At 41.0% G+C, this 41,493-nt stretch carries 40 protein-coding genes (1 of these 40 cut by a window edge); 33 read left to right on the top strand and 7 right to left on the bottom strand.

Annotation, left to right across the window (positions count from 1 at the left end; all coding sequences use genetic code 11):
- The coding region (locus M23134_RS26115; protein WP_045114357.1) for a hypothetical protein at nucleotides 1–223 on the top strand (223 nt) is incomplete at its 5' end.
- 27 nt (nucleotides 224–250) lie between these two features.
- Entirely contained in the window at nucleotides 251–652 is a 402-nt protein-coding gene (locus M23134_RS26110) for a hypothetical protein (RefSeq protein ID WP_198145094.1), read from the top strand.
- 3 nt (nucleotides 653–655) lie between these two features.
- Here the strand turns inward: M23134_RS26110 and M23134_RS26105 are convergent, their stop codons facing one another.
- A complete protein-coding gene (locus M23134_RS26105) occupies nucleotides 656–1,108 on the bottom strand; it encodes a GNAT family N-acetyltransferase (protein ID WP_002701352.1) in 453 nt (150 codons plus the stop codon).
- Nucleotides 1,109–1,336: 228 nt separating this feature from the next.
- On the opposite strand from M23134_RS26105, the gene M23134_RS26100 reads away from it, so the two are divergent.
- From M23134_RS26100 to M23134_RS26080, 5 genes are all read left to right on the top strand, one after another.
- Nucleotides 1,337–1,744 (top strand): hypothetical protein, encoded by a 408-nt coding sequence (locus M23134_RS26100; RefSeq protein ID WP_045114355.1) that lies wholly within the window; start codon nucleotides 1,337–1,339, stop codon nucleotides 1,742–1,744.
- A 288-nt stretch (nucleotides 1,745–2,032) separates the two neighbouring features.
- Nucleotides 2,033–2,614 carry a peroxiredoxin gene (locus tag M23134_RS26095; RefSeq protein ID WP_002701348.1) on the top strand — a complete coding sequence of 194 codons (582 nt, stop codon included), beginning with the start codon at nucleotides 2,033–2,035 and terminating at the stop codon, nucleotides 2,612–2,614.
- Between the two features lie 209 nt (nucleotides 2,615–2,823).
- Nucleotides 2,824–4,098, top strand: coding sequence for a 3-deoxy-D-manno-octulosonic acid transferase (locus M23134_RS26090; protein WP_002701345.1), 1,275 nt, complete (start codon nucleotides 2,824–2,826; stop codon nucleotides 4,096–4,098).
- 68 nt (nucleotides 4,099–4,166) lie between these two features.
- Entirely contained in the window at nucleotides 4,167–5,093 is a 927-nt protein-coding gene (gene rsgA / locus M23134_RS26085; RefSeq protein ID WP_002701344.1) for a ribosome small subunit-dependent GTPase A, read from the top strand.
- A gap of 299 nt (nucleotides 5,094–5,392) precedes the next feature.
- The gene (locus M23134_RS26080; RefSeq protein ID WP_002701343.1) at nucleotides 5,393–6,463 is read left to right on the top strand and encodes a glycosyltransferase family 4 protein; all 1,071 of its coding nucleotides are present in this window, start codon (nucleotides 5,393–5,395) and stop codon (nucleotides 6,461–6,463) included.
- Here the strand turns inward: M23134_RS26080 and M23134_RS26075 are convergent.
- From M23134_RS26075 to M23134_RS26065, 3 genes are all read right to left on the bottom strand, one after another.
- Nucleotides 6,430–7,758: a hypothetical protein gene (locus tag M23134_RS26075; RefSeq protein WP_002701342.1), complete on the bottom strand. Its 1,329-nt coding sequence runs from the start codon at nucleotides 7,756–7,758 to the stop codon at nucleotides 6,430–6,432. The genes M23134_RS26080 and M23134_RS26075 overlap by 34 nt on opposite strands.
- A gap of 641 nt (nucleotides 7,759–8,399) precedes the next feature.
- Nucleotides 8,400–9,209 (bottom strand): glycosyltransferase family 25 protein, encoded by an 810-nt coding sequence (locus tag M23134_RS26070; RefSeq protein WP_002701341.1) that lies wholly within the window; start codon nucleotides 9,207–9,209, stop codon nucleotides 8,400–8,402.
- The gene (locus M23134_RS26065; RefSeq protein ID WP_002701339.1) at nucleotides 9,209–10,012 is read right to left on the bottom strand and encodes an FkbM family methyltransferase; all 804 of its coding nucleotides are present in this window, start codon (nucleotides 10,010–10,012) and stop codon (nucleotides 9,209–9,211) included. The genes M23134_RS26070 and M23134_RS26065 overlap by 1 nt, the downstream gene beginning before the upstream one ends.
- 1,074 nt (nucleotides 10,013–11,086) lie before the next feature.
- Between M23134_RS26065 and truA the strand changes: the two genes are divergently transcribed.
- The 20 genes from truA to M23134_RS25980 all read left to right on the top strand — a co-directional run bounded on the left by truA (nucleotide 11,087) and on the right by M23134_RS25980 (nucleotide 34,088).
- Nucleotides 11,087–11,833 (top strand): tRNA pseudouridine(38-40) synthase TruA, encoded by a 747-nt coding sequence (gene truA, locus M23134_RS26060; protein WP_002701337.1) that lies wholly within the window; start codon nucleotides 11,087–11,089, stop codon nucleotides 11,831–11,833.
- A 111-nt stretch (nucleotides 11,834–11,944) separates the two neighbouring features.
- Nucleotides 11,945–13,714: an ABC transporter ATP-binding protein gene (locus tag M23134_RS26055; protein WP_002701335.1), complete on the top strand. Its 1,770-nt coding sequence runs from the start codon at nucleotides 11,945–11,947 to the stop codon at nucleotides 13,712–13,714.
- A 184-nt stretch (nucleotides 13,715–13,898) separates the two neighbouring features.
- On the top strand, nucleotides 13,899–15,365 hold the full coding sequence (locus M23134_RS26050; protein ID WP_002701333.1) for a leucine-rich repeat domain-containing protein: 1,467 nt from the start codon (nucleotides 13,899–13,901) through the stop codon (nucleotides 15,363–15,365).
- A gap of 287 nt (nucleotides 15,366–15,652) precedes the next feature.
- On the top strand, nucleotides 15,653–16,999 hold the full coding sequence (gene hemG, locus M23134_RS26045) for a protoporphyrinogen oxidase (RefSeq protein ID WP_002701331.1): 1,347 nt from the start codon (nucleotides 15,653–15,655) through the stop codon (nucleotides 16,997–16,999).
- A 157-nt stretch (nucleotides 17,000–17,156) separates the two neighbouring features.
- Entirely contained in the window at nucleotides 17,157–17,354 is a 198-nt protein-coding gene (locus M23134_RS42785) for a WG repeat-containing protein (protein WP_082226703.1), read from the top strand.
- Nucleotides 17,355–17,574: 220 nt separating this feature from the next.
- Nucleotides 17,575–18,309: a polyprenol monophosphomannose synthase gene (locus M23134_RS26040; protein ID WP_002701329.1), complete on the top strand. Its 735-nt coding sequence runs from the start codon at nucleotides 17,575–17,577 to the stop codon at nucleotides 18,307–18,309.
- 617 nt (nucleotides 18,310–18,926) lie between these two features.
- Nucleotides 18,927–19,100, top strand: coding sequence for a hypothetical protein (locus tag M23134_RS41400; RefSeq protein WP_157558654.1), 174 nt, complete (start codon nucleotides 18,927–18,929; stop codon nucleotides 19,098–19,100).
- A gap of 172 nt (nucleotides 19,101–19,272) precedes the next feature.
- A complete protein-coding gene (locus tag M23134_RS26035) occupies nucleotides 19,273–19,917 on the top strand; it encodes an IS110 family transposase (protein WP_002701323.1) in 645 nt (214 codons plus the stop codon).
- Between the two features lie 470 nt (nucleotides 19,918–20,387).
- Nucleotides 20,388–21,623: an aspartyl protease family protein gene (locus tag M23134_RS26030; protein ID WP_082226701.1), complete on the top strand. Its 1,236-nt coding sequence runs from the start codon at nucleotides 20,388–20,390 to the stop codon at nucleotides 21,621–21,623.
- A gap of 241 nt (nucleotides 21,624–21,864) precedes the next feature.
- On the top strand, nucleotides 21,865–22,500 hold the full coding sequence (locus M23134_RS26025) for a hypothetical protein (RefSeq protein ID WP_002701317.1): 636 nt from the start codon (nucleotides 21,865–21,867) through the stop codon (nucleotides 22,498–22,500).
- Nucleotides 22,501–22,974: 474 nt separating this feature from the next.
- Nucleotides 22,975–23,565: a TetR/AcrR family transcriptional regulator gene (locus M23134_RS38920; protein WP_002701313.1), complete on the top strand. Its 591-nt coding sequence runs from the start codon at nucleotides 22,975–22,977 to the stop codon at nucleotides 23,563–23,565.
- Nucleotides 23,566–23,852: 287 nt separating this feature from the next.
- Nucleotides 23,853–24,617 (top strand): outer membrane lipoprotein-sorting protein, encoded by a 765-nt coding sequence (locus tag M23134_RS26015; protein ID WP_002701310.1) that lies wholly within the window; start codon nucleotides 23,853–23,855, stop codon nucleotides 24,615–24,617.
- 186 nt (nucleotides 24,618–24,803) lie between these two features.
- Nucleotides 24,804–26,039 (top strand): ABC transporter permease, encoded by a 1,236-nt coding sequence (locus tag M23134_RS26010; protein WP_002701309.1) that lies wholly within the window; start codon nucleotides 24,804–24,806, stop codon nucleotides 26,037–26,039.
- A 293-nt stretch (nucleotides 26,040–26,332) separates the two neighbouring features.
- Entirely contained in the window at nucleotides 26,333–26,770 is a 438-nt protein-coding gene (locus M23134_RS42255; RefSeq protein ID WP_053337390.1) for an ABC transporter permease, read from the top strand.
- A 2-nt stretch (nucleotides 26,771–26,772) separates the two neighbouring features.
- Nucleotides 26,773–27,549, top strand: coding sequence for an ABC transporter permease (locus M23134_RS42250; protein ID WP_002701306.1), 777 nt, complete (start codon nucleotides 26,773–26,775; stop codon nucleotides 27,547–27,549).
- A 313-nt stretch (nucleotides 27,550–27,862) separates the two neighbouring features.
- Nucleotides 27,863–29,089, top strand: coding sequence for an ABC transporter permease (locus tag M23134_RS26000; protein ID WP_002701303.1), 1,227 nt, complete (start codon nucleotides 27,863–27,865; stop codon nucleotides 29,087–29,089).
- 326 nt (nucleotides 29,090–29,415) lie between these two features.
- Nucleotides 29,416–30,039 carry a hypothetical protein gene (locus tag M23134_RS25995; RefSeq protein ID WP_002701301.1) on the top strand — a complete coding sequence of 208 codons (624 nt, stop codon included), beginning with the start codon at nucleotides 29,416–29,418 and terminating at the stop codon, nucleotides 30,037–30,039.
- Between the two features lie 469 nt (nucleotides 30,040–30,508).
- Complete coding sequence (locus M23134_RS25990) at nucleotides 30,509–31,417, top strand: SDR family oxidoreductase (RefSeq protein WP_002701299.1); 909 nt, start codon at nucleotides 30,509–30,511, stop codon at nucleotides 31,415–31,417.
- A 627-nt stretch (nucleotides 31,418–32,044) separates the two neighbouring features.
- Nucleotides 32,045–32,746 carry an ABC transporter ATP-binding protein gene (locus tag M23134_RS25985; protein ID WP_002701298.1) on the top strand — a complete coding sequence of 234 codons (702 nt, stop codon included), beginning with the start codon at nucleotides 32,045–32,047 and terminating at the stop codon, nucleotides 32,744–32,746.
- A gap of 136 nt (nucleotides 32,747–32,882) precedes the next feature.
- Nucleotides 32,883–34,088, top strand: a complete 1,206-nt coding sequence (locus tag M23134_RS25980) for a hypothetical protein (protein ID WP_002701294.1) — start codon at nucleotides 32,883–32,885, stop codon at nucleotides 34,086–34,088.
- Nucleotides 34,089–34,180: 92 nt separating this feature from the next.
- Here M23134_RS25980 and M23134_RS25975 read toward each other — a convergent pair whose 3' ends face one another.
- The gene (locus M23134_RS25975) at nucleotides 34,181–35,683 is read right to left on the bottom strand and encodes a carboxypeptidase M32 (RefSeq protein WP_002701292.1); all 1,503 of its coding nucleotides are present in this window, start codon (nucleotides 35,681–35,683) and stop codon (nucleotides 34,181–34,183) included.
- Nucleotides 35,684–36,213: 530 nt separating this feature from the next.
- Between M23134_RS25975 and M23134_RS41395 the strand changes: the two genes are divergently transcribed.
- The 6 genes from M23134_RS41395 (at nucleotide 36,214) to M23134_RS42550 (ending at nucleotide 37,945) form a co-directional block, all read left to right on the top strand.
- Nucleotides 36,214–36,360 (top strand): hypothetical protein, encoded by a 147-nt coding sequence (locus M23134_RS41395; RefSeq protein WP_002701286.1) that lies wholly within the window; start codon nucleotides 36,214–36,216, stop codon nucleotides 36,358–36,360.
- 151 nt (nucleotides 36,361–36,511) lie between these two features.
- Nucleotides 36,512–36,661: a hypothetical protein gene (locus M23134_RS41390; RefSeq protein WP_002701285.1), complete on the top strand. Its 150-nt coding sequence runs from the start codon at nucleotides 36,512–36,514 to the stop codon at nucleotides 36,659–36,661.
- Between the two features lie 40 nt (nucleotides 36,662–36,701).
- Entirely contained in the window at nucleotides 36,702–36,860 is a 159-nt protein-coding gene (locus tag M23134_RS41385; RefSeq protein ID WP_002701284.1) for a hypothetical protein, read from the top strand.
- A gap of 253 nt (nucleotides 36,861–37,113) precedes the next feature.
- The gene (locus M23134_RS41875) at nucleotides 37,114–37,260 is read left to right on the top strand and encodes a hypothetical protein (RefSeq protein WP_198145095.1); all 147 of its coding nucleotides are present in this window, start codon (nucleotides 37,114–37,116) and stop codon (nucleotides 37,258–37,260) included.
- A gap of 92 nt (nucleotides 37,261–37,352) precedes the next feature.
- Nucleotides 37,353–37,487, top strand: a complete 135-nt coding sequence (locus tag M23134_RS42555) for a hypothetical protein (RefSeq protein ID WP_262492921.1) — start codon at nucleotides 37,353–37,355, stop codon at nucleotides 37,485–37,487.
- Between the two features lie 323 nt (nucleotides 37,488–37,810).
- Nucleotides 37,811–37,945 (top strand): hypothetical protein, encoded by a 135-nt coding sequence (locus M23134_RS42550; protein WP_262492920.1) that lies wholly within the window; start codon nucleotides 37,811–37,813, stop codon nucleotides 37,943–37,945.
- Between the two features lie 198 nt (nucleotides 37,946–38,143).
- Here M23134_RS42550 and M23134_RS25965 read toward each other — a convergent pair whose 3' ends face one another.
- Together M23134_RS25965 and M23134_RS25960 are read right to left on the bottom strand one after the other, a co-directional pair.
- On the bottom strand, nucleotides 38,144–39,835 hold the full coding sequence (locus M23134_RS25965; RefSeq protein WP_002701281.1) for an OmpA family protein: 1,692 nt from the start codon (nucleotides 39,833–39,835) through the stop codon (nucleotides 38,144–38,146).
- A 238-nt stretch (nucleotides 39,836–40,073) separates the two neighbouring features.
- Nucleotides 40,074–41,493, bottom strand: the 3' portion of a protein-coding gene (locus tag M23134_RS25960) for a hypothetical protein (protein WP_002701280.1). Its footprint extends 512 nt past the window's final position; 1,420 of the gene's 1,932 nt are visible here — the last part of the coding sequence; its start codon lies beyond the right edge, outside the window; it ends in the stop codon at nucleotides 40,074–40,076.

The raw sequence follows: 41,493 nt of genomic DNA, 5'->3' as shown, positions 1-41,493 counted from the left end.
GGAAACACAAGTTAAGTTGCAAGAAATATTAAACATACCAATACTTGCGACCTACTATGAAAAGCAATTAAAAATGAAACAAAACACTGTACAAATTATTAACACAAATCAATACAAACTACCTGACTATACACCTTCTACTGAAAGTAAAAGTATATTGCTTTCACAAAAAACATTTCAGGTAACCCCAGAGGAATATAACTCTTATAAACAAGTAATATAAAATGGACAAGAGAATATAAGTTTTGCCTTGCTCGCGTTAAAAACAGAACAGTTTGCCACTTTTGAAAAAAATTTTGCTGAAGGTAGCAAGTCTAGTTTAATCACAAACCTTGAGTTTAAAGTAAATACAATACAAAAACAACTCAGTGTACTGGCAACTTTTATGTTTGAGCAAGAAAAAAAAACTTTTATCAAAATACAAGTAAGTTGCCATTTCGGGGTAGCTAACGAATCTTGGGATAACTTATGCAATGAAGCTAAAATAACCTTTTCAAAAGAGTTTCTAGCTCATTTAGCTATGCTAACAGTCGGCTCAACAAGAGGCGTTTTACACGCAAAAACTGAAAATACTAAGCTTAACCAATTTCTTTTACCTACCATTAATGTTACCTCTTTAGTGAAGAATGATATCGAGTTTTCACTCAAGTAGTTACTATCTTTCCCTCCTCATCAAAGGCAATACCCTGCCTGGTGGATAAGTGCCTGCTACTTGCCCAATAGTAACAAAGCCCATTTTGGCATAAAAAGGCTCCGCATAAGGGTCGGCTTCTACAATAATGTCTTTGGGCTGAACGGCTACCCGTGCCAAGGCTTCGGTAAGCAATGTTTTGCCGTATCCCTTGCCAATATATGCCGGATCAAGCCATAGGTGCAGCACCTCGTAGTTTTCTGGAGTTTCGCATAAAGCACAAAAGCCTATGATTTCGCTGTCCAATACTGCCTTGAAGATAATACTCTCCACCAAGTCATTGGGACTTATAGTTAAGGCTTCGTGCCATTGTGCTATCCAAGCATCGGGGTAGCCCCAGTGTTTTTTCGAGGCTATGCTTATTTTGTTAAGCTTGGGTATATCATCTATGTTGGCTTTGATGATTTGTACAGTCATTTGTCTTGTTTTTGGATAACCTACTATTCTGCGAAATTTTGTTAAAAAACGGTATATTTCTTGTCTTAGTGTAGTTCAGTAAAAACGAAAAAACATTTGCATAGCTGAATGTTATAGTAATCCTTTCCAGAACGCTCCTCAGAAGTTTATAAATTCCGATTTCATCTCAGACCAGGCTGTTTTTCTAACTTTAAGTAATATTTTTTGAAACAACATATTTAATAGACTATGGTTCTATATCAATCTGAGTATAAATCAATCGAATATAAGGCAGACGATACAATGATTATTATCCGTTGGCAACCTTCTACGGCTGGTCTCGATGAAGAAACGCTTAAGTCAGAAATTAAAAAATCTTTAGATTTTATTTTAGTACACAAACCACAAAGAATTTTAATTGACAGTTCTAACTTTAACTTTGTTATAGCTCCTGAGTTACAAGAATGGTTTGATAATGAGGTTTTTATCATTTACCCCAAAGCCAATGTCAAACGAAAAGCTTTTCTGGTAACCTCCGATATCTTTGCTCAGGTATCGCTCCAACAACATATAAATGATGCAAAACACCAAACTTTTGAGTCCGCTTTTTTTGATTCTGAAGAACAAGCAATGAGTTGGCTCAAACAGGAAGTGTAGTATATGTTTCGTGAATTACTGGAAAACAGGCTGTTTGATGCTTAATACATTTGTTTATCCTCCTTTCACTTAAGTCTAAGCATTTCCGCTGAGTTTATAGGGTTTAGTAAAAGACTTCAAAAGCATCAACAATACAACCTTATATCATTCAAAGCTGTCCGCCTGAATCGCCCAATTGTATTTTTATAACTAAAAACTATCTGCTCCGCTAACATTTCTCTGCTTTTATTGTTTACTTGAGAAGAATAAAAACAAAATTGAAACAGACTCTTAAACTGAAAAACAATTATGTCATTATTACTTCAAAAAGCCCCTAAATTTACTGCCCCTGCCTTGGTAAACGGTGAAATTGTTCAAAATTTTTCACTGGAGCAATACCTTGGCAAACAATACGTTGTGTTGTTTTTTTATCCTAAAGATTTTTCGGGAGTATGCCCTACCGAAATGTGGGCTTTGGAAGAAAGCCTGTCTGCTTTTGCCGAAAAAGAGGCCGCAGTAGTGGCTTGCTCTACCGACACCGAAGAAGTGCACCAGGCTTGGGTAAATACGCCTCGTGACAAAAACGGAATTGAAGGGGTTACCTTCCCGATAATAGCCGATACCGCCAAAACCATTGCCTCTAACTTTGGGGTGTTGGCTGGCTATGGCGATCTCGACGACGAAGGCAACGCTACTTTTGTGGGCGCACCCATTGCTTTGCGTGGTACTTACATCATCAACAAAGAGGGTACGGTCATGCACGAGTCACACAACTTTTTCACGATTGCCCGTAACATACCAAGCGTACTACGCGAGCTGGATGCTTTGCGCAACTTTGAGGTAAACGGCGAAATTTGCCTTGCCAACTGGAAAGCTGAAATGGCTGTTTAACCATTTGGTCAAGTATATCAAACATCGGATAGGTGGCGTTGCTTGCTTATTCGATGTTTTTATTTTATTCCTCCTCTTTCTTTTTCCTTACCTTTCTCTTTTTGAGCACCTCAAAACAGCTACCCAAATTTGAAACCCCAAACTTAAGTGACATATTTGCAAGTTGATACACAAATTCACCTCTTAGGTACGTTGGACTTTTCGAATTTATGTTATTTTTATACAATTTAGGGATACGTTTTTACTCGTTTGCCGTTTGGGTCGCTTCTTTTTTTAACCCCAAGGCAAAGCTTTGGCTTGAAGGCAGAAAAAACCTTTTTGCACGATTAAATACCGCTTTTCAGGGCAATACTGATCCGGTGATATGGTTTCACACCTCATCATTGGGCGAGTTTGAGCAAGGACGCCCCGTAATAGAACACATCAAGGCAAACCACCCTGAACTCAAGATTCTCATTACTTTTTTTTCACCTTCAGGCTATGAAATACGGCACGATTATGACCAAGCCGACTATGTGTTTTACCTGCCCCTGGACACCCGCCGCAACGCTCAGAAATTTTTGAGCATTGTACGCCCCCAAGCAGTCTTTTTTGTCAAATATGAGTTTTGGTATCACTTCTTAAACGAGACCCAAAAAACCAATGTACCCATGCTCTTGTTTTCGTCTATTTTCAGAGAGCAACAGTTTTTCTTTAAATCTTACGGGCGTTTTTTTCGCAAAGTACTTCGCAACTATACCCACATTTTTGTGCAAAACCAGGCATCAGTAGATTTGCTCCAAAGCATTCAAGTACAAAGTGTAAGCATTGCCGGCGATACTCGTTTTGACCGGGTAAAAGCCATTGCCGATCAACAAGAGCAATTCCCCGTTGTGGAAACTTTTGTGAATACGCAACTCACTTTGGTAGTAGGTAGCAGTTGGTGGCGCGATTTGGTGGTATTAATCCCCTTTCTAAACGATTTTGGGGCTCCACTCAAAACCATTATTGCTCCACACGAAATCAACGATCAGGAAATAGAACGTTTGCAGGATACGCTTAATAAAAAAAGTGTCAGGTATACCCACTTTCAGGATAAACCACTGGATGACGAAGCCGTACAACAAGCACTTCGTGAAAGCGATGTACTCATACTGGATACTATAGGCATGCTTGCCGGGCTGTATCAATATGCTGATTTTGCCTACATTGGAGGGGCTTTTGGCGAAGGATTGCACAATACTCTAGAGCCTGCGGTATTTGATACCCCAGTGCTTTTTGGCAAAGAATACGACAAATATCAGGAAGCAATTGATATGGTAAACTTGAGGGGGGCTTTTTCAATTAACAATACTGAGGAGCTTAGTCAAGTAATGAATGACTTGTATTTTGACGAAGAAAAACGAGCCAAAGCAGCCAAGGTGTGCACCGAGTATGTACTAGCAAACCTGGGTAGCTCCGATAAGATATATCAATATTTTGTAGAGAATATTTATAAGAAATAGCTTTTTAGCCAATAGTCAACGGTCAGCTGAATACCGTGGGCTATCGTCTAACTAAAAAACAAAAAAATATGCCGAATGGACTTGTCATGCGATCAACTGGATCGTGGTATGATGTACGCTCAGAATCAGGAGAGATTATCAAGTGCCGCCTCAGAGGTAAGTTTAAAATAAAAGGACTCAAGGTGAGCAACCCGCTGGCGGTGGGCGACTGGGTGGTGTATGAAATGGAAGATGCTGGCGAAGGTACAGGGGTGATTACCAAAATAGAGACCAGAGAAAACTACATTATTCGCCAATCGGTACACAAAACTGGGCACGGACACATTATAGCCGCCAACCTCGATCAGGCGATCTTGATTGCTACGTTGGCTTACCCTAAAACTTCGCTGGGTTTTATAGACCGTTTTTTGGTCAGTGCAGAATCATTCCGTATTCCTACCAAAATAATTTTCAATAAGGTAGATTTACTCGACGAAGCGATGTTAGAAGAATACGCCTATCTCAAGGCGGTATATGAGCCTTTGGGCTACGAGTGTTTTTTGACCTCGGCAACCGAGGGGCAGGGAATGGAAGAGTTTAAGAGCTTGTTGCACAACCAAAAATCGCTGCTTTCGGGGCATTCGGGTGTGGGCAAGTCTACCTTGGTCAATGCCATTGCGCCTGAGCTGGACATTAGGACTTCTGAGATTTCTGACTTTTCGCACAAAGGCGTACATACCACTACTTTTGCCGAAATGCACGAAATTTTTCCCGATAGTTTTATCATCGACACGCCAGGCATCCGCGAATTAGGTTTGCTCAATATTAAACCTCAGGAATTGGGGCATTACTTTCCCGAAATGAGGGCGTTGTTGAATGAATGTAAGTTTAATGATTGTATCCATGTAAACGAACCTCAGTGTGCAGTAATGGCAGCAGTAGAAGAGGGCTTGATTGCCCCCGATCGTTACGAAAGCTACTTGAGCATGCTTGCCAATAATGACAATAGGCGGTAGGGTTTTAATTACGAATTAGCCCAGGGAGCTCTGCTTTAGCTAATTACGAATGGTTCAATTACGAATGAGCGCGAAGCGACGCTGAAACTGCGGGTTACCAATTCCTCACTAATTCGCAAATATGATAATTTAAGGCTAAAGGCTCATCATAGTTCAAGAAAAAGCTAAAAGCTCCCTACAAACAGTTAAACAAAAGCTAAAGGCTAAAACTACACAGAGAACAAAAAGGCTAAGGGCTCCCTACAAACAGTCAAACAAAAGCTAAAGGCTAATGGCTCCAGAAAAAGAAAAAACTACCCATGAAAAAAATTCTCTTTATTTATCCCTATCCTGCTGGAGTAGCTCCCTCGCAACGCTTTAGGTTTGAACAATATATAGACGATTTACCAAAAGAAGAGTTTACCATTCGCAAGGCAGCTTTTATGGATGCCAAAACCTGGGCTATTTTGTACAAATCAGGCAACTATTTCCGCAAGGCTTGGGGCATTTTGTGGGGGTTTGTCAAACGTTGGGCATTGATGTTTACTTTGGGTAAGTACCACTTTGTATTTATTCACCGCGAAGCGGCTCCCATAGGCTACCCATTGTTTGAGTGGATCATAGCCAAGGTTTGGCGCAAGAAAATTATTTATGATTTTGACGATGCAATATGGTTGCCCAACACTTCGGTTCAAAATGCATTGGTAGCGAAAATCAAATTTCATCAAAAAACTGCCCTTATATGCCAATGGGCGCACAAGGTAAGCGTGGGCAACGAGTATCTGGGTAACTATGCCCGCCAGTTTAACCCCCATGTAGTATACAACCCTACTACTATCGACACGCAACACTTGCACAACCACACTAAAGATCAAACCCAAGAAACATTGGTAATAGGCTGGACAGGTAGTCACTCTACTTTGCCTTACCTGAAGGGGCTCGAACCCATTATTCGCGACTTAGAAACCCGCTACGAATTTGAGTTTTGGGTAATTGCCAACCAAGCACCTATGCTTAATCTAAAATCATTGGTATACGTACCCTGGAACAAGGCAACCGAAATAGATGATTTGCTTCATTTTAATATTGGGGTGATGCCACTCACCAACGACCAGTGGGCAAAGGGGAAGTGTGGTTTTAAGGCATTGCAATATATGGCGTTGGGTGTTCCCCCACTGGTAAGCCCTGTAGGAGTAAATACACGTATTGTACAAGATGGAGTTAATGGTTTTGTTTGCGATTCGCCCCAAGAATGGCAAGAAGCCTTGGAAAAACTATTGAAATCGAGCGAGCTACGGACTATGCTGGGGCAAGCTGCCCGCCATCATGTAGAGCAACACTATTCGGTCAAATCTAATCAAAATAACTTCCGGTTGTTCTTTAGCTTGTAGCGCAACACATACAACGAAGCAAGGTAAAAAGGCATAAAGGGGATTTTGTAGCGTACTACTGTACCAAAATTGTTGGACGAAATAGCCGAAGCAAAAGCAAGCACTACCGTAAAAACCAACGAAAATATCAATACTGGGTTTGCCACAAAAGCAGCAATAAGACGCCCTGGGTTCACCGAAAGTAATACCTTAAGGGTGAGCAACAAGAAAAAGAAAGACTCAAATGCTGACAATAACATAAAAGGGTTGCGGGCTTCCCACAAGTAAGGACGAAACAAAGCCAGCCAAACCGCTTGCGGAAACTTAGTCAACATACTGCCTATAGTACCATCTAGCTCACCCAGACTATAGCCTGAACCTCCTTGTTGTTCCGATACATACTCCAACCACTCTGAATTAATTTTAGTATTTTTTGCTACTTGGTCTATACTATATTGACTTTGCTCGCCAGTTATTTGGGTAACCGCCAAAAAACCCGCAGGAATGGCTATACTTAGTAATATGGGTAACATAATAATACGTAAAGGACGAGATTTGATGTGGTTACGGTATTGCAAAAACAACCACAGCAAAGCCGAAGGCAAAAATATGAGTAACACGTATTGTTTAATGGCATTGCTTACCCAAGCACCCAACAACAGTAATAAAATATTTTGGAGCATTTTTCGGCGCAAAATAATACCAAAATAAAAACCGTAAAACATCCAACCTAACGCCCCTATAGTAATGGTGTCTTTGAGCAAACCAGACCCCCAAAAAATAACCGAAGGTATAAAGAATATGGCTACAGTAAGTGGTCTGAGCAATTGAGGAAACAAATGGTACCACACCCGAAACATGCACCATATACCAGTAAAACTGACAATGGCAAAAAACACGGCGTTGATGGTGTAGGTATGAAAAGAGAAAATATCGCAAAAGGCAGATATGCGCAGTACCGCAAACGAGTGGGGATCTATGTAATAATAAATACGGTTGACATATTGAAATAACTCAGGAGAGTTGTCCCCCGCTTTGGTAAAAAACATGAGACGCAAGCCCATAGAGGGTGAGTCAATCAAGGTACGCCATATAATACCACCATCGCTAAAAAACAGGTTGGTATCGCCCCCGTAGTAGGTATTATAAATGATGCCCAAGGCAATAGCACCAAAAATTTTCAACCATATTCCCCACATAAAATACCCCCTGATGTTTCTATCTTTGATACTACTTTTGATGCCCAAAGTAATCAATAGAATAAAACTCAAGTAGATAGGTGTCAATAATAGGTCTTGAATACTTAAACTCCCCAATTGCCTTTTATTTTTGTTGATTTGTATATAAAACGTAATTTACTAATTTATTTTCAGGCAATCATCGCAGTTTTTTAACTTTGTCAATTGCCAGAACAGGAAGTAGGTCGTTTCTCTTTGCAAATGCTTCCCGGTTTTTCTACTTATCTATTTAAGGAATAGTACCAAAATAAATTTACATTTTTAACGTCATCTTTCGCTGACAGAATTCGTTAAAAAAAACTTGCCGTAGCGCTGCTATGCCGCTGTCCCGCAGGGCTGGCTCAACATCCACTGGATATTGCCCTGCCTCTCCTGCCAACAAAATATTTTGACGTTACTATAGAACTTTATTTTTACACCATCCCTAAGAGTTGGTGTACTAGTGCACTGGAAACTAAATTCCTACCACATTAGCTTCGCAGAGCTCGCCACAGCAGAGCTGCCCCGATGAAATGAATCGGGATTTAGAAATAGGCTCGGTTATTCGGAGTCTTTAGCTCGCTGACGCACTTCAAAAAGTTTGCGTAGCTCCGGTTCCGATATACATCGGAATTGTAAACTAACTCTGCGCACTTTTTGAAGTGCGTCAGCAAACAAAATACCCTCGAATAAATAGCGCATTTATTTAATCCCCAGTGCACTAGTGTAAAATAAAAAACTTATTGATTAAGCATTTTCTGGTAGATAGGTGAAGGTTCATCGGTGAGGGAAAAATGATTAAGCATTTTATCCAACTGCTTTTTCCTTTTATGTTTTAATAATTGATACAATACAGGTATTTTGTAGTCATTGATAAATGTAGATATTTTGTGCTTGATGCTACCAAATTCATGATAGTCTATGGAAGATTTAAAATTTTTTATTGAGATAAACGAAGGATATTGTACTCTCAACGACTCAAAGAAACCTTTTGCATAATAATGCTCCCAAGAATCTGCTGTTACTTCGATAGGTCTAATATTTTCTTTTAAATTTAAAGCAGCTGTTCTTCCAATAACATATGCAGCAGCAGTAATCGTTTGTTTTGGATCTATTGGATAATAAAGTCCACTATTAGACAGTTTTCTCTCACCAATTGTACTAAACTTAGCAGGAGCAAATGAAGCATAATAAAGCAGGATAATCTCACTTGGTTTTATTTCATTCTCTATCTCCAACAACAAATCAGTTATTGTTTCAGGCAATAAGACATCATCTTCAATAATAAATGCAGCTTTATCTCCTGTTGCCAAAAACTCCTCATAAGCATTTAAATGAGATAAGGCACAACCAATAGCTCCATTACTCAACCACCACCTATATTTATCTACTTGTTCCATGTTACAGTTCTCTTCGATCTCTTTTTCTGTAAGTAAAGAACCATCAACTGCATCAATAATTTTATAATCTAATTTTCTTCCCGCAACATGCTGTCGTATATAGGCATACCTATTTTTTGCTCTTTTTAAACTAACTACAAACGTTTTCATTATTGTATTGTATACAAATTTAGATTATCAGATATTTTGTCTTTTGAATACCCACAGGAACTTAGCAATTCGTCAATATCACTCTCACTTTGCTTCATGCCTTTCAATGCATCTGGATGTATTTCAATCAATATATACTGGAGAAGTTGCCTTTTCAGCATTTCTGAAGCTCCTTTTAACGCTTCATATTCAAATCCTTCTATATCTATTTTAATTAACTTGATGGTATCAGAAATCACAGGTAATAAACTATCCAATATCACAATCTTTGAATTCTGAGTTCCATAAATTTTTTTTCTCAGCCACCCAAAAGATATTTTAAAATTAAATTTTGGAGAAAAACTTGAAGCCCCGGAATTAACTGATGGATATAGTTGAAGTACCAGTTCTTGTTTTTCTGCACCTACCCCGTAGGGCAATAAATGTACATTAGTCAAATTATTTAATAACACATTTTTTGTGATTATACCCCATAACCTTGCTTGAGGTTCAATAGCGTATACTTTACCAGAACTGCCGCACTTTTCACCTCCCAAAATAGCAAAATACCCTTCGTTAGATCCTAGGTCAATAAAGGTATCTCCATCTTCTAGTATTTCTGCAATAACCTTACTCATTTCAGGTTCATACATTTGCTGTTTTTGAAGCCTTAGACCTAAATCAGAAATGGGGTCTATATAGTAAGACCTTTGATCAGCAAGTGTAAATGTTCTTCTTTTAATCCGAAAAAAATACTTCAACAATAAGGCGAGCTCTATTGGTCTTAATTTTCTACCAATAAACTCTAAGAACTTTATATTCATTTTCTTTTTTACTAAGTTAGAATATGTTTAAAAATAAGACTTCATTAATGTTCAAATCGATTCAGGAAAATTTGGTGATTTGCCTATAAAACCCAAACTTCGGCACTACCTGTGTTTTTTTCATAGTCTTTTAAATGCCTTCTGAATAAATTTAATCAAGCAAATGATCTTTCATTGACTCACCTCTACTTTACGGGAATAAACTCTTTAGCTGATGAAGGTTTAGATTGAATTAGTAAATGCTTTATTTTGAAAACATTAGTAAGTAAACAAAGACCTACTTGAGTCTAAAGTAAGTCAGCTCTGCTTGTTGTTCTTGGGTCAAAATTTAATTTTTAGATGTCATACTAAACTATATGAACATTAAAAATTAAAAAAGGCTTTTTTATAGGCATTAGGCTCATATTTGTTTGCATAAATGACTAAAGTCGAGCTTACTTATTTAACACAAAAAACTATTCATTATTTAAACAAGTTATTATGCTCAACTTACCAAGTTAAATAAATAATTATTTTTTATATCTCATAATAAAATAAATATGACCAATAGTCAATAGAGGGTAAGGGTACTAATGCTATTTATATAAAAAATCGAGAAAACGTAATTTACTAATTTATTTTCAGGCAATCATTGCAGTTTTTTTAACTTTGTCAATTATAAGTAGCTACAAGTATGTTTAAGTTGCTGGCAATAAGATAATTATACTATAAGAGCATCCTAAACGTTTCACAAAAAAAATTACTACTTTCGCCACAATAGATAAGAATACCCCAAAAGGTAATATTGATTGTGTTTATCCTAAAGTATAGTTTTGCCTGAATAAGTACTAAGACAGAGTTAAAATATAACTCACTGCTTGCTGCTACTTACTTAGTGATCTTTCATAAATAATTTGAGCCATTAAAGTGTATCTATTGCCCTCATTCTTCTCAAAAAAAAAGTTTCATATCTTTGGCTATGCACCGTTTTTTTTGAATCGTCTGAGAACAATATATTTTCTTGAATTGGCACATCTTATTTTTTCCAGATCACTTAAACTAAAAAATGGTTGACTTGCTAATTTTTAACATTCATTGAGATACTTTCTGGAACTTGCCTATAGTGGCACCCAATACCATGGTTGGCAAATTCAAAAAAACGCCCATTCGGTGCAAGCCGAAATTCAAAATGCTCTAAGTGTTTTGTTAAGGCAACCCACCGATATTTTAGGCAGTGGGCGCACCGATGCCGGAGTACATGCCATTCAGCAATATGCCCATTTCGACACCGAACAAACGCTTGATGGAGAGGTTTTCGCCAAGAAAATGAACGGTATACTACCTGAAGACATTTCTATCAAACGAGTGATCAATGTACACGAAGAAGCACACACCCGTTTTGACGCTACGCAAAGGCATTATATGTACCGCATCAATCAAGAAAAAACACCTTTTCTGAGAGGGGTAAGCTATTACAATTTCCACCGATTTGATATAGACTTGATGAACAAAGCTGCCCAAATCATGTTAAAGCATGAAGACTTTCAGTGCTTTAGCAAAGTGCACACAGATGTAAACCACTATCTTTGCAATATTCAGCAAGCTTATTGGCAAAAAGAAACTTCCTACAACGTAAATTTGTTAGTGTTTTATATTCAGGCAAACCGCTTTTTGCGAGGAATGGTGAGGGCAATTACAGGTACTATGCTCAATGTAGGTTCGGGCAAAATAACGCTTGAAGAGTTTGAACAAATTATATTAAACAAAGACCGCAAACAGGCAGGTTGGTCGGTACCGGCTCAAGGGCTGTTTTTGGCAAAAGTAGAGTACCCTTATATTTAAATTAATTGCTCCCGGTTTTTGGCAATTCATAAAAACAATTGGAGAATACAAACTCGCGAAAAACGGAATTTCGGGCATAGCTCTCAACAATTTAACCATTGAATAAATAAAATGGCAGACAAAGAAAAAGCAGAGTCAAAAAAAATATTGGATTGGAAAACATTCAGACGACTTTTTGATTTTATTGGGGCTTATAAAAAATATTTTTACTTATTAATCTTCCTTACTGTACTCACGGCAGTATTTGGTCCATCCCGACCATTGCTCATTCAGTTTGCGGTAGACAACTACATAGTAACAGGTGACTACCCCGGCTTGGTGAACATTTCTATACTCATGGTAGTCATTCTTACTTTTGAGGCATTTTTAATGTACGCCCACACTTACCTGTCTAACTGGCTTGGACAAACCGTCATCAAAGACATCAGGGTGCAACTTTACCAACATATTTTACGCTTGCGCTTAAAGTTTTATGACAATACCCCCATTGGGCGTTTGGTTACCCGCAACGTATCAGATATTGAAACACTTTCTAATGTATTCTCGCAGGGCATTGCCTCACTACTTGCCGATGTACTACTCATTTTTGCTATTTTAGGTGTAATGTTTTACACCCACTGGCAACTTACTTTGGTAAGTTTGTCTTTGTTACCTTTATTACTATTGAGTACCTATATTTTCAAAGAAAAAATTAAAGTGGCCTTTGACCAGGTACGCGCGGCAGTGTCTAACCTCAACTCGTTTGTACAAGAGCATATCACGGGTATGAGTGTGGTACAAATATTTGGCAGTGAAGCCAATGAAAGTAAAAAGTTTAAAGAAATTAACCGCGAACACCGCAAAGCCCACCTCAAGTCGGTGTTGTACTATAGTATTTACTTTCCAGTGGCAGAAATCATCTCGGCAGGAGGCACTGGGTTGTTGGTTTGGTATGGAGCGCGTGGGGTACTGCACGAAGAGGTTTCGTTGGGAGTTTTGATTGCCTTTATCATGTACATCAACTTGTTTTTCCGACCTATACGTATGCTTGCCGACCGTTTCAATACTTTGCAAATGGGCATTGTAAGTATGCACCGTATTTTGACCTTGCTCGATGACAAAGACCACATTCCTAATGAAGGCGATTATGCCCCTGAGCATATCAAAGGAGATATTAGCTTCGACAAGGTGTGGTTTGCTTACAAAGACGAAGACTATGTATTGAAAAACATTTCGTTTGAGGTAAAAGAAGGGGAAACCGTGGCTTTGGTGGGTGCTACAGGTGCGGGTAAATCTTCTATTATCAACTTGTTGAGTCGTTTTTACGAAATCAACAAGGGCACTATTTTGCTTGATGGTCACGATGTAAACGACTATGACCTGGCACATTTGCGCACCAAAATTGGCGTAGTGTTGCAAGACGTATTCTTGTTTTCTAACTCTATCAAAGAAAATATTGTGCTGGGCAACACCCATATTACCCGCGACCAACTCCTGACTTCTGCTGAGTTAGTGGGCGCACGCAGGTTTATTGAGAAGCTTCCCGAAGGGTTTGAATATAATGTAATGGAGCGAGGCTCTACGCTTTCGGTAGGACAACGTCAACTTATTTCTTTTGTAAGGGCTATGGTGTACGACCCTAAAATTATTGTATTAGACGAGGCTACATCGTCGGTTGACACTGAAACCGAAGAGTTGATTCAAAGTGCGATCGAAAAACTTATGAAGGGGCGTACCTCTATAGTAATTGCCCACCGATTGTCGACCATTCAAAAGGCCGATAAAATTATTGTGTTAGACAAAGGCGAAATAAAAGAACAAGGCACGCATACCGAACTACTGGCAAAAAATGGCTGGTACGCCCAATTGCACAAAATGCAATATAAAGAGGTGGCAGAATAGTATTTAAGTGGCTTTATGGTTTACCAGGTAATTCTAAAACAAGGTAGGCTCGCCGCCAGGAAAGAGTCGCTATCAGGCAAGGCTTATGACTAAATAAAGTAAAAAAAATTCTCCTTGGTGTTAACCTTTTATTATATTGGACAATAAACAATTGTACCTAAACCTATTAAATATTAACACCCAAATGAAGTTAATCAGAAAATTTACATTATCACTGGCATTCATTGCTGGAACTATACTATTTACCTCTTGTGGTGGTGGTAGCAAAGCTACTGACGAAAACACCGATAATACAGAAAATGCGGACGTAAAAGAAGAGGAGTGGAATATACCACTTATTTCAGATTCAGATTTGCGCAAAGCAAAAAAATATGAATCAATAGAAGAAGCTTTGGCAGAGCCTGACAAAGTATATTACTTGAGCTTGCGCGAAAAAAAGCTATCTGCATTGCCTGAAGAACTCTTTAAACTCAAGCACTTGCAAAGACTTGATTTGGCTTTTAACCGCGACATGACTAGCCTTGACCCTCGCATTGGCAAACTAAAAAACCTACAATACATTTCGCTGCATAGTTGCAAGCTTACCTCATTGCCTAAAGAGATAGGTTCATTGCCTAACCTTGAAACTTTGGTGGTAGAAAGCAATAAGTTGGGATCTATACCTGCCGAAATTGGTCAATTACCTAAGATCAAGGAGTTGAAACTGAGCTACAATGAGTTATCGGCAGTGCCAGAAGAAATTTATAACCTGGCCAGTTTAGAAAACTTGTACTTGCACCGCAACGATATTACCAACTTGTCGGACAAAGTGGGACAGTTGACTAACTTGAAAAATCTTACTTTGGCGAGCAATCAGATTTCGAGCGTGCCCGCAAGCATCAAAAACCTGAAAAACTTGCGCTACCTTACCCTAAGCGATAACAAACTGACTGCTTTGCCAGAAGAATTGGGTGAATTAAACAAGTTAAGCATGTTGTATTTGGGTAAAAATACCGGATTGCAAAAACTACCAGAAAGTACTCCCAAATTAGAGAAATTGTATGACCTGCAATTGAACGGATGTACTAATCTTGATCTTGAAGATACTTTCAACAAACTGGCAAACTTGCCTAAGCTGCAAAAAATATGGATGCAAAAGCTAGGCAAGCCACTAAAGCTGCCTAAAAATGTAAAGAACCTGGCAAGTGTAAAAGCATTGTTTTTAGATAACAACGAGTATGAGCAAGGCGAATTAAGCCGTACTTTTGATTTAATTTCGGCTATGCCCGCCCTAAGAACGTTGAACATCTCGAACAGCAAAATCACCAAAATACCAGGCAATGTATCGAAACTTAAAAACCTGGAGTATTTCTACATGTATGGCAACGACCTTACTGCTTTGCCCGCCGCTATTGGGCAATTGACCAAGTTGAAGTCTTTGTCGGTATCGTCTAACAAAAACTTCAAAACATTGCCTCCTACTATAGGTGCTTTACGCAACCTTGATCGTCTGGAGTTGAGCTACACCGCCATTACCAATTTGCCAGCTGCTATCAATGGTATGAAGCAATTGAAGTTTATCAAAATAAGAAAAACCAACATGAGCCAGGCGGCTGCCGATCAGTTGACAAAAGCATTGCCAGACACAAAAGTTGATTACGCAAAAAAATAGTTAAATTAATAAACAACTATTGTTGCTAATCGCACTCAAAGCCATTATTCTTGTAAGAATAGTGGCTTTTTTTCATTCAATATATTGAGCCAGCACCTAAAAAAACATCTCAAGACATGGCAAATGGCACTACCAAAAACTTGAGTTTTGGATATTTTACCTCCATTTTTGTAAAATGATCTGGTTCGAAGTTATAAATTCGTTCCAACATTGGCTTTAACACATAGCTATCTACAAATCAAATAGTTATATTCCTTCAATACTATTTCAACTTAACACATAACACTATGATAGGGATCATTGGCGCGGGCATATCGGGATTAAGTTTGGCATTTTATTTACAAAAGCTCGGCATACCTTATATTTTATTGGAAGCTTCGGAACAAGCAGGTGGCTATATACGAAGTATGCAGGAAAACTCTATAAACCGTAAGAGTTATGTACTAGAACTGGGTCCAAACTCTATTATGCTTGACAGCGAACTCAAGGAGTTTATCAATGAAATAGGCTTGCAAGACGAGCTATTGCCCAGTAATGATGTAAGCCAAAATCGTTATATTTTTAGGGCGGGCAAATACCGTAAACTCCCTTCAAAGCCTTTACAATTGCTATTCAATAGCTTTTTTAGTTTTTCGAGCAAAGTAGCTGTTTTCAAAGAACGCAACAAACCCAAGCAAACGATTGAAAACGAAACCCTGACTCATTTTTTTGAGCGACGTTTCTCCAGGGAAATTGTAGACTACGCTCTCAACCCTTTTGTGGCAGGTATTTATGCTGGTGATCCCGATCAACTGTTGGTAGCCAAGGCTTTTCCACAGTTATACAATTACGAGCAACAATATGGCTCAGTGCTCAAGGGCTTTATTAAAAATAAAGGCGCTGAACGACGCAAGCCCTATAGTTTTAAAAAAGGAATGCAAACATTGCCCGAGGGCATTGCTCAACAGCTTACCCACCTAAAACTAGGGAAAACCATCAACAATGTTCAAAAAAATAACAATGGCTTTGTGCTCTACACCAATGAAGGACAAACCTATGATGTAAAACAGTTGGTGATTGCTACTTCTGCTCCTGCCTCTCAGTCTTTTCTTAGCGACACTTACCCTGAGTTTAGCCAGGCATTGGGTAAAATATATTATCCTCCTCTCACTGCCGTACACTCGGCCTATAAGCGCCATGAGGTAAAGCACCTTTTGAATGGCTTTGGTGGGCTAAACCCCAAAATAGAAGGCTTGTATACCAGTGGTAGTATTTGGTCAAGCTCGGTGTTTCCGGGGCGTTGTCCCGATGAAGAAGTACTCTTTACAACTTTTGTGGGGGGGAGTCAATTGCCCCAAAATACTACCCAATCAGAACAAATCACCTTGGGTAAAGTGCATCAGGAGCTCTCAGAAAACTACCAGATTACCAATAGCCCTATTTACCGCAATATGCACAAATGGGACAAAGCGCTGCCTCAGTATGACGCCAATATACTAGAGGCGCATCGTATTGCCGAACAGATAGAAAACGAACAGCTGTTTGTATGTGCCAACTGGAAGGATGGTGTGTCGTTGCCTGATTGTATCAAAAAAGGGAAGAAACTTGCCGAACAGCTTGCTCAAGTATATGCACCTGGGGTTGCCAATGGATAGCTAGAGCTAACTACAATTGTAAGGGTGTTAGATTTTTTGATGAATAATGAATAATTGGTGTAAAGCAGTTGTGAATGAAAGCCTTCAACAATTTTAAGGCTTGGTATGGGTTTGTTTTTACTCGTTATAGATTGTAATGGCAAGCTGGTGATTAAATATATCTATACATAATGTAAGAGAGTTTTCGGGAGGACTTGCTGCGGTAAAATACAGTAACAAGTGGGGGTTTATTGATAAAACTGGCAAGCTGGTAATTGCTCATGAGTTTGATTCCGCAAAGAGTTTCTCAGAGGGGCTTACTGTGGTAGAAAAAGACAATAAGTTTGGGGTGATCATAAATCCCTTGTTGAAATAGGGTAAAGCCCAATACCACTCGCCACACCCTAAAACTACCAATCGCTTTTTACAATACCAATATTTCACTACTTTTGATCCCTGTTGCCCAACACAAGAGTATTGGTGCCAAAATATAACGAAAGTTAAAAACTGTTAAACCTTTGATTGTCTGCTGATTAACCCCCAGTTTTGCTGTATAATCGTTGGTAAAGAAAGCGTGTGTGTAAAAGAAAAGTACGATGCAGAACCCCATAGTAGTGATACCCACTTATAATGAAATTGAAAATATAGAGGATATTATCAGAAAAGTTTTTTCATTGCCTACAGAGTTTGACCTCCTTGTGATAGACGACGGTTCGCCTGATGGAACTGCAGACATGGTAAAGAAACTACAAGCTGAATACCCTGACCGCCTTTTTATTCAAGAACGTAAGGGCAAACTAGGGCTAGGCACAGCTTATATACATGGGTTTAAATGGGCGTTGGCACGCAATTATGAATATATTTGCGAAATGGATGCCGACTTTTCGCACAATCCTAAGGACTTGATTCACCTCTACAAGGCATGCAGCGAAGAAGGCAACGATCTGGCTATAGGTTCGCGTTATATTCAGGGAGTAAACGTAGTAAACTGGCCTATGGGCAGAGTATTGATGTCTTATTTTGCCAGTTATTATGTCCGGTTTATCACTGGCTTGCCCATTCAAGATACTACAGCAGGGTTTAAATGTTACCGCCGCAAAGTACTACAGACCATTGGGCTCGACTCTATCCGTTTTGTAGGATACGCCTTCCAAATTGAGATGAAGTTTTTGACTTGGAAATTTGGTTTTAAAATAAAAGAAGTCCCCATTATTTTTACTGACCGTACCCGTGGACAATCTAAAATGTCGTCAGGTATTTTTAAAGAAGCTTTGCTGGGCGTACTTCAAATGAAAATCAAAAGCTTTTTTAAAAGTTATACCCCTTCTTAGCCAACCAGGGTAAGTCCTTGAATGCCAATGAATACCGATATTATGCCCTGTTTAACTCGTATCTTTAAAAAAAACAAAGGTCTTTGAAAAGTACAAAAAGGTAAGTGTTTTAACTAGTGCGTTAGGTACTAAGTTACTCACATATTAGCTTCGCAGAGCTCGCCACAGCAGAGCTGTAGGCTCGGTTATTTGGCGTCCCCGAATCAAGTTCGGCTCACAGCTCCGAGCTTGTTCTCGGAGGACTGTGAGCTTTTGCCCCTGACTTCCTCGTAAAAAGTTAGATAGTTAAGGTTCCGATATGCATCGGAATTCAAAAAGCGAACTATCCGCCATTTTCACGACTCGTCAGAAAACAAAACCGAGCTTTTCGCGAGCTCAACGTAGTTAATTCATCCAAATTAATAGACAACTTATTTAATATGCACTAGGATATTAGCAAAGAATATATGAGCAGGTTTAACAAGTTACATCTTTTGATAATTACCTAATGGAGGGATTGCCGACATTATTTGTAATTTTCCCAGAGTCTCCACAGTACCTAATATTATACTATAAATCTCGATTGACGAATAAAGGCGGCATGAAAATTTTCTAATATCCATAAATCACCTAAAATTATGGATACTTTTAAAGTCCTTGTTCAAAATGTAGGAATTGATATTGCTAAAAACAGTTTCGTAGTTTGCCTAAGTTTCTTTATTGATCGTGAGGCAGTTGTTCAACGGATTCGGGAATTCAAGAACACTTCAAATGGTTTTATAGCCTTTTTGAAATGGGTGAACGAGCATTGATACCCTGATGCAGCCTTGTTTTTCACAGTAGAGGCCACCGAGGTTTATCATGAAAAACTGACTATTTATCTTTATGAGCAAGTCAAAAACTTTCAGTGGTATTGGCAACTCAGGCAAAAAAATATAAAGAGAGCTTCTCTCAAACATCGAAAACAGACCACCAATTGAAATTATGGAACCTTCTTCTCCATATTATCAGGCGCTTAGGGAATTAACCAGAGAAAGGTCTACTCTCAAGAAAGAGAGAATCAAACTTAAGAATCAACTACACGCAAGTTTTACCCTAGAGTACAGAGTAGTCTTGGTTGAAGAACACTTATCTTTGGTTGAAACTCAGGTAAAACAAGTTGATAAAGCCATCAAAAAGCATTTGACCTGCCAAAAGGAGGAAAATAAAAAAATCAAGGAGAAAGTAGAAAAAGTGTTATCCACTCCAGGAGTACACTATACTGTAACAGCTACGATTTTGGCAGAAACAGATGATTTTGCTAAAATAGAAAATGCCCGACAGCTTATACCTTACGCTGCTTTGGGTATTAATCATAGACAATCTGGACAAATTGAAAGTCCAGGAAAAATAAAAAAAACAGGAAATAAGCACATAAAAAGTGTTCTGTTTTTTCCTGCCTATTCTGCCCGAAGAGCTTCTGAGGAGATCAGTGCTTTTTATGACAGGATTGTTAAGAAAAGAAATGGAACTGCTGGTGCCCTTGCAGTAGGACGAAAACTGTTAATATTGATTTATACTCTGTGGAAGAACAATACAGTTTATGACCCTAATTGCATTAAAAAAGGGGTAACAAGCTGCACCTCTTAAATTCTTAAAAAAGTTATATTAAAATACTTGACTTTGTACACAGTACCTCGTTGAGCTCATCACAGCAAACTGCCCCAATGAGTCGATATTTAGTTCACAGGTAACTAATCGTTTTATAAGTTATTTATTTTCAACTGCTTATAAATTTACTAGTGAGAGGTTCCAATCAACCTAAACAAATCTTGGCTGGTTTTCAAAAAACAGTCGGGATTAAATCCATCACCTCCTCCCCCACTTATCTACCTTTCTTATTTTCAGGGATTTACACTTCAAACACAACCAAAACCAAACATTGTACTTTATTTTAACAAAAACACCATATTTTTATCTTTTATTTTAAAACTTTTTGATAGGTTAACCCCGTCTAATATATAAATACCTACCCACACGCATTTCAATAAGAAAATAATCTGCACAATATTCAATAATGAATAATGAACGCTATATAACTATAGGTAAAGACATCGCTCATGATAACATCCAAAAACACGATCAATACGAGATCAGGCAATAAAATTGGCTTGATTGCCTGCTTTATGACTCTTTTGCTTTTGATGCAAGCTCAAACATACGCCAAAACACCCCAAAATGTAGCCGCTGTAAGGTTGCCCATGAAAATGGTGGGAGAACATATTTTTATCAAATTAAAGGTAGGCGACTCGCAACACCTCAATTTTATATTTGACACGGGTGCCGGAGGCACGGTGATCAACCTACGTACTGCCAAAAACTTAAAGTTGATGCCCAGTGGTTTTACACCAGTCAAAAGTGCCCACAGCCAAGACTTTACCCCTTATTTTGCCAATAATGAATTAAAACTAGCGCATTTGAGTGTACCCGATGTACGCTTGTTGGGTTCGTCACTCTCGCACCTTGAGGCACGCTCAGGCGCAGTCATTGATGGCATTGTTGGTTTTGCTATTCTCAAAAAATACATCGTACGCATCAATCACGATGCGCATCAACTAGAACTCTACAACAAAGCCCAGTATCAGTTTCCTAAAAATGCCAAGGCCTATGACGTAAGCTGGTGGTTTCCAGTGCCCAGCATCAAGGCAAGCATTACGCTCGACAACGGTGAAAAGGTGACTGGGTCGTTTTTGATAGATACCGGGGCAAGTACTTCGTTGATATTGACTACTCCTTTTGTAAACCGTCATCAATTGCTCAAAAAATTCAACAAAAAATTAAAGCATAGCTCCCAAGGCTTGACTAGTTCTAAGGTGACCGATTTCAAGGCGCGCCTGAAAGGAATGAAAGTAGGCGATTTTAATTTTAGCAATGTGCCCGTAAACCTCAGCCGCGCCAAGCGAGGCCTGCTTGCCTCCGACAAGATTGATGGCATTTTGGGCAATGCTATTCTTAAGCGTTTTAACCTGATTTTGGATTACTCGAACCAAAAATTGATTTTAGAGCCTAATCGTTACTTTAAACAAGCTTTTAAAGTAAACTCATCGGGTATAAGAATTAAGCTTACGCTCAAAAAAGAATTTAAAGTGATGGAGATTTACAAAAACTCTCCTGCCGATAAAGCGGGGCTACTCCCCGAAGACGAACTGTTGGCGATTAATGGCATGTCTACCAAAAAACTGACCATGACCCGCATTATTCAGTTATTCAGAGAACACGGCAATGTGGTATACCTCACGGTAAAAAGAGAGGGGAAAATCAAAAAATTTGCCATGAAACTGCAATCACTTATTTAGGTATAGTGACAAGCTATATGACAGGTGCAAGCAAATACAACTGCTTATATCACCTTGATTTTTATATAATAATTGATTCAAGGCACACGCTTATGGATACTTAACTCAAATTTAAAATAAAAATAGGTGGTCACCTTTACTACCCTTAGCGTAAGGCAATGCCTTGCGCTTTTTTTTTGCCAACGATCTTCCCTTTCTTTGCACAAGCATAAATAAATTTAATTGTAATTTTTGTAAAATAATGACCCACACCCCACAAGAACAAAAAGCCCAAAAACTATGGACGAAGTACGCCAATCAAGACGAAGATGAATTTTGGCAAGAATATGAAAGGTTACTCTACAAGGTCCAACATACCCCTGCGCCTACTCGCAAAAAAAGAAAAACAAAGCATTTAGCCTCTACTCAAGCAAAAAGGAAAATTTTCCACGCTGATTTTGGGCTATTTGTGGCACTATGCCTGGTAACTTTGTTAGCTGCTTTTTTGATATATATCATTGTTACAAGCACTACCAATGAAACTGAGATGGGCATTTTTATGGTGGCAACGTTGTATTTGGGCTTTGCCTATTTTGTGATGAATGCATTAGGTAGTGCTTACTCTTTTGAGGTGGCGTCTACCCATTTGCAGGTATACCAATTGGTATTTGTCAAAAAAGAGAAAATCCCTTGGCAAACAATAGACAGCGTAAAAATGAAAAAGACTACTACTACCGACGAACGAGGCCAGCAAACCAACCACTATCAACTACAGGTGTTTACCCTACAAAATGGGGTGCCTGCCTACGACTACGCCCTGTCACAAGCCAAACACTGGGAACTTATTGATTATCTGCGCCAACATGTAAAAACGGTAGAGGAAGTGGCTTATAAATAATCGCCTGCTGAGTCACAAGCTGCTATGCATAATCATTCAAACAAATTCAACCACACTCAACCCCTTGGCAACCTAAACAACGCCAACCCTAAAAACCACAAACAACTTATGTACGATCTTTTGGGTGTTGAATTGGAATTTTAAGCATCGCCTCGCGCCCATTCGTAATTAAACCAACCTTACCAAAAAAAGGCAGCCTGAACAATGCCAACCCTAAAAACCACGAACAACTTGTGTACAATCTTTCGGGCGTTGATGCGCTTTGGTCTCGCTTCACTAAGACCAAAGCAGGGAAAATAGTCTATAGACCGTAGTCGCTTCGCGTGAATTAGCTAAAGCAGAGCTCCCTGCGGTCGGTTCGTAATTAAATAACAGGAAACATCAGTTAATCAATTTAAGTTTTTGCCCTAAATATTGAACTTTTGAAATTTATTTGCGTTCTTTACATTGACTGAACGGTTAATCAAAAACATTATGCCAAGAACAGCGGAACAATTTGCCGAAATAAGGCAGGAGAGAAAAGAGGAGATTTTGCGGGCAGCCTTACGCTTGTTTGGAGAAAAAGGCTACGAAGCCACGAGTATTGACACCATAGCTAAAGAGGCCAATATCTCTAAGGGGTTGGTGTACAACTACTTCGAGAACAAACAAAAACTATTGGAAGAGGTACTGGATATGTTTTACCAAAAACTAGGGGGTACTTTTAGATCGCTGCACGATAGCACCGACCCTGCCGAGGTAATTATTAGAGAGATGTTGTACCTGACCCGCGACTCGCTCAAGGGAGAGCAGGAGTTTTGGCGATTGTATACACGCTTGTCGTTTCAGTATACCAATTACCTCAAAGAAAAATATGCTCCGGAAATGGCGCGTTGGTTTAATAAAATAACGGCGGTCATGGAAGAACTGAAGTACCCCAATCCACAGATAGAGGCCATCAAGCTAGGTTCTATCATCGATGGTATTTCTTTCAATTACTTGGTTGCTCCTGAGCTTTATCCTATTGATGAAGTGATAGAAAACATAGCCAATGAGTATGAAGCACAACGGCAAAACCCCAGATAGTGGTATATACCTAAAACGGTAAAAAAACTTACATTTTTAATTTTATTTACCGTTATTTTTTATACTTTTAACTTTGACTAACTAGTCAGTCAAAGTATGAGTTATACAGAATAAAACAAGGTAGAAACAAAAAATTAAATCTATTCACATGCCTGATTGAACAATCAAAATCCTGACTTTGGTCATTTTTTTTCCTGGAATTTTTATCCTACTTTATGAGCTAAGTTTTTTTAAATTATTTTTATTGACTAAACGTTTAACCATTAAAAACAAATTATCCATACAATATGAACATTGCACAATTAAATAAATTACGCTGGATACTGATAGGTTTATTGCTGGCAACCGCCAATTTTATACAAGCCCAAAACGCCACCGAAATTGTAAAAAAAGCTGATAGTCATATGCAAGGCAAAAGCTCACAGGGCATAATGATCATGACCATTGTACGCCCCAAATGGCGACGAACTGTAGAGATGAAGTCGTGGAGCAAAGGCAAAGGCTTTTCCTTGATTTTGATAAAAAAACCAGTCCGCGACAAGGGTAGTGGCTATCTGAAGCGGGGCAAAGAAATGTGGAACTGGTTGCCCAAAGTAGGTAGGGTAGTAAAAATGCCTCCTTCTATGATGAATCAGTCCTGGATGGGGTCTGACTTTACAAATGATGACCTGGTACGTCAATCATCAATAGTGGTAGACTACACCCACAAAATTTTAGGTTCGGAGACATTGGAAGGGCGTGACTGCTATAAAGTATTGCTTACCCCTAAACCCAACGCACCTGTAGTGTGGGGCAAGGTAGAAATGTGGATTTCTAAGAAGGATTACCTCCAACTACAGTCTAAAATGTACGACGAGGATGGTTACCTGGTAAACACTATGCGCGGTAGCAAAATAAAAAACCTGGGTGGAAGAGTATTGCCTAGCTATATGGAGATGATTCCGGCGGATAAGCCTAACCAAAAAACAGTGCTCGAATACAAACAAATGGTGTTTAACAAGCCTATCAGTGATGGATTCTTTTCAGTGCAAAATATGAAGCGGGTGAATTGATTAGTTGATAGCGCCCACAGGGGTAAGCTTCAAGCAACAAGTCGCAAGTCCTTAGATACCAATGAATATTGCTAAAAATCAATATATTACAAAATAGATAGCATGCCTGCAAACCAGCCTAAGGGCTAAAGGCTAATAGTTTTAGGCTGTAGAAGCTCTTGACTAAAAAACTAAATAAACAAAAATATGTATCTAAAACTTGCCTGGAGAAATATATGGCGCAATCGTCGCCGCACAATCATTACTATCTCTGCCATTTTCTTTGCGGTGTTTTTATCAGTGATGCAACGCTCTATGAAAGTGGGGTCTATTGAGCGGACCATCGATCAGATGGTAGGCGCTTTTTTGGGACATATCCAGGTTCACCAAAAGGGTTACTGGGACGAACAAAACCTGGACAATTCTTTTGCCAACTCCCCTACCCTGCTACAAACCATCAAACAAACACCAGGGGTCGCCCAAGTGATTCCCAGACTGGATAGCTATGCATTGGTGGCAGGGCTTGAGCGTAGTCGCGCCGGACTCATCATGGGTATTGACCCTATTGCTGAAAAACAACTATCAAACCCTGAAAAAAAGTTGGTTAAGGGCAAATATTTGGCGAAAGCCAACGAAGAAGCCCTGTTGATTGCGCAGGGGCTTGCCCAATATCTAAAGGTGCAAATGGGCGATTCGCTGGTATTGTTGGGGCAGGGGTTTCAGGGACAAAGTGCCACAGGTAAATACTTGGTAAAGGGTATTATAAAAATGCCAGACCCCAAGCTCAACAAGGCATTGGTATACCTGCCTATCAAAACAGCACAGTCGCTTTTTGCCACTGAGAGTCGCCTGACTACTTATTGTATTCGGCTCGACAATGCCAAGAATCTAACTAGGGTAAGGGCGAGTTTGCAGCAAAACCTGGCAGAAACGCCCCCCAAAGGAGTAGCTTATGAAGTAATAAGCTGGAAAACAATGGCGCCTGAACTGGTACAAATGATGGAGGCTGATAAACAAGCAGGTAAGATTATGCTAGGGGTGTTTTATATGATACTAGGCTTTGGCATTTTGGGTACGGTGCTTATGATGACCTCGGAGCGCCGCTATGAGTTTGGGGTATTGATTGGCATAGGTATGAAACGCTTTAAGCTGGGCATTTTAGTGTTTTTTGAGATGTTGATGCTGGCGGGTATTGGGGTAATACTGGGCATTGTGGTCAGCTTACCCATTGCCTGGTACCTTCACTTGAACCCTATCTGGCTTACAGGCGACATGGCCAAAGCAATGGAAGGCTATGGCATGGAACCCATTATACCTTTTTCGGTAGACCCGGCAATTTTTAGCACGCAGGCAATCATTGTTTTTGTGCTCACAATGATTATTTCTATTTACCCAATGGTGCATACCAAACGCCTGAATGTCATGGAAGCTTTGCATGGGTAATTAGAAGGTTCTAGGTACTATAGCTTTGAGCTTCAGGCGACAAGCTACAAGTACACCTTGCTATGCAGGCAACTGCGATTTTGTAGTACGTTGATTTTTAGCGATTTACCTTGACTATTGACTACGCTTTCCATAAATCACTGAAAATCAACGTAATATGAAAGTGTAGTTACTTGTGAACCGAATCTACAGCAGTTTGCTGTGATGAGCTCAACGCAGTTAAACAGGGTCTAGCTTGCGACTGTGGGTGCTACCAACTAACTATATACAACTATTATTTAAACTAAAAAAACATGTATTTAAAACTTGCCTGGAGGAATATATGGCGCAATAAGCGTAGGACAGTGATTACAATGGTGTCTATATTTTTTGCGGTATTTTTCTCCATTTTTATGCTCTCCATGCAGAATGGCTCTTATGATAACATAATCCAAAACACTGTAGGCTCTTTTACGGGGTATGTGCAAATACACCAAAAAGGCTACTGGAATGAACAAAACATTGACAATAGTTTTGAATGGAGTAAGCAGCTACAACAGCAAATAAGGCAACCTGAGGCAGTAACCGAAGTAGTTCCCAGGTTGGAGTCGTATGCCTTGCTGGCAAGCACTCAAAAAAGCAAAGCAGGTTTGGTATTAGCCATTGACCCTGCCAAAGAACAGGCGTTGTCGGCACCACAAAAAAAGCTGGTACAAGGCAACTACTTTGACAAAAAAGACGAAGAGCGGTAATATTGGCTCAAGGGCTTGCCCAATACCTTAAGCTCAATGTGGGCGACTCGCTGGTATTGATCGGACAAGGTTTTCAGGGGCAAAGTGCCGTAGACAAACTCTTGGTCAAAGGCATTGTCAAGTTTCCGGCTCCCGACATTAACAAGTCGTTGGTGTATGTGCCACTGACTACAGGACAAAACTTATATGCTGCCGAGAACAGGCTCACTTCGTTGGCTTTGGTGGTCAAACAACCTAAAAAGCTGGACAAGGTATTGACATTGCTCAATGCTAAGGTAGATACCCAACAATATAAGGTGATGTCGTGGAAGCAAATGATGCCTGAAATGGTACAAATGATTGAGGTAGACGGGCTGGCTAACTACATAACTGTGGGGGTGCTATATATGGTGGTTTGCTTTGGTATTTTTGGCACTATACTTATGATGACCGCCGAACGCCGCTATGAGTTTGGGATATTGATTGGCATAGGGATGAAACGTTTTAAACTGGGGACAGTGGTCATTTTAGAAATGTTGATCATTGCGCTGATGGGTGTAATACTGGGAGCAATAGCAAGCTCGCCCTTGGTGGCTTATTTTCACGCAAATCCGCTCAAACTGACAGGAAAAGCGGCAGAATCAATGCTTGAAATGGGCATTGAACCTATCATTCCGTTTTCTACCGACCCTATGATTTTTGTGTCACAAGCGGTCGTTATTTTAGGCTTTACGCTACTTATTGCGCTTTACCCTTGGTGGTTTACCCAAAAAATTAAATTGATTGATGCATTGCGTTAGTTGGGAATTCCTTACAAGGTGCTAGGAGCTAGGTTTTGGGTTTTACAACTCACTGCTCCGCAAGCAGCCTCCATCTACCGATTTTATAAGTCATTAAAAATCAACGCATTGTAAAGTATGTAGTTGTTTGTAGAACGAGGTGCACTTGTCGCTTAAAGCCTGCTCCTGTACCAACTTCTATCTACCGATTTTATAAGTATTTAAAAATCAACATACTATAAAGCAGGTAGTATGCTTGCAAACCAGCCTAAAGCTAAAGACTAATAGCTTTAGGCTGTAGAAGCTATTGACTAACTAAAAAAACCAAATAATTATGATTATCAAAATAGCCTGGAAAAACATCTGGCGCAATCCAATGCGCAGCGGAGTGGTCATTGTCTCGGTGCTGCTGGGAATATGGGCGGGTATTTTTGTACTTGCTTTCTCGCTGGGTATGAACAACCAACGGGTAAAAGGACAACTCGAGAACTTTGTGGGGCATGTGACCATCAAACACGCCAAATATGACGAAGACAAACTGGTAAAGTACGCCATTGACGATGCTGACAAAATAGTTCAACAAGTGAGCAAGCAACCACAGGTAACAGCTACTACCACCCGAACAAGTGCGGTGGGTATGGCCACCAGTAGTGCAGGGGGCTATGGAGCAGCCATTCATGGCATAGACCTGCAAAATGAACCTAAAGTATTTAGCCTGAAAAGTAAACTGGTAGAAGGCAAGTACTTTGAAGGTATCAAAAGGAACCCTATTCTGATTGGTAAAAAACTTGCCAAAAGGCTCAATCTCAAATTGCGTTCTAAGATGGTACTCACTTTTCAGAACGAAAATGGTGATATTACAGCGGGGGCTTTCCGGATCGTGGGTTTGTACAAATCCAGCAATACAGTGTACGACGAGTCAAATGTGTTTGTACGCCAAAACGATTTGCAAAAACTATTGGGCAACGACGTACTCATTCATCATATTGTATGCCGGGTAGACAACTACCAGGTAGCCCCAGAAGTAGTAAAAAACCTACAAGGCAAACTAGCAAAAAACCACCAGAATATAACAGTACAAAGCTGGAAAGACACCTCACCCGACTTGGCTTATGCCAATGATATGATGAGCCAAATGCTGTTCATTTTTGTGGGTATTATACTCTTGGGGCTTTCTATGGGCATTGTCAATACAATGCTCATGGCAGTACTGGAGCGTACTCGTGAGCTAGGTATGCTCATGGCGGTGGGCATGAGCAAAGGACGGGTATTTAGAATGATTGTGATAGAAACTTTCTTTTTGACTTGTGTAGGTGCACCTATAGGCATACTGCTCGCCTGGGCAACCATTCAATATACTGGCAGCAATGGCATCGACTTGGGAATGTTTTCGTCAGGGTTGGAAAACTTCGGTTATGATTCTATCATTCGCCCTATGATTGAAGGGAGTTATTACGCCCAAATAGGACTTATGGTAGTTGCCGCCGCCTTGTTATCTGCCATTTATCCGGCAATCAAAGCATTGAAACTTAAGCCGGTAGAGGCTATTAGGAAGGTTTGATTTAATTGAGAGCGTCAACAAGGTGCTAGGTATACCTTGTTCCCTAAGTAGCTACACTTTTTCTATCACGTTGATTTTTAGCAACTTATAAAAAGCATAGTTAAAAGTCGATGGTCGATAGTCCATTGTGGCTACACTGAGCGTGAAACGGGTGCTAAGTCGATAGACAACGATCTTTTAGCCTCGCTTCGCGCTAATTCGTAATTAGCTTACGCAGAGCTCCCTGCGGTCGGTTCGTAATTAAACCATTCGTAATTTAATAAGTAGCCTCGCTTTGCGAACCATCAAACAATAGAACCAAAGTAGAAAACCATTAATATAAAACCATGAAAAACAATTTTTCACAACGACACATAGAATGGAACTACCCCAAACCGGGTAATTCGTGGGATAAGTTTGTAGGACCAGGTGCCACCAAAGGTGAACAAGCCCTGATGCTGTTGCCTACATTGGTACTCACTGCAGGGCTCTTGATTTGGGTACCTATCCAAGGCATTCAATGGAGCATTTGGCAATATTTGGTAGCAGGCTTTTTGGCTTTCGACCTCATAGGCGGAGTCATTACCAATGCTACCTCTACCGCCAAGCGTTGGTACCACCGTGCCGGGCAAAGCAGAGGCAAACATTTGCAGTTTGTGGCAGTCCACATTTTGCAGTTGTTTTTGGTCACCTGGCTATTCAACGACCTCAACTGGGTGTATTTGTTCAGCATATACGCTTACCTGATGCTTAGCTCATGGTGGGTGCTCAGGTTGCCTTTATACTTACAACGCCCTGCCGCTTTTGGCATTTATACGCTTACGCTGATGTTGCACTATAGTTTTTTGAGCGGGATGGAGGGCTTTGGTGCCATCCCCGGACTAGAGTGGTTCGTTCCGGTGTTCTTTTTTAAGCTCTTGATTAGTCATTTATTAACCGAAGAACCTTATAGGCCAGTGAGTAGGTTTTAGTCCATAGCACCGACAGGAGCAAGTCCCTAGATGCCGATGAATATCGGTGCTTTAAGCAACAAGTCCTTAGATACCGATGTATATCGGTGCTTCAAGTTGCCTCCTGTTCCAGAGACAACTAACAAAATCATAGTATACTTATTTTCAGTGGTTTATGAATTTGTTAGTTAAAAGTCGATGGTCGATAGTCCATTGTGGCTACACTGAGCGTAAAACGGGTGCTAAGTCGATAGACAACGATCTTTTAGTCTCGCTTTGCGCTAATTAGCTAAAGCAGAGCTCCCTGCGGTCGGTTCGTAATTCGTAATTAAACCATTCGTAATTTAATCAGTAGCCTCGCTTTGCGCCAATTCGTAATTCGTAATTAGCTAAGGCAGAGCTCCCTGCGGTCGGTTCGTAATTAAACCATTCGTAATTTAAGTGATAATAGTTGCTTTGCAAACCATCAAACAATAAAACCATATATCACATGAAAAAAGTATTAGTAGCCGGAGCCACCGGATATTTAGGCAAATATGTAGTACAAACCCTCAAACAACAAGGCTATTGGGTAAGGGCGCTGGTACGCAACCAAAAAAAGCTGTCCCAAACAGGTAAATTTGGTGAGCCTGCAGTTGCCCATTTTGTAGACGATGTATTTGTAGGGGAGATTACCCGCCCCGAAACTCTGAAAGGCGCACTGGAAGGCATCGATTGGGTATTTTCGTCGGTAGGCATCACTCGTCAAAAAGATGGGCTGTCGTTTTGGGAGGTAGACTATCAGGCCAACAAAAATTTGTTAGCGCTTGCCCAACAAGCTTCTATAGAAAAGTTCGTGTTTGTATCGGTATTTCAAGGCGAAGCACTTGCCCATAAGCTTGCGGTGGCTCAAGCCCGTGAAGCTTTTGTCAAAGAACTCAAGCAATCGGGCATAGCTTATAGCATTGTACGCCCCAGCGGGTATTATTCAGACATGAGCGAATTTATGACCATGGCAGCTCAAGGTCGGGTATTTATGGTAGGTAATGGCAGCGGAGTCATTAACCCCATTCACGGGGCAGACCTTGCCGAGGTATGTGTACGGGCTTTTCAGGAAGATGTACCAGAAGTAGACGCAGGCGGACAAGAAATGTTTAGTTATCAACGCATTGGCGAAATGGCTTTTGATGTATTGGATAGCAAACCCCGCTTTTTGAATATACCTGTGTGGGCTACTAAAGTATTGATTGCACTCATCAAGCCTTTTAACAAGCAACAAGCCGACTTGTTTCGGTTTTTTGTCACCGCAGCCAACAATACTGAAATAGCCCCCAAATATGGCAAACATAGTTTACGACAATATTTTCTTGATTTTGCTTTACAGAAAGATAGTCAGGAGTCAGGGGTTGGGAGTCAATAGCCCCGACAGGGGCAAGCTTCAAGTCCTTAGATACCGACGCATATCGGTGCGACAAGTCGCAAGTTAGACCCTGTTTAACTGCGTTGAGCTCATCACAGCAAACTGCTGTAGATTCGGTTCACAGGTAACTACACTTTTATATTACATTGATTTTCAGTTACTTATAAAAAGTGTGGTTAAAAATCGATGGTCCATTGTGGCTACACTGAGCGTGAAACGGATGCTAAGTCGATAGACAACGATCTTTTAGCCTCGCTTCACGCTAATTCGTAATTAGGAGTGTACGGAGTCTTGTAATCATCTGACAATAAGTATTTTGCAAAGGTTAAAACGAACAAAAACAAGGTTGTTTTCACTTTTAAAAGGCGGCGTATACGCTCATGTTTGCTCTTTGCTAGGGCGACCATTCCGATAAACCGCGAACTTCCATTGCATTACAGCAAGGGGTAGCCCCTTGATTTATATGTAAATACCTGTATATCAAGGATTTTAAAAAATTCGTACAATCGTAATTCGTAATTAAACCATTCGTAATTTAATCAGTAGTCTCGCTTTGCGAGCCATAAAACCATATAACCATTTTTTAACCGCTTTGTGAGCAATAAAATCATTTAAACAACATACACAATGGAAGTAATCAAAACACAAGGAATCACTAAAGTATACAACGAGACCAAGGGCGTACCGGTGTATGCGCTCAATGGAGTAGACCTGGTCATCAAAAAAGGAGAGTTTACTGCAGTGGTAGGTCCTTCGGGATCGGGTAAAAGTACTTTACTCAACATTATTGGTGGTCTGGACAGCCCTACTGCCGGGGTGCTAGAGGTAGGGGGTACCGACATTAGTAAGCTTAAAGAGAGCAAACTGATCGATTTTCGCCTCAATAACATCGGTTTTGTGTTTCAGGCATACAACCTGATTCCGGTACTTACTGCCAAAGAAAATGTAGCTTTTATTATGCAATTGCAAAAACGCCCCAAAAAAGAAGTAGACCAACGGGCGTCTGAACTACTGGCAGAAGTAGGCTTAGGTGACCGCCTCAACAATCGCCCCTCGGAGCTATCGGGCGGACAACAACAACGCGTGGCGGTGGCAAGGGCGTTGGCATCTAAACCTCAGTTTGTGCTCGCCGATGAGCCTACCGCCAACCTTGACTCTAAGTCTGCCGAAAACCTGCTGGACATTATGGTAAAGCTTAACCGGGAAGAAAACATCACCTTTGTGTTTTCTACTCACGACCCACGCGTTATTAACCGGGCTCATCGAGTGGTGACTTTAGAAGATGGCAAAGTGGTGAAAGATGAGCATAAGGAGGAGATGGTGGTTTGATAAAAAAAGAATTGCTTTATGGTTTTATGGTTCGCAAAGCGGGGCTTAAACCAAATACTCAGCAAACATCGAAAAATATCGACCATCGACTATCAACTAAAAACTCCCGACTATTGACTACGGACTACCAACTAACATGAAACACTCTATACTTTTTCTCTTACTCTTTCTGGGTTCATTGGCGCAAGCCCAAACCGATAGCAGCCACCACAATGAGGAGGAAAAACCACCTTTGGTCACAGTAAACGGCTACTTGAAGGAGTTGGGTTCGTTGAGCTTTTCGAAACAGATGACCGATTTTAGGTATGACAACCTCATTCATAATCGCCTCAATTCTAAATGGCAATTTGGCAAAAGGCTGGTGGGTAAACTGGAGGTACGTAACCGGATTTTTAATGGCTATACTACCGAGTCGCTCTATATGGCAAACCAGCAAATGGACCTGTTGCCTACCTATGGCAATATACTGGATGAAGACCTTGGGTTGGTAGATTTGTCGTGGGTATGGGCAGATGGACAACACTTTGTGGGGCATACGGCTATAGACCGCCTAAGTTTAACTTATCGTCGTGAAAAATGGGAGTTACAGATAGGGAGGCAGCGCATCAACTGGGGCAAAACAATGGCTTGGAACCCCAATGACCTGTTCAATACTTACTCTTACCTTGACTTTGACTACGAAGAACGCCCCGGCGCTGACGCCATTCGTTTTCAGTACTTTAGGGGCTATGCTTCGGGCTTTGAGGTAGCCATCAAACCGGGCGAAACGCTGGATACTACTGTAGCAGCTGTTATGCTCAAACACAATCATTTCAACTATGATTTTCAGTGGCTGGTGGCCAATTATTACCACGAAATGGCGGCAGGGCTTGGTTGGTCGGGCAACATTAAGGGCGTGGGTTTTAAGGGTGAACTGACTTATTTTCATCCCAGAGAAAACTGGCAGGAAAAAAACGGATACATAAACGCTACCGCAGGTTTTAGTTATGTTTTTCCAAACGCAATGTTTGTCCAACTGGAGTTTTTATACAATGGCAACTGGGACGATACCCAATCGGCGGCAAGCCTGTTATCGCGTCCCTTGCCTGCCAACAACCTGTTTATTGCCAAAACCGCCATACTTGCCGGAATAAGTTATCAGATTCACCCTTTGGTGAGCGCCAATGTATCGGCCATTGTGAGCCCTACCGATCAGGTATATATTTTTGTACCAGGGGTTACTTTGTCACTTGCCGAAAACTTTGATTTTTTGGTGACGGCTCAAGTCCTCCGCAACAAGGCGCTGGAGCAGGTAATGCCCACGCCTAATGTATTGTTTGGGCGGTTGAAGTGGTCTTTTTAGGGAAGGTTATGATCGCTTTGTTCAATGGTTTATTAGCCACAAGGCAATAAAAACTGGTCGCCTGTGGCTAATGGCTTGAAGCTATAAAAAAACTACACCCCTACCCCACTTAAGTCGTAGATGGAGGCATATTTTTCTTCTATATAACGCATAAAATAATCAAAATTGAGAATTTCGCCCGTTACCCGCTTGCACAGCTCGTCGGCTTTGTAGCGACGTCCATATTGGTGAATGTTTTTTTGCAACCATTCCAACAATTTCGCGGGGTTTTTGGCACGAATGTCGTCTTCTACCCCTGGAATGTCTTGCACTGCCTGGGCGTAAAACTGGGCGGCGTAAAAACTTCCGATAGAGTAAGTAGGAAAGTAACCAAAACTGCCGTGGCTCCAGTGAATGTCTTGCAGCACACCTTCAGCGTCGTTTTTGATGTCAAGCCCCAAGTATTGCTTATACATAGCGTTCCATTTATCCTTGAGGTCAGCCACCTTTAGCTTTTTCTCAAACAGCTCTTTTTCTATCTCGTAGCGAATGAGCACGTGAAAATGGTAAGTCAACTCATCGGCATTGGTTCTGATGGGCGAAGGCTGCACCTTATTCATTGCCTTAAAAAAATCGTTGGCGTTATGCTTGCCCAATTGACTGGGAAACACCTCTTGCAAACGGGCAAAGTTGCCTTGCCAAAAGTTAAGCGAACGCCCTACGTTGTTTTCCCACAGGCGCGACTGTGACTCGTGCATGCCCAAGGTAAGGTAGGCACCCGAAGGCAAACCATAGTTTTCGTCTTTGAGCCCCTGTTCATACAAAGCGTGCCCCCCCTCATGTATGGTGCTCCACAGCATTTCGCTTAGGTTGTTTTCGTCTATTCGGGTAGTTACCCGCACATCGGTTGCACTAAAATTGGTAGTAAACGGATGCGACGAAACATCTTGTCGGCCTGCGTCCAGATCATAGCCAATTTGTTTGAGTATCTCGATGCCATAATCCCACTGTTTGTCTTTGTCAAAGTGCTGATACATCAACTCATCGCTCACTTGTTCGGCGTGGTATATTTTCTCTATAAAAGGAAACAAACGCGCTTTTACCTGCCCAAACAATACTTCGAGCTGGTCTACGGTCATGTTCTTTTCGTAAATATCGAGCTGGGCATTATAAGGGTGTTCCTCGTAGCCCAGGTACTCACACTCTTGCAACTTTAGCTCAAGCAATGCTTCTAAATCGGGCGCATATAGGGCAAAGTTTTTTTGTTGCTTGGCGTTGTTCCACGACTGAAAAGCTTTGGACACTGCCGCACTGGTTTTTTCTACAAACTCCTTGGGTACTTTTTTGTACTTGTCGTACTCCGCTTTGGTATAGCTTACATTCGCTTTTTCAGCCTCGCTCAAGTCGGCATTGGCAAGCTCGTCTAACAAGTGACCAGTGTCATCAGCAGTAAATAGCTCATGTGCCAAGCCTGCCAAAGTAGACAATTGCTGGGCACGTCGGCCAGCACTTTTGGGTGGCATGTATACTTCCTGGTCCCACTGTAGCAAAGCAGCCGAGTTGTTGATGTCGGCAATTTTTTGCATCCTTTCGGTAAATTTCTTATAGGTGTTCATCTTTTGTTTTGTGTTGATTTAACAATACTCCTTTCACTTGCCTAAATCTCTTCATTTTTTTACCCCCAGTCAATTTTCCCTCTACATTTTGTTGCCAGGCAAGTATCAATTCGCTTCATGACACTCGCTACTTTTGTTAAATTTATAAATACTCAAGACATAAAATCACCCCGTAGACTCTCCAAACCCATTTTTCAACAAAAAAAAGGCCCACCTTATAATGTAAAGCGTTTGCCAGGTTTTGCCCCTCTACCTTTACCCTCGTTGAATGACTCAAACAATGCTCGTGAGGCAATCAGAACTCAACAATACTTTAAGCCTTATATCTCATTGAGGTTGTCAATCACAAGTATTGTTTGAGAACTCGTCTCGTCTTTTTGAGTGTTTGCGAAAACTATTGCTTTTGTTAAATGACGAGAAAACTTGAAGTCAACGGACAAAGTGAATGATGGTCGCCCATTATTAAAAGTCGAGATAGGTTACAAGTCTTATTCAACTATTTAGAAACCTTTTTAAACAAATAACAAAACATGAAAAATCTTAAAAATTTCAAGAACAATGCAATTGTAAAAACTGATTTGCAAAAAGTAAAAGGTGGTATCAGAATCACCAGAGCGCAATGTCTTGCTGATGGTTACCAGTGGGTAGAGCCTTGTTTGTGCATTGGCTGGAAGTAATGCCTTAGGTATTGGGGGCTAAGTGCGCTGGGTATTGGGGCGTATAACCTAACTGTAGGTAAAATTTACCTGTAAGGTATGAATACTGCCCTGGCACTTACCCCAATCAACCTATTTATTTTTATTCACAAAACACTTTAGATATAACTACATGAAAAACCTTAAAAAATTTAAGAACGACGAGGTTGTAAAATCTGATTTGAAAAAAGTAAAAGGAGGGTTTAGGCTAATTAACGGAAAGGAATGCGAGGATTCAGGCGGGTATTGGAATGGCAATAGCTGTACTCCTTGGTATAATTGATTTTTAATTTATTCACTCAATAATATAACATACACAAAACATGAAAAATCTTAAAAACTTCAAGAACAACCAATTATCTACTCAAGAAGCACAAAGCACTGTAGGAGGGCGACAAGCCATAGACGATGATGCCTGCCGCATGGCTGGGGGCAACGTATGGGTAATTAATGGTGACAAACATTGTGTTATTCAAGGTTAATTATTGTTTGTTTTTTTTGCGTAAACACCCACTCCAAAAGCCACCAGGCTTCACTGGGGTGGGTTGTTTTCATGTTGACCTGTCCCAATTTCCCCTCCTTGCGAAGGTCTTACTGAAGGGTGACCTGAGCAACGTTAAAGTCAAGAGTTGGGAGACGGTAGTCAGTAGTTTTAACACACACGCTGGCACAAGTCTCCATACTTGTGTCCATCGTAGCAAATTCAAGCTTGTATGTTTGTTTTTTTGCAAAAACATGAAAGTGAGCCATCCCGAACTTGCTTCGGGGCAAGATACTTCCGCAATTATAAGCACAAGCCCCTTGGGTTGGTTGGTGTTGGTCGGGCTAAAGCCTAAAGACCAACACGGGAGAACGTTAAAGTCAAGAGTTGGGAGACGGTAGTCAGTAGTTTTAACACACACGCTGGCGCAAGTCTCCAGACTTGTGTCCATCATAGCAAATTCAAGGTTGAGTATTTGTTTTTTTGCAAAAACATGAAAGTGAGCCATCCCGAACTTGCTTCGGGGCAAGATGCTTCCGCAATTATAAGCACAAGCCCCCTGGGTTGGTTGGTGTTGGTCGGGCTAAAGCCTAAAGACCAACACGGGAGAGGTTGTTTTTTTGGTTGAATTGCCTACCCAGACCTCACACGCTGGCGCAAGTCTCCAGACTTGTGTCCATCGTAGCAAATTCAAGCTTGTATGTTTGTTTTTTTGCAAAAATATGAAAGTGAGCCATCCCGAACTTGCTTCGGGGCAAGATGCTTCCGCAATTATAAGCACAAGCCCCTTGGGTTGGTAGGTGTTGGTCGGGCTAAAGCCTGAAGACCAACACGGGAGAGGTTGTTTTTTTGGTTGAATTGCCTACCCAGACCTCACACGCTGGCGCAAGTCTCCAGACTTGTGTCCATCGTAGCAAATTCAAGCTTGTATGTTTGTTTTTTTGCAAAAACATGAAAGTGAGCCATCCCGAACTTGCTTCGGGGCAAGATGCTTCCGCAATTATAAGCACAAGCCCCCTGGGTTGGTTGGGGTTGGTCGGGCTAAAGCCTGAAGACCAACACGGGAGAGGTTGTTTTTTTGGTTGAATTGCCTACCCAGACCTCACACGCTGGCGCAAGTATCCAGACTTGTGTCCATCGTAGCAAATTCAAACTTGTATGTTTGTTTTTTTGCAAAAACATGAAAGTGAGCCATCCCGAACTTGCTTCGGGGCAAGATACTTCCGCAATTATAAGCACAAGCGAAGGACGCTTGCGCTAGGGGCGAAGCGAAAACAGTAAAACTTACAACACCTTCAACTCCACCCTTCGGTTGCGCTCGCGGTTGGCAACTGTAGTATTGGGTACCAAGGGGCGGGTTTCGCCATAGCCTTTTGCCGAAAGGCGCTTTACATCAACGCCTGCTTTTACCAAAAACTCTTTGACAGCCTGGGCCCTTTGTTTCGATAAGTTCATGTTGTCGTCATGAGTACCGTGATTATCGGTATGTGCCGATATTTCCAGCTTTAACTGAGGCTCTTTCTTGAGCAATTGGGCAATGGTTTGCAAATACCCCAAGGTTTTGTCGTCTAACTTTGCCGAATTATAATCAAACAACAAGTGACTAAAAATCAATTTTTTATATGCCTTCAGCGATTCCAGCGGGCGCAGGTTCTCCGGGCGATGCCTGGCAAGTTTGGTTGTATTGGCAAGGGCTTTTGCTTCATCGGCTTTGCTTATGACCTCTCCCGTTTTTACATCTACCAGTAGCGCCTCCCCTATCGCCTTTTTAGGCAAGTGTTGGGGGGCAGCATGGGCTTTTGCCACCAATACTTCTTGCGGCTTCATGACTATTTTGTCCAGCTTCAACCAAGGCTTTTGCCAATCACGTAAATCTACCTTTTGGTAAGCCGTTTGGTAACCCTCGGCACTGATCACAAGCTCGTATTGGTAGCCTTGACGCAGCACCAGTCTAAACCCTTGGCGGGGGGCGTGTTTCCCAGCAATTGCTTGTCCATTGCGTTGTAATTTCACCAAAATATTGGTAGCTATAGGTTGACGGGTTTTGGCACTGGTGGCTACTCCCACCACACCAATGTTTTGCTTGAGCTGCATATAGGTAGGGAGCTTTTTTGTCCTAAAAATATCATCGTTTCGTTTGCCTTGGGTGGTAAAATATAAAGCGTTATCGGGCAAAGTCAACGTAGCAAACTCTTCTGACTTGGGGGTATTCAAAAATTCTAATGCCTTCAGTTCTACCCATTCCTTGCCTTCAATGTCCAATACGGCTTTGTACAGGTCAAACCCTCCTTTGCCACCTTTGCGGATAGAGGCAAACAACAAGGTAGCATTATCGCTCATAATTCTGGGGCATTTTTCACAACCCGTATTAATGGGGTAAGGCAATGGGTGGGGAGCTTGCCAATATCCACGTTTGTTTTTGCGTGCGACAAATAATTTATAACAACGTTGTCCTTCTTTTTTATCTTTCAGGGGGCGGGCAAAATACAAGCGTTGCCCATCTGCCGAAATCGCCGGGCAGTCGTCGTGCCCTTTAGAGTTGATCACCTTGCCCATATTGACGGGGCGCGTCCAATTGCCATTTATTTTTCTTGCATAATATATATCTCTGCCTCCTTTGCCCCCGCGAAAGGTTGCCGAAAAAAGCAGGGTTTTGCCATTGGCACTGAGGCAAGGGGTAGCAATAAAATCGGTTTGAAAACCATTGACTTCGGTGGGGCGTTGCCCAAAAGTGTTGATGCTTTCAATGGGTTCGGGTGCCGACCAACGTCCACTTTTGAGGCGGGTACTTTCGTACAAAAACCAGGCTTTGTAAGGGTTGTTGTTCGACTGAAATACCATTGTTTTGCCATCGGCACTCACCGTAGGAGCATATTCTACAAAGGTATGGGTGCTCACGGCGCGTATGCGCTCTATCTTTTGGGCATGTAGTGCTCCAAAGCAAAATATAAATAGGGGTAAAAGTAGTTTTTTCATAATAAAAAGTTGGGAGTTGGGAGTCAGTAGTCGGGAGTCGGGAGTTAGTAGTTGGGAGTTAGCAGTTAATATCATATTTGCAAAAGTGATAAAAATATCATCTAACGACTACTAAAAAACTACCGACTATGGACTCCCAACTAAAAGCGAACAGCTTTAAAAAAACTACCGACTCCAGACTATGGACTCCCAACTAAAAACGAACAGCTTTAAAAAGCTCCCGACTACGGACTATTGACTAAAGAACAAATGTATATTTAAAAGTAAGTGTAAACTCTGAGGCCTTTTGAGCCGCTTGAGTCGTTTGTTCGTAACGCGTACGGGTAAGCCAAATCGCATTGAGCGAAAGCATGTGTTGACGTGCTACATTGTAGCCATTGCTCCAGCGCACATTAAAAATACTGTCGCTCAGGCGCCCATCGGTATACGAATTATTCTGCGAAAGCGTAAGGCTACTTTGTAGCTTTTGCTCTAGCAGCAGTTTTTTGAGCATCAGGGTTGGTCCCAGTATGCGGTTGCTCAGGTTTTGCGCCACGTTTTGGTTAAAGTCAAACGCCACTACCGCATTGAAACCCAACGGACGAATGCTCAGAGAATAAGACACGTTGGAGTTGTAAAACCTCGAAATATCAGTTTGAATATTGCCCACACTTTGTTGGTTGTCGGCTATTTGGTAAGACCCATTGATATTGAGGTATTGCTGACTGGTACGGCTGCGTGCCAACTCATAGTTAATGTTCAGACTGGCGTTTTGCGAAATCTGGGTAAACTTGAGCGAATCGCGGTAACGGTCGAGCGGGGTAAGCTGATTGAGTTGGTCGAACCGGGTTCTTATTTGCGAAAAGCTCTGAAAACCTGAATAAGCGGCGTTGATGTTGAGCTTAGGATGGGGCATAAAGTTTACATTGACCGAGCCTACTCCCCTACGCAAAGTATTGAGTTGGTCGTCGTCCAGGTTGTTGCGTTGGGTACCCAGGTTGGTGGTAATGCTTAGTTTGTTTTTAAACAATCGGGTAGAAAAATTGACCGTAATATTTTCCAAATCATTGTTAAAGAAATAAGCGCCCAAGGTACGGTAGCCTGGATCTATGCGCTCGTAGCCTACCCCTGCCGTAAACAATTGGGCATTAAAATTTAGGCTTGCTTTGTAAGCATTATAATAAGCCGTAGACGTACGTCGGGTAAAAATAGGGTCGGTCAGTCTAAACAAATTATCTTCCGAGGGGTCTTTGGTTTCTATGCGTTTGTCGCGGGTGAGGGCACTTGAGGCTACCTCAGATTCAAACAACCAATGTTTACCAATCCGTTTGTTCAACCTTGCGCTCAACACTGCATTTTCTTCAGGCTTTACGCCCAACGAATCGGGCAGGGCAGGCAAAGAGTTGGCGTTGTCGGTCGCCCCAAAATAAATCATTTCCAGGTAATCCTCTTCCTCGTTGAAGGTAGACTTGGGTGGGGCTACTGGCGGGGCTGGTTTGCGTACAATTTCGTCGCCGTTTTTATCATACTTGCTCGCTATTTCGAGCATTTCTTTGTACTTGGGCTGGCGTCTTTTGAAGTGGTAACGCACTTTGGTACCATAGCCCATCCGGCGATAGGCGGGCAGTACATCGTTGCCCAAACTATCGGGCTGCACGCTTTTCTGAAAACGCCCATAC

This window comes from Microscilla marina ATCC 23134 (genome assembly GCF_000169175.1).
Lineage (GTDB): Bacteria > Bacteroidota > Bacteroidia > Cytophagales > Microscillaceae > Microscilla > Microscilla marina.
This window is presented reverse-complemented; position numbering and strand designations above follow the sequence as displayed.

Bases quoted from the DNA above. Each gene is read 5' to 3' on its own strand.
- M23134_RS26105 (WP_002701352.1), bottom strand. From the start codon at position 1,108: ATGACTGTACAAATCATCAAAGCCAACATAGATGATATACCCAAGCTT.
- M23134_RS26100 (WP_045114355.1), top strand. From the start codon at position 1,337: ATGGTTCTATATCAATCTGAGTATAAATCAATCGAATATAAGGCAGAC.
- M23134_RS26095 (WP_002701348.1), top strand. From the start codon at position 2,033: ATGTCATTATTACTTCAAAAAGCCCCTAAATTTACTGCCCCTGCCTTG.
- M23134_RS26090 (WP_002701345.1), top strand. From the start codon at position 2,824: ATGTTATTTTTATACAATTTAGGGATACGTTTTTACTCGTTTGCCGTT.
- rsgA (WP_002701344.1), top strand. From the start codon at position 4,167: ATGCCGAATGGACTTGTCATGCGATCAACTGGATCGTGGTATGATGTA.
- M23134_RS26080 (WP_002701343.1), top strand. From the start codon at position 5,393: ATGAAAAAAATTCTCTTTATTTATCCCTATCCTGCTGGAGTAGCTCCC.
- M23134_RS26070 (WP_002701341.1), bottom strand. From the start codon at position 9,209: ATGAAAACGTTTGTAGTTAGTTTAAAAAGAGCAAAAAATAGGTATGCC.
- M23134_RS26065 (WP_002701339.1), bottom strand. From the start codon at position 10,012: ATGAATATAAAGTTCTTAGAGTTTATTGGTAGAAAATTAAGACCAATA.
- M23134_RS26055 (WP_002701335.1), top strand. From the start codon at position 11,945: ATGGCAGACAAAGAAAAAGCAGAGTCAAAAAAAATATTGGATTGGAAA.
- M23134_RS26050 (WP_002701333.1), top strand. From the start codon at position 13,899: ATGAAGTTAATCAGAAAATTTACATTATCACTGGCATTCATTGCTGGA.
- hemG (WP_002701331.1), top strand. From the start codon at position 15,653: ATGATAGGGATCATTGGCGCGGGCATATCGGGATTAAGTTTGGCATTT.
- M23134_RS26040 (WP_002701329.1), top strand. From the start codon at position 17,575: ATGCAGAACCCCATAGTAGTGATACCCACTTATAATGAAATTGAAAAT.
- M23134_RS41400 (WP_157558654.1), top strand. From the start codon at position 18,927: ATGGATACTTTTAAAGTCCTTGTTCAAAATGTAGGAATTGATATTGCT.
- M23134_RS26035 (WP_002701323.1), top strand. From the start codon at position 19,273: ATGGAACCTTCTTCTCCATATTATCAGGCGCTTAGGGAATTAACCAGA.
- M23134_RS26030 (WP_082226701.1), top strand. From the start codon at position 20,388: ATGATAACATCCAAAAACACGATCAATACGAGATCAGGCAATAAAATT.
- M23134_RS26025 (WP_002701317.1), top strand. From the start codon at position 21,865: ATGACCCACACCCCACAAGAACAAAAAGCCCAAAAACTATGGACGAAG.
- M23134_RS38920 (WP_002701313.1), top strand. From the start codon at position 22,975: ATGCCAAGAACAGCGGAACAATTTGCCGAAATAAGGCAGGAGAGAAAA.
- M23134_RS26015 (WP_002701310.1), top strand. From the start codon at position 23,853: ATGAACATTGCACAATTAAATAAATTACGCTGGATACTGATAGGTTTA.
- M23134_RS26010 (WP_002701309.1), top strand. From the start codon at position 24,804: ATGTATCTAAAACTTGCCTGGAGAAATATATGGCGCAATCGTCGCCGC.
- M23134_RS42255 (WP_053337390.1), top strand. From the start codon at position 26,333: ATGTATTTAAAACTTGCCTGGAGGAATATATGGCGCAATAAGCGTAGG.
- M23134_RS26000 (WP_002701303.1), top strand. From the start codon at position 27,863: ATGATTATCAAAATAGCCTGGAAAAACATCTGGCGCAATCCAATGCGC.
- M23134_RS25995 (WP_002701301.1), top strand. From the start codon at position 29,416: ATGAAAAACAATTTTTCACAACGACACATAGAATGGAACTACCCCAAA.
- M23134_RS25990 (WP_002701299.1), top strand. From the start codon at position 30,509: ATGAAAAAAGTATTAGTAGCCGGAGCCACCGGATATTTAGGCAAATAT.
- M23134_RS25985 (WP_002701298.1), top strand. From the start codon at position 32,045: ATGGAAGTAATCAAAACACAAGGAATCACTAAAGTATACAACGAGACC.
- M23134_RS25980 (WP_002701294.1), top strand. From the start codon at position 32,883: ATGAAACACTCTATACTTTTTCTCTTACTCTTTCTGGGTTCATTGGCG.
- M23134_RS25975 (WP_002701292.1), bottom strand. From the start codon at position 35,683: ATGAACACCTATAAGAAATTTACCGAAAGGATGCAAAAAATTGCCGAC.
- M23134_RS41395 (WP_002701286.1), top strand. From the start codon at position 36,214: ATGAAAAATCTTAAAAATTTCAAGAACAATGCAATTGTAAAAACTGAT.
- M23134_RS41390 (WP_002701285.1), top strand. From the start codon at position 36,512: ATGAAAAACCTTAAAAAATTTAAGAACGACGAGGTTGTAAAATCTGAT.
- M23134_RS41385 (WP_002701284.1), top strand. From the start codon at position 36,702: ATGAAAAATCTTAAAAACTTCAAGAACAACCAATTATCTACTCAAGAA.
- M23134_RS41875 (WP_198145095.1), top strand. From the start codon at position 37,114: ATGAAAGTGAGCCATCCCGAACTTGCTTCGGGGCAAGATACTTCCGCA.
- M23134_RS42555 (WP_262492921.1), top strand. From the start codon at position 37,353: ATGAAAGTGAGCCATCCCGAACTTGCTTCGGGGCAAGATGCTTCCGCA.
- M23134_RS42550 (WP_262492920.1), top strand. From the start codon at position 37,811: ATGAAAGTGAGCCATCCCGAACTTGCTTCGGGGCAAGATGCTTCCGCA.
- M23134_RS25965 (WP_002701281.1), bottom strand. From the start codon at position 39,835: ATGAAAAAACTACTTTTACCCCTATTTATATTTTGCTTTGGAGCACTA.